Source organism: Rhodococcus sp. NPDC059234 (genome assembly GCF_042754225.1).
GTDB lineage: Bacteria > Actinomycetota > Actinomycetes > Mycobacteriales > Mycobacteriaceae > Rhodococcus_G.
Genome location: NZ_JBHZAH010000002.1, coordinates 1 through 57,671, shown reverse-complemented (window position 1 = coordinate 57,671; position 57,671 = coordinate 1). Strand labels below are relative to the sequence as shown.

The window sequence follows — 57,671 nt, the reverse complement described above, 5'->3', positions numbered from 1 at the left end:
CCGCGGCTTCCGCATCGAACTCGGCGAGATCGAGTCGACGCTCGTGCGGCATCCCGCGGTCGCCCGCGCGGTGGTCACCACGCGGACCGATGCCGCGGGCAGGCCGCGTCTGGTCGGGTACGTGGTCCCCGGCGACGACCATCCCACCGTCGACGTCTCGGAGATACTCGGGTTCGCCGGCACCTTCCTCGCGCCGCACATGGTGCCCTCGACCCTGGTGGTCCTCGACGAACTGCCCGTGACCCCCGTCGGCAAGCTGGACCGAAAGGCGTTGCCGGACCCGGACTTCACCCCGCGCGCCGACGCCCACCGCGCCCCGCGCACCGACACCGAGTCCGCGCTCGCCGCCCTGTTCGCGGAGGTCCTCGGCCTCGAGCCGGCCGACGGCGACACCTCCGTGACAACCACGATCGGCGTGGACGACTCGTTCTTCGCACTCGGCGGCGACAGCATCATGTCGATCCAGCTGGTGTCCCGGGCCAAGGCTCACGGGATCTACCTCTCGCCGCGGGACGTGTTCGAGCGCAAGACCGTTGCCGGCCTCGCCGAGGTGGCCGTCGCGACCGACGCCGCGGACCTGCCGGTGCTCACCGAACTTCCCGGCGCCGGGGTCGGCGACATGCCACCGACGCCGATCGTCCGGTGGCTGCTCGAGCGCGGCGGACGTTTCGACCGGATGTCGCAACCCACGCTGCTGCACGCACCCAGCGACCTCACCTCGATCGAACCGTTGATCGCCACGGTGCAGGCCGTCCTCGACCGCCACGACATGCTCCGGGCCCGGCTCCGGACCGACGAGAACGCCGACGCCGGTGTGGTGCTCGAGGTCCGCCCCGCCGGCTCCGTCGACGCCGCAACCTGCGTGCGACGGGTACCGGTGGTCGCGGCCCCCGGGACGCCGGAGTTCGCGACCGCGGCCCTGGCCGTGCTCGACGCGGCACAGGACCGCCTCGATCCGGCGAACGGTGTGATGCTGCAGGTGGTCTGGCTCGACGCGCCCGACGGTGACGGCCGGCTGCTCGTGGTCGTCCACCACATGGTGGTGGACGGCGTGTCCTGGCGGGTGCTGGTACCGGACCTCGCGATCGCGTGGGCACACGTCCAGTCCGGGCAGACCCCCACGCTGGCGCCGGTGGGCACCTCGATGCGCAGCTGGGCGCACGCCCTCGTCGACGCGGCCGCCGACCGCGGCGACGAGTCCGAGCTCTGGCGCGGCATTCTCAGCGGTCCCGACCCGCGCCTCGGGTCGCGTCCGCTCGATCCCGCAGTCGACCTCGAGTCGACGGTCGAGCGGGTGACCGTCGAACTGTCCGCAGAGGTCAGTGACGGTGTCCTGACAGCGATTCCCGAGAGGTACCACGGCAGCGTCAACGACGGCCTGCTGACCGCGCTGGCGATGGCGCTGACCCGCTGGCACCGCACCCACGGAACGTCCGACACGACCGACGCCCTGCTCAATCTCGAGGGCCACGGGCGCGTGGACCACGTCGTGGGCGGCGCCGACCTGTCCCGCACGGTGGGGTGGTTCACCTCGATCCACCCGCTGCGACTGGACCTGAGCTCGGTCGACCTCGACGACGCGTTCGCGGGAGGCCGGTCGGCGGGCTCTGCCGTCAAGGCCGTCAAGGAACAACTGCTCGCGATCCCCGACAACGGCATGGGATACGGACTGCTGCGCTACCTCGACCGCGACCACGGCCCCGAACTCGCGCAACTGCCCACGCCGCAGGTCAGTTTCAACTATCTCGGCCGCTTCACCACGGACCTGACCGACGGCGGTCGCGCGGCCGGATGGACACCCTCGGGTGAGGTCGACATGGAGCGGGCGCAGGACCACGACATGCCGGTCGCCTCGGTGCTGGACGTCAACGCGGTGACCACCGTGGTTGGCGACCGGCCGCAGTTGCGGGCCACCTGGGCGTTCCCGGCCGGCGTGCTCACCGAGGCCGAGGTACGCGAGATCGCCGAACTGTGGACGAGCGCGCTGGCCGCGCTGACCCGGCACGCCGCCGGTCCGGGCGCGGGCGGGCTGACCCCGTCCGATCTCGCCCTCGTCGACCTCGACCAGGCGACGATCGACCGGCTCGAGGCCGAGCACCCGTCGCTCGTCGACGTGTGGTCGCTCTCGCCGCTGCAGTCCGGGCTGCTGTACCACGCCCAGCTGGCGGACCAGTCCATCGACTCCTACACCGTGCAACTCACCCTCGAGCTGCGCGGCGCGGATGCCGACCGGCTCCGCCGCGCCGGCCAGTCCCTGCTGGACCGGCACGTGAACCTGCGCGCGTCCTTCGTCTACGACGACGAGGGCACCCCGATCCAGCTGGTGCACGCCGGTGTCGAACTGCCCTGGGCGGAAGTCGATCTCGCGGGGTCGACCGGCGACGACCTCGAGCGCGGGGTCGAGCGGTTGATGGACGCGGACCGAGCGCGCGGGTTCGACATGGGTGTCCCGCCGCTGCTGCGGTTCCTGCTGATCCGGACCGGACCGGACACGCACCGCCTGATCGTGACCAACCACCACATCCTGCTCGACGGCTGGTCGATGCCGCTGGTGCTGCGCGACCTGCTCACCCTGTACGCGACCGACGGGGACGCGGGCCCGCTGCCGCGGGTCAACCCGTACCGGGACTACCTGAACTGGATGTCGCGGCGCACCGTCGCGGACTCCGCGGCGCTCTGGCAACGGGCGCTCGCCGGGGTCGACGAGCCGACGCTGCTCAGCCCGATGGACGTCGGCCGGGTGCACGCGAACAAGTCCCGCGAGGTGCTGCTCGACTTCGACGCCGACCGGACCGACCGGCTGCGGGCGGTGTCGCGCGAGCGCGGCCTGACCCTGAGCACCCTGATCCGGGCGGCCTGGGGAATCGTGCTGGGGGAGCTGACCGGTCGCGACGACGTCGTGTTCGGCGGCACCGTCTCCGGTCGTCCGCCGCAGATCCCCGGGATCGAGTCGATGGTCGGGTTGTTCATCAACACCCTGCCCGTGCGGGTCTCCCTCGACCCCCGGGAGACCCTCGGCGCGCTGCTCGACCGGGTCCAGCGCGAGCAAGCCGACCTGCTCGACCACCACTACCTCGGACTGACCGACATCCAGGAACTCACCGGACCCGGTGCGGCGTTCGACACCCTCACTGTGTTCGAGTCCTACCCGATGGACCGCACCGCCCTCACCGAGGACACGGACATCGCGGGCATGCACGTGCTCGACGTGCACGACACCGCCAACGCCGCGCACTACCCGCTGGCCCTGATCGCCTCGGCCACCGAACAACTCACGCTCAAGCTCGAGTACTTCCCCGACCTGTTCGATGCCGAGCGCATCGACGGCATCGGGTCCCGGCTGCGCCGGGTCCTGGACGCGCTGACCACCTCACCGGACCTGCCGCTCGCGGCGCTGCGCCTGCTGTCCACCGAGGAGGAGGCCGCACTGCTGCCACTGCGCGGGCCGGAAGCGACCGGCACCGCGAATCGCACGCTGCCGCAACTGCTCGTCGACACCGCGGAGCGCCGCGGTGACGCGCTCGCGCTGACCTTCGAGGGCCGCGACGTCAGCTACCGCGAACTGGACGAGTCCTCGAACCGGCTGGCCCGCACCCTGATCGGGCTCGGCGCGGGACCCGAGTCGTTCGTCGCGCTCGCCGTCTCGCGCTCCGTCGAGTCGGTGACCACCATGTGGGCCATCGCGAAGACCGGCGCCGCCTTCGTACCGGTGGACCCGAACTACCCGACCGAACGGATCGAGCACATGGTCACCGATTCCGGTGCCGTGCTCGGCGTGACCGTCGCGGCGGCCCGCGACCGCCTGCCCGACGGCGCCGTGTGGGTGGTCCTCGACGACGACGCCACCGCCGCCCGGCTGGCTGCGCAGTCCTCCGGTCCGATCGATGATGCCGACCGCATCGCGTCGGTGCGAATGTCGAACCCCGCGTACATGATCTACACGTCCGGCTCGACCGGCACCCCGAAGGGTGTGGTGGTCACGCACACCGGGCTCGACAACTTCTCCCGCGAGCAGCAGCGGCGGTACGCCACCGACGAGGCCTCCCGCACCATGCACTTCGCCTCGCCGAGCTTCGACGGCTCGATCCTGGACTACCTGCTCGCATTCGGACCGGGCGCCACGATGGTGATCGCACCGCCGAACGTCTACGGCGGCGTGGAGCTGGCGCAGCTGGTGGCCATCGAGCACGTGACGCACTCCTTCGTCACCCCCGCCGCGCTCGAGACCGTCGATCCGGTCGGGCTGGACGAGTTCGGCACCGTGATCGTCGGCGGCGAGGCCTGCCCGCCGGAACTGGTGGCGCGCTGGGCCGAGCCCAATTCCCCGAGTTCCCGGGGAGGGGGCCGGAAGCTGCACAACGGGTACGGCCCGACCGAGGCCACCGTGATGTCGAACATCAGCGAGCCGTTGACGCCGGGGGAGCCGATCACCATCGGCGGACCGGTGCTGGGCGTCTCCGAGGTGGTACTCAACTCGCGGCTGCAGCCTGTTCCGGTCGGCACGCCCGGTGAGCTGTACCTGTGCGGTCCCGGCCTCGCCCGCGGCTACCACGGCCGGTCCGGGCTCACCGCGGGCCGGTTCGTCGCCCACCCGTACGGCGAGCCTGGGGAACGGATGTACCGCACCGGCGACATCGTGCGCTACCGCGCCGACAACGGCCGGTACCTGGTGGAGTACCTGGGCCGCAGCGACTTCCAGGTCAAGATCCGCGGCTTCCGCATCGAACTCGGTGAGATCGACAACGTCGTCTCCGCGCATCCCGGCATCGACTTCGCGGTGACCCTCGGCAAGCGCACACCCGCAGGCGACACCCGGCTGGCGACCTACGTGACCACCACTCCCGAACGCGCGGTCACGGCCGCCGAGCTCCGCGAGTTCGCCGCCTCCCGGTTGCCGGCGCACATGGTGCCCGAGTCCGTCACCTTCCTCGACGTGATCCCGCTGACCCCGGTCGGCAAGCTGGACCGCACCGCCCTGCCCGAACCGGACTTCGTGTCCGGCGCGGCGGAGTTCGCAGCGCCGACCAGCGAACTGGAGGCCACCGTCGCGGAGGTGTTCGCCACCACGCTGGGTGTGGACCGGGTCGGCGTCGACGACGACTTCTTCGACCTCGGCGGAAACTCGCTGATCGCGACCCGCGTCACCGCCCGGCTCAGCGCCGCGCTCGGCACCGCGATCGGGGTACGGGCGCTGTTCGAGGCGTCGACCCCTCGGACACTCGCCGCGTGGGCGGACCGGTCGACCGCGGCGCCGGACCGGCCGCCGCTGGTCGCCGCCGAGCGGCCCGAACGGGTTCCGCTGTCCCTCGCCCAGCAGCGAATGTGGTTCCTCAACCAGTTCGACACCGCGTCGCCGGCCTACAACATCCCGCTGGCAGTGCGACTGACAGGAACCCTCGACGTCTCGGCCCTGCGCGCCGCGGTCACGGAGGTCCTGGACCGGCACGAGTCGCTGCGGACCGTGTTCCCGCTGGTGTACGGCGAACCCACCCAGGTGATCGTCCCCGCCGCTCAGAGCCTGGCCGAGTTGGCCCTGGTCCCGATCGAGACGGCCCGAATCCCGGGGTGGCTCACCGACTTCACCACGGCGGGATTCGACGTCACCGAAGCGGTCCCGGTGCGCGCGGTCCTGCTCGAGAGCGCGCCCGACGAGCACGTCCTGGCCCTCGTCGTGCACCACATCTGCGCCGACGGCTTCTCGATGGCCCCGCTGGCCCGCGACGTGATGGTCGCGTACACCGCCCGGACGAGCGGTTCGGCGCAGCGGCGTGAACCGCTGTCGGTGCAGTACGCCGACTTCGCGCTCTGGCAGCGCGAACTGCTCGGCGATGCCGAGGACCCGGACTCGCTGGCAGCCGCGCAGCTGCGGTTCTGGCGGGAGACGTTGTCCGACCTGCCCGAGGTGCTGGCGTTGCCCGCCGACCGCCCGCGACCGGTACAGCGGGACCTGCACGGCGACCGGGTGCGGTTCACGGTGGATCCGGCGGTGCACCGAGCGCTGACCGAGATTGCCCGGCAGACCAGTTCGACGATGTTCATGACCGTGCACGCCGCTCTCGCCCTGCTGATGTCGCGGCTCTGCGGCACCGAGGACCTCGCGGTCGGCACTCCCGTCGCGGGACGCGGCGAAGCCGCACTGGACGAGATGGTCGGCATGTTCGTCAACACGCTCGTCCTGCGCAGCCGACTCGACCCCGATCGGTCGTTCCGCGACCTCGTCGCGGACCTGCGCGAGAGCGACCTGGCCGCGTTCGGCCACGCCGACATGCCATTCGAGACCCTCGTCGACGAGCTGGCCCCCGAACGCTCCACCAGCCACACCCCGCTGTTCCAGGTGCTGATCGAGTTCCAGAACAACGAGTTGCCGAGCCTCGAGCTGCCCGGTCTCACCGTCGCCGGTGTCGAGCACGACCTCGCCGTGGCGAAGTTCGACCTGCAGTTGACCCTGACGGAGGAGTCCGACCCTGCCGGCGACCCGGCCGGGATGGCGGGCGCGTTCACCTACGCCACCGACATCTTCGACGCCGGCACCGTGGCGCGCATCGCCGAGCGGTTCCTCGACCTGCTCGCCGCCGTGACCGCCGCACCGGACGTGCCCGTCGGGGACGTCGAGGTCACCACGGACGCCGAACGCCGGGCGATGCTCACCGAGTGGAACACCCCCGGACGCCACGCCGAGGCGATCACCCTGGCCGACGAGTTCGCCCGCTCGGCGGCACGGACACCGGATGCGATCGCCGTGACCGCGGGCCAGGAGGCACTGACCTACGCCGAGCTCGACGCCCGCTCGAACCGGCTCGCGCGCATCCTGATCGAGCGCGGCGCGGGCCCGGAGGATCTCGTCGCGGTGGCGCTGCCCCGCGGCGCCGACCTGGTCGTCTCGCTGCTCGCGGTGATCAAGTCCGGGGCCGGCTACCTGCCGCTGGACGTGAGCTACCCGGCCGATCGGCTCGCGTTCATGCTCGCCGACGCGGCGCCGGTGTGCACCCTGTCCACCGCATCCGACGTCGACCGGCTGCCGGCGAGCTCGGTGCCCACGATCCTGCTCGACGGGCCGGACACCCGGCGCGCGCTGCGCGCCGCCTCGGACGCCGCCGTCACCGATGCCGACCGGAACGCGCCCACCGCACCGGGGGACGTCGCCTACGTCATCTACACCTCCGGCTCGACCGGCCGGCCCAAGGGTGTGCAGGTCGCGCACCGCAACGTACTCACCCTGTTCGCCAACACCCGTGAGAGCTACGACTTCGGCGAGGACGACGTCTGGACGATGTTCCACTCGTACGCCTTCGACTTCTCGGTGTGGGAGCTGTGGGGACCGCTGCTGTACGGCGGCCGGCTGGTCGTGGTCGACCACGACACCGCCCGCTCACCGGAGGCGCTCGTCGACCTGCTCCGCCGCGAGCGGGTGACGGTGCTGAACCAGACGCCGACGGCCTTCTACCAACTGGCCGAGGCGGATCGGCTCACACCCGGGCACCTGGATTCGTTGCGCTACGTGATCTTCGGCGGCGAGGCACTCGACTTCGCTCAGCTCGGCCGGTGGTACACCCGGCACGACGCGACCGCGCCGCGCCTGGTGAACATGTACGGCATCACCGAGACGACGGTGCACGTGACGCGACTGCCGCTCGATCCCGCGACGGCCGCGACCGCCTCCGCCTCCGTGATCGGCCGCGGGCTGCCGGGGCTCCGGGTGTCGATCCTCGACCGCCGGCTGCGGCCGGTTCCGCCCGGAGTCACCGGTGAGATGTACGTCGCCGGCGACCAGGTCACCCGCGGCTACCTCGGCCGGTCGGCCCTGACCTCGGCCCGCTTCGTCGCCGACCCCGTCGGCAACGGCGGCCGCATGTACCGGACCGGCGACCTGGCGCGCTGGAATCACGACGGACAGCTGGAGTACCTGGGCCGCAGCGACTTCCAGGTCAAGATCCGGGGCTTCCGCATCGAACTCGGCGAGATCGAGGCGGAGGCCCTGCGCTTCCCGGGTGTCGCCCAGGCGGTCGTGGTGGTCCACGACGACGGCGAGGGCCGTACCCGCCTGGTCGGCTACATCGTCCCCGAGCCCGGCGCGCGGGTCCGCCGGACCGACCTGCTCGGTCACCTCTCCGCCGAACTCGCCTCGCACATGGTGCCGGCCACCATCGTCGAGCTGGACCGGTTGCCGTTGACCTCGAACGGCAAGCTGGACCGGAAGGCGTTGCCGGAACCGGACTTCGGCGCCCTCACGGAACCGGGGCGCGCCCCACGCACCGGAACGGAAGAGGTGCTCGCCGGGCTCTTCGGCGAGGTGCTCGGCATCGCGGCGGCCGACGGGGACCCGGCCCGTCAGGCGATCGGCGTGGACGACTCGTTCTTCGCGCTCGGCGGCGACAGCATCATGTCGATCCAGCTGGTCGCGCGGGCCAAGGACGCCGGCCTCGTCCTGACCCCGCGCGAGGTGTTCGAGCACAAGACGGTGGCCGCGCTGGCCGCGGTCGCCGAGCGGTCGGGCCCCGGCGGGGCTCCGGTGCTCGACGAACTGCCCGGCGGCGGGGTCGGCGAACTGCCGATGACGCCCGTCCTGCACTGGCTGCTCGACCGCGGCGGCGACCTGGGTCGCTACACCCAGACCGCCCTGCTCACCCTGCCCGCCGACGCAGACCGCGACACCCTCGACCGGACCCTGCAGGCGGTCCTCGACCGGCACGACATGCTCCGGGGACGGCTGCTGCGCGATACCCGCACCGTCGAGATCCCTCCGCCCGGTGCCGTGCGTGCGGGCGGCCTGGTCACCCGCATCGACGCCCCGACGGTGACCGGACCCGAGTTCGAGGAACTCGCCGCCGCGGCGCTGCGGGAGGCGGCCGGCAGGCTCGACCCGGACGGCGGGATCATGCTGCAGGCGATCTGGTTCGCACCCGAATCCGGATCCGGCCGACTGCTGCTGGTGGTCCACCACTCGGCCGTCGACGGCGTGTCCTGGCGGGTGCTGGTACCGGACCTGGCGACCGCATGGGCGCAGCTGCGCGGCGGTCGGGAACCGGACCTCGCCCCCGTCGCCACCTCCGTGCGGCGCTGGGCGCACGCCCTGGCCGACACCGCAGGCGCCCGGACCCCCGAACTGGCCCGGTGGCGCTCCGTGCTCGCCGCAGGCGACCCCGTGCTGGGGTCGCGGCCGCTCGACCGCGCGATCGACCTCAACTCGACCCTCGAGCGGGTGCGAGTGGACGTCCCCGCGGAGGTCACCGAGGCACTGCTCACCGCGGTCCCCGAGGCCTTCCACGGCAGCGTCAACGACGGCCTGCTCACCGGTCTCGCGCTGGCTCTCGCGCGGTGGCGCCGCGACCGCGGCCAGGACGGGTCGGCGGCACTGGTCACCCTCGAGGGTCACGGCCGCGAGGAGTCCGCCGCACCGGGCGCCGACCTGGCCCGCACCGTCGGCTGGTTCACCACCCTGTTCCCGGTGCGCCTGGACCTGTCCGGCGTGGACGTCGCCGCCGCCTTCGACGGCGGCCCGTCCACCGGACGCGCGATCAAGGCGATCAAGGAGCAACTGCTCGGCGCGCCCGACCACGGCATCGGCTTCGGGATGCTCCGATACCTCACCGACGGCACCGGGCTCGGGGACCTGGCGCGTCCACAGATCAGCTTCAACTACCTGGGCCGGTTGACCGGGACGTCGGCACCCACCGACACCGGGCAGGGTTGGCTCCCGGTCACCGATGTCGACCTCGACGACGCACCCAGCCCGGACATGCCGGTCGAGACGGCGCTCGACGTGAATGCGGTGACGCTCGCCTCCGCGGACGGGCCCCGACTGCGGGCCACCTGGGCGTTCCCGGCGGGTGTGCTGACCGCCGAGGAGGTCCGGGATCTCGCCGACACCTGGGTGGAGGCGCTCGAGGCGATCGCCAGGCACGCCAGCGCCCCCGCCGCGGGCGGATTCACCCCGTCCGACGTCGACCTCGTCCACCTCGACCAGCACGCCATCGACCGCATCGAGACCCGGTTCCCGGCGGTGACCGCGATATGGTCGCTCTCGCCGCTGCAGTCCGGCCTGCTGTTCCACACCCAGCTCGCCGACGCGAGCGTCGACCCGTACGTCGTCCAGCTGACCCTGGACCTGCGCGGCGTCGTGGACACCGAGCGGGTGCGCCGGGCCGGTCAGGCGCTGCTCGATCGGCACCCGAACCTGCGGGCGGCGTTCGTCCAGGACGAGGAGGGCGCGGCGGTCCAGGTGATCTCCGATCGAGTCACCTTGCCGTGGACCGAGATCGACCTGTCCGGCGCGGGCCGGGACGCCGCCGCCCGGGACGTCGAGTTCCGAGCAGCCCTGGACGCCGACCGCGGCGCCCGCTTCGAGATGACCTCCCCGCCGCTGCTGCGGATGCTGATGGTCACGATGGCGCCGGGCGAGTACCGGCTGGTGTTGACGAACCACCACATCCTGCTGGACGGCTGGTCGACGCCGCTGATCGTGCGAGACCTGTTGACGCTGTACGCGACCGACGGCGACGCCAGCGACCTGCCCCGGGTGCGGCCGTACCGCGACTACCTCGAGTGGATGGCCCGGCGCGACGTCGCCGAATCCGTGCACGCCTGGCGCAGCGCCCTGGCGGGCGTCACCGAGCCGACCCTGCTGGCGCCGATCGCCACGACCGGTCGACCGCCGTCCGCCGGTTCGCACGAGCACGCGCTCGCGCTGTCGGTGGAGCAGACCACGCTGCTGCGCACCATGGCCCGCGAACGCGGCATCACCCTCAACACCGTCGTCCAGGCCGCCTGGGGCCTGGTGCTCGGCGCGCTGTCCGGCCGCCGCGACATCGTCTTCGGCGGCACCGTGTCCGGCCGGCCACCGCAGATTCCGGGGATCGAATCGATGGTGGGCCTGTTCATCTCGACGATCCCGGTGCGCATCACACTCGACCCACACGAGAGCGTCGGGGACCTCCTCGACCGGGTCCAGACCGAGCAGGCGCAGCTGCTCGATCACCATCACCTCGGTCTCTCCGACATCCAGGACGCCGCAGGCCCCGGAGCGCAATTCGACACCCTGACCGTGTTCGAGTCCTACCCGATCGACCGCGCCGGCCTCAGCGAGGAGACCGACATCGCCGGCCTGCGGGTGGCCGGGATCAGCGGCCGGGACTCGGCGCACTACCCGCTCGCGGTGGTGGCGTCGGAGACCGCCGAGTCCGGTGCCGGGCAGCTGCACCTGAAGTTCGAGTACAGCTCGGACGCGTTCTCCGACAGCGAGGTCGAGCAGATCGCCCACCGGGTCCGGCGGGTGCTGGAATTGGTGGCCGTCGGACCGCAGACGCAGGTGGCGCGGGTGCATGCGCTCGACGACGCCGAACTCGACCGACTGCTCCCGGTCCGCGGGCCCGCAGGGTCCACCGAGCGCACCCTGCCGCAGATCCTCGCGGACGGCGTCGCGATCGACCCCGAGGCGATCGCGCTGACCATCGACGGTCACGAGGTGAGCTACCGCGAGCTCGACGAGCGGTCCAACCAGCTCGCCCGCGTGCTGATCGGGCTCGGCGCCCGACCGGAGACCTTCGTCGCCCTCGGTATCGCTCGCTCGGTGTCCTCGGTGCTGTGCATGTGGGCGGTGGCGAAGACCGGTGCCGCGTTCGTCCCGGTTGACCCGAACTACCCGGCGGACCGCATCGCGCACATGCTCACCGACTCCGGCGCCACCGTCGGACTGGCGCTCAGCGCGCACCGCGGACGGCTGCCCGACTCGGTGCCGTGGCTCTACCTGGACGCGCCCGCATTCGCCGAGCGCGCCGCCGCGCAGCCGGCCGGACCGGTCACCGACGCGGACCGCATCGCGCCGATCGACATCCACAATGCCGCGTACCTCGTCTACACGTCGGGGTCGACCGGCACGCCGAAGGGCGTGGTGGTCACGCACTCCGGTCTGGACAACTTCGCCCACGACCAGATCACGCGGTTCGGGGCCTCGCCGAGCTCACGTACCCTGCACTTCTCGACGCCGAGCTTCGACGGGTCGGTCTTCGAGTACCTGCAGGCCTTCGGGTCGGGCGCCACCATGGTGATCGCCCCGACCACCGTCTACGGCGGCACCGAACTGGCCCAGCTGATCAAGTGCGAGGGCGTCACCCACGCCTTCGTGACCACCGCCGCGCTCGCCACGGTCGACCCGGCCGGCCTCGAGCAGTTCACCCACGTGGCGTTCGGCGGCGAGGCCTGCCCGCCCGAACTGGTCGCCCGCTGGGCACCGGGCCGCAAACTCTCGAACGCCTACGGCCCCACCGAGACCACGGTGATGTCGAACATCAGCGCCCCCATGACTCCGGGTCGGCCGATCACACTCGGCGGACCGATCCGCGGCGTCCGCGAGGTGGTCCTCGGCGCGAACCTGCAGCCGGTCCCGGTGGGAGCGCCCGGCGAACTGTACATCTGCGGCCTCGGCCTGGCCCGCGGCTACCACCGCCGCCCCGGCTTCACCGCGGGCCGGTTCGTCGCCGACCCGAGCAGCACGTCGGGGGAGCGGATGTACCGCACCGGCGACGTGGTCCGCTGGGTGCCGACCGACCCCGACGACCCGGACAGCTCGCTCGCGCTCGAGTACGTGGGTCGAAGCGACTTCCAGGTCAAGATCCGCGGCTTCCGGATCGAACTCGGTGAGATCGACGCCGCGATCATGGCGCAGCCGGGGGTCGGGTTCGCCGTCACGGTCGCCGCGGTCGGACCGACCGGCGACACCGCGCTGGCGAGCTACGTGCTCGCAGCCACCGGCCACCGGGTGGAGCCCGCCGAACTCACCGCGGGCCTGGCGGAGCGACTGCCGGCCCACATGGTGCCGGCGAGCATCTCCATGCTCGACGAGATCCCGCTCACGCCGGTGGGCAAGCTGGACCGCAGCGCCCTCCCGGAACCCGAGTTCGCGTCCACCCTGGGCGAATTCGTGGCACCCGGTACCGAACTGGAGGAGACGATCGCCGACGTCTTCGGCACGATCCTCGGCCTCGACCGGGTGAGCGTCGCCGACGACTTCTTCGAACTGGGCGGCAACTCGCTGATCGCGACGCGCGTGACCGCACGACTGAGCGCGGCGCTCGGCGTGGCGATCGGGGTGCGGGCACTGTTCGAGGCGCCGACGGTGCGTGCGCTGGCCGAGCAGATCGCCGTGGCCGAGACCGGTGCCGCCCGCCCCGCGCTGACCGCCGCCGAGCGGCCGGGCCACATCCCGATCTCGTTGGCGCAGCAGCGGATGTGGTTCCTCAACCAGTTCGACACCAGCTCGCCCGCGTACAACATCCCGCTGGCGGTGCGGCTGACCGGTGACCTCGACACCGACGCCCTGCGGGCCGCGGTCGCGGACGTGCTGGACCGGCACGAGTCGCTGCGCACCGCCTTCCCCCTGGTGGACGGCGAGCCCGCGCAGGTGATCCTGCCCGCCGAGGAGGTCGTGCCCGACCTCGGGACGATCGAGGTGGACGAGGCCGACCTGGCCGGCCGCGTCGCCGAACTCGCCGCCGGGGGCTTCGACGTCACGGCCGCGGTGCCGATCCGGGCGGCGCTGCTGCGCGTGAGCGAGCGTGAGCACGCCCTGGTGATCGTCGTGCACCACATCTGCGCGGACGGTTTCTCGCTGGCGACCCTCGCCCGCGACGTGATGACCGCGTACGTGGCACGCAGCGACGGCAACGCACCAGGCTGGGAGCCGCTGCCTGCCCAGTACGCCGATTACGCCCTGTGGCAACGCCGGGTCCTCGGCAGCGAGGACGACCCGCATTCCCCGGCGGCGGCGCAGCTCGAGTTCTGGTCCCGGACCCTGGCCGGGCTGCCCGACGTCATCGGCCTGCCCACGGACCGACCGCGACCGTTGCAGCAGACCCTGCGCGGGGACCGGGTCGAGTTCGAGGTACCCGCCGACCTGCACCGAGCGCTCACCGACCTGGCGCGCGAACAGGGCACGACCGTGTTCATGGCCGCGCACGCGGTGTTCGCGGTGCTGCTCGCTCGGCTCGGTGACGCCGACGACATCGCGATCGGCACGCCGATCGCCGGTCGCGGCGACGCCGCGCTCGACGAGATGATCGGCATGTTCGTCAACACGCTGGTGCTGCGCACCCGGGTGCAACCGTCTACTCCGTTCGCCGACCTGCTCGATCAGGTCCGCGACGCCGACCTCGCCGCCTTCGGACACGCGGACCTCCCGTTCGAGCGGCTCGTCGAGAAGCTCAATCCCGTACGCTCGACGTCCTATTCGCCGCTGTTCCAGGTCTCGCTCGAGTTCCAGAACACCGAGCGTCCGCGACTCGAGCTGCCCGGCCTGCACGTCGAGGGCGTCGACCTGGCGACCCACGTCGCCAAGGAGGACCTCGAGCTCATCCTGGCCGAGCAGTTCGACGACGACGAGCCCGCGGGACTGCGCGCGGCCTTCGACTTCGCCACCGACCTGTTCGACCCCGACACGGTGCGCGGCTTCGCGGATCGATTCGTCCGCATCCTCGGCGCGGTGACCGCCGATCCGTCCGTGGCCGTCGGCGACATCGGCATCCTCGACGAGGAGGAGCTCTCCGAACTGGCCCCGGCGCACGGCCTCGCCGGCGGCCGGGCGCAGCTGTGGCCGGACCTGCTCTCCGCGGCGGCAGCAGCCGACCCGGATGCGGTGGCCATGACGTTCGAGGACCGGCGGGTCAGCTACCGCGAACTCGACGACCGTTCGAATCGGTTGGCCCGCTTGCTCAGTGATCGCGGCGTCGGGCCGGAGACCTTCGTCGCACTCGGCCTGTCCCGGTCCGTCGACGAGGTGGTCGCGATCTGGGCGGTCGCGAAGGCCGGCGCCGGATTCGTCCCGGTCGACCCGACGTATCCGCAGGAGCGGATCGAGTACATGCTCCAGGACTCCGCGGCCGTTCTCGGGCTGACGGTGCAGGGCCGGCGCGAACAGTTGCCGGACACGGTGCCGTGGCTGGTCCTCGACGGGGCACTCGAGGCCGAGATCGCGGCCTTCGACGCCGCCGCGGTGACCGACGCGGACCGCACCGCACCCCTGCAGCTCGCGCACCCGGCGTACCTGATCTACACCTCGGGGTCGACCGGGTTGCCCAAGGGCGTGATCGTGACCCACAAGGGCATCGCGAATCTCACCGCGGAGGAGCACAGCAGGTTCCGCGTCACCCCCGAGTCCCGCGTGTCGCACCTGGCCTCGCCCAGCTTCGACGCCTCGGTCTTCGAGCTGATGATGGCGTTCTGCGCGGGGGCGCGGGTGGTCGTGGTCCCGCCGAGCGTCTACGGCGGCCGCGAACTCGAGGCGTTGCTGCGCCGCGAGCGTGTCACGCACGCCTTCATCACCCCGACCGCGCTGTCGTCGATGGACGACACCGACCTCGACGATCTGGTGGTGCTGGCGGTCGCGGGCGAGGCGTGCCCGCCGGAGCTGGTCGAGAAGTGGGCCCGCACGCGCCGAATGTTCAACGGGTACGGGCCGACCGAGACGACCATCCAGGCCAGCGTGAGCGATCCGATGAGCGCGGAGCGGCCGGTGAACATCGGCCGGCCGGCCATCGGGTTCGAGGAGATGGTCCTCGACACCCGCCTGCAGCCGGTGCCCGCGGGAGTGCCGGGCGAGCTGTACATCTCCGGTCCCGGCCTGGCGCGCGGTTACCACCGCCGGTTCGGCCTCACCGCCGAGCGGTTCGTCGCCGATCCCTTCGGCGCGCCCGGGCAGCGTATGTACCGCACCGGCGACATCGTCCGGTGGACCAGTCCCGGCGGCGACGCGGCGCCCATCGTCGAGTACATCGGCCGCAGCGACTTCCAGGTGAAGGTGCGGGGCTTCCGCATCGAACTCGGCGAGATCGACACCGTCCTGGCCCGTCATCCGTCCATCACGTTCGCGGCGACGCTCGGGCACGTCGGACCGTCCGGGGACACCCTGCTCGCGGCGTACGTCCACGGCAAGGACGGCGCGGATCTGGACCCGGGGGAGATCCGGTCGTACGCGGCGGAGCGGCTTCCCGCGCACATGGTCCCGGCCGCGGTCGTGGTGCTCGACGAGGTGCCCGTCACGCCGGTCGGCAAGCTCGATCGCAAGGCGCTGCCCGCGCCCGAGTTCGGCATGCGGTCCACGCATTTCGAACCGCCGCGCACCCCCACCGAGCGAGCCATCGCGGACGCCTTCGCCCGGGTGCTCGGCGTGGCCGAGGTCGGTGCCACCGACAGCTTCTTCGACCTGGGCGGCAACTCCATCGTGGCCACTCGGGTCGTCTCGGAACTGCAGACCCGGCTCGGCCGCACCCTCTCGCTGCAGTCGATCTTCCTCGATCCGACACCGGCCGGCCTGGCCCGATCGGTCGACGAGCCGGGCCAGGCCGCACCGGTGGACGACGCACTGCGGGTGGTGATCCCGCTGCGGGCGGCGCTGCCGTCGAGCAACGGCCACGGCAAGTCCCCGCTGTTCTGCATTCACCCCGGGATCGGACTGTCGTGGGGCTACTCCGGTCTGGTGCGGCACCTCGCCAGCGACCGGCCCGCCTACGGCCTGCAGCTGCCGGTCATCAGCGGCGGCCCCAGCTTCACCTCGATAGAACAGTTGGCGCACCGCTACGTTCAGGAGATGCGGTCGGTGCAGGAACACGGGCCCTATCACCTGCTCGGCTGGTCGCTCGGCGGCGTCATCGCCCACGCCGTCGCGGTGGAACTGCGGGATCTCGGCGAGGAGGTCGCGACGCTCGCGATCATGGACAGCTACGTCGACCTCGACGACGACACACCGGAGTCCCTGACCGTCCCCGAGTTGTTGCACGGACTCGGTCTGGACCTGACCGCCGACGCCACCGGCAACGGCGAACTGACCTACGCTCGGGCGGTGGAACTGCTGGACGAGTCGTTCGGCCAGACCACCGGGCTGACCGCCGCCCACCTCGAACGGATCAGCGCCGGTTTCACCGACTCGGCTCGAATCCTGCGCAGCTTCAACCCGTCCCGGTTCGACGGCCAGATGCTCTTCTTCCGCGCGGACGCCACCTCCAACGGAGATCACTCGCCGCAGGAGTGGCGCGACGCGGTGACCGGCGATATCACGGAGATCGTCGTGCACTGCGAGCACAACGAGATGATCGAGCCGGAGGCGCTGGCGGTGGTGGGTCCGGTGCTCGAGGAGTACCTGTCCAGCCACTGAGGTCGGCGGCCGGGCGCGGCGCGGCGGATACGTCCTACGGGCCGCCGAGTTCCGCCCGGAGCCGCTCGATCGCGCTGCAGTCCTGCGCCAGACGCCCGTCGCCGGGTTCGGCGGCCACGTCCCGCAGCATCTCGTCCGCGCGGGCGACCCCGACCGCCGACAGGATCGCCGACCACACCGAGTAGTCGGTGCCGGTGAAGGCCGCCACACCCTCGGCCATGCCCGACAGCAGGATGCGGCGGTCGTCCGGGTGCAGGCGGTCGTACACCAGTTTCACCAGTTCGGAGGTGACCGACGCGTGCGCCCGCTCGTCACGTCTGTGCAGCGCGACGGTCGCCTTGTTCACCGGTTGCACGCTCTCGTCGTCGGCGATCAGGCTCAGGTACGCCCCGATCGACGTCTCCGCGACCGTGGTGAAGGCGAGGGTGGTCAGGGCCGCCGACCGCGGATCGTCCCGGGCCGCCACCGCCTCGTGGGCGCGCCGCACGGTCAGGCTCACCGGCAACGCCCGCTCGGGAAGCCGCCACGGCCGCCGCCTGCGCGTCAGCGCGCTCACGTTGAGGTGCATGAGGGTGTGGTACTGCTCGTCGACCATGGCCTGCACCACCGATGCCCGCGCGGTGTCCCCGAGACCGGTGCGCAGCGAATCCTCCAGCAGCAGCTGAAATCCGGGGTTGACCACGTGCTGCTCGATGTCGATGACGTTCTTGTTGTAGGCGATCCACGCCCAGGCCCGGATCCGGTCCCGCGTCTCGTCGTCCAGTGCGAGATAGATCTCGTGGTCGCGGAAGGGAAGCAGGTCCTCGGCGAAATCGGCCTTGGCCGGGTCGAACAACTCGTCGAGGTCCGGTTCGGCCCGGCGGACGGTGGCCCGGCGCGGCCAGCTCCGGACCAGACCGGCGATCACCGCGCTCTCCGCCGGGTCGTCCGGGTCGAACTCGGGCAGCCGCGGGTCGCGGACCAGGTCCTCCACTCCGGGCGCGGGGCGCTCGTTCACGGCGTCCACCCACCCGCCGTGCGCGCGTCGACGGGCAGGAACTCGAACAGTCGCGCGCACAGGTCGCCGTAACGCCGATCGTGCTCGCCCAGTGGACCCCTGGCCTGCGCCATCAGGGCGGCGAACTCGGCCTCGGTGCCGGACTCGCACACCCGCGACAGGCGCGCCAGCCCCGTCGCCAGCGCCGCCCTGGCCTCGCGGGCGAAGGGATTCGCCGCCTGAACGTCCCAGTACACCTCCGGGGTCCCGAGTGAGACCCGGGCTAGCAACGCCAAGAGCAGGGTGTGCGGCGGCGGCGCGGCGGCGTGCAGTTCCGCTGTCCCGGCGCCGAGTTCGGCCAGTGCCAGTCCCGCCGCGAGCACCGCCGCGTGCGTCAGCACCTGCGTCGCCGCGCACAGCCGGTCGTGTTCGATCGCCGTCACCGGCACGACCGTCGCGCCCCCGCGCCGCAGCAGATCGAGGAACGGCGCCACCGGGGGACCGTCGCGGTGGAGCACGGCGAGCACCGGCCGGCCCGCCATACCCAGCGAGGGTGCGAACATCGGATTGATCCCCACCGACGGCGTGTCCAGATCACGCATCCGCTCTGCGATCCGCGTCTTCACCGACAGCGTCTCCACCAGCAACGCGCCGGGGCGCAGTCGATCTCGCAGCACATCGACCGCTGTGACGGCGACGGGTTCGGGCACGGCCAGCACCACACCCTCGGCCTCCCGGAGCGCTTCGTCCGCGGCATCGCCGGGCCGGGTGACGTCGAGGCCCGGGTCGTCCCGCGGATCCGCGACCACCACGAGCCTCCCGTCGGAACGGAGCAGATCGACCAGCATCGCGCCGACCGCCCCCCGACCGCCTGCCACGACCGTCGGTGAGAGCGGGTGCGTGGTCACGGCCGGGACCGTCCCCCCTGATCCTCCGGCACCGCGTCGTCCGGCACCGCGTCGTCCGGCACCACGTCGTGCGGCGCGCGCCCGTCCGCGACGGACAGGCATCGACGCATGGTCAGCGCCTTGACCATCGTCTCGTCGAACTCCTCGTCTACGTCGGACAACGCCACGATTGCCCCGCCGACCCCGAAAGTGACCTCCTCGTCCGTGGCCACCATCGTCCGGATGACGATGGAGAAATCGGCGGTGCCACTGAGCGAGAGGTAACCGATCGCCCCCGAGTAGACCCCGCGGGGCCCGTCCTCGAGTTTGTCGATGATCTCCATGGTGCGAACCTTCGGCGCCCCCGTCATCGATCCGCCGGGGAAGGTCGCCCGCAGGCAGTCCACCGGGGTGACGTCCGCACGCATCGTGCCACGCACGGTCGAGACCAGTTGGTGCACCGGCGCATACGTCTCGACGTCGAACAACTTCGGCACGTGCACCGAACCCGGCACGCACACCCGAGACAGGTCGTTGCGGACCAGGTCGACGATCATCAGGTTCTCCGCGCGGTCCTTCTCGCTCAACAGCAGTCCGCGGCGCAGGGCCTCGTCCTCGCCGGGCTCCGATGCCCGCGGCCGGGTTCCCTTGATCGGTTTCGACTCGACGGTCCGGTCGGAGCCGATCCGCACGAATCGCTCGGGCGAGGCACTGAGCACGGAGATGCCGGAGAACTGCAGCAGCGCGTTGTACGGGGTGGGACTGATGTCGCGCAGGCACGAGAACCCCTCGAGCGGATCCACGGTCTGCTTCACCGTCGCCGCGTTGGTCAGGCACACCTCGTAGGACTCGCCCGAACGAATCTCGTTGAGACACTGCTCGATCAAGCCCAGGTACTTCGTGCGGCTGTGCCGGAAGAGGATGTCGATGTCCGCCTCGGCCGGGACCAGCGGTGGCGCCCACGGCGTCTCGACCGGGACCTCGTCGAGCGCCGTGATCACCGCGGCCGTCTCCCGCAACCAACGGTCGCCCGCCGGGTCGTCGGTGCCGTCGTCGAGAACCAACAGGTGACAGCACCCGGACGAATGGTCGAAGACCAGGGCCCGGTCCGCGAAGACGACGGCCGCATCCGCTCGTGTGGACCCGTGCACCAGCTGACCGCAGGTGTCGGCCTTGAGTTCGTAGCCGAGGTAGCCGACGTAGCCGAGGTTGAAGCCGAACGGCAGATCCAGGCGGGGCGGGACGACACGCGCACGCAGTTGCTCGTCGAGATAGTCGAACAGGGTGGTGCGCAGCTCGGCGGTCGGGTGGCCGTGGCGGTGCACCCGGACCGTCGTCTCTGCGACCCGATAGGTGACGAACTCGGCACGCGGGCCGGAAGAATCACCCATCACCGAGAACCTCGAGTCCGCCTCGGCCGCGGAACTGCCGTCCAGCCAGAAGCTGTTCGGTCCGGCGGCGAAGAGCCTCTCGTAGACCGCACGCGGATCGACCGCACGATCGACGCGGACACTGCGTACCCGGTAGCTGTGCCCCGGTTCGGGCTGCGCAGGCCGCGCCGCCCGAACGGATCCGATCGGCCGCGAGACGCGGGCAGGCGTCAGGTCACGGAAGTTCGCCAGCAGCTCACGCCCGTAGTCCGTGCAGATCGACTCGGGGTGGAACTGCACCCCCCACAAGGGCAATTCGCGGTGCCGGACCGCCATCAGCACGTCGTCGTCCGTCCAGGCCTCGGCGACGAGGTCCGGCGACAACTCGTCGACGGCGAGCGAGTGGTACCGGACAACACGAAACGGTGACGGGATTCCGGCGAACAGTTCCGTGCCGGAATGCCGCACCGAGCAGATCCGGCCGTGCATGGGTTCCGGCGCGATCGACACCCGGCCGCCGAACAGGTGGCACAGCCCCTGATGGCCCAGGCACACCCCGAGCACGGGTAGTCCGGAGGCGGTGATCGCATTGCTGCTGATACCGAAGTCCCGGCGGCGCTCGGGCCGGCCGGGGCCGGGAGAGACCACGATGTTGTCGAAGTCGGACAGCCGCACCGCCGACCAGTCGGCGTCGTTCGGCACGACCACGGGTTCGTGACCGTTCACCCCCGTCAGCAGGCTGTACAGGTTGTAGGTGAACGAGTCGTAGTTGTCGATGAGCAGCGTGCGCACGGCGCGGCCCTCAGTCGCGGCCGACGGCGCGAACGCGCACGCCGAGCAGATCGGTCGACTCGGACGCGTCGATGATGGTGTCCTCGACGCGGCAGGTCTCGGCGATGAGCAGGTCGTAGAGCTCACGCAGGAAATCCGGCGACAGGTCGTGACTCAGGGCGTACGTGCGCGCGTGCTCCTGCACCACGCCCACGCGACGCGGCTGCATCATCGGAATCGCATATCGCCGTTTGACCACGGCGATCCGGGTGCACACCTCGATCCGCGCGCGGACGCTGTCGAGGAGCTCGTTGTCTATCCGGTCGAGCTCCGCGCGAAGGGATTCGAGTTCCCCCGCAGCGTGCGTGTCAGGCAGGGCGGTGGAGGCGGCCGGACCCGTCCTGCCGGCTCCGTTCCCGCTGGTCGTCTCGTCCATGCTCGGCACCGCCTTACATAGTCAGGGCCGGCGTTCGTCCTGTGTCGAATCGGTGCCGGCCGAACTCCGTCAGCTGCCTTCGTCACATCCCCAACTCTGTTCATGGTCTCACGGCGTCGGGAGTGGAGCAGTTCATCCGGTGTTCACGAAGGTTACGATCCCGACTCGAGGCCGTCAGCACCCATTGACGACAGCCCGTCCGGGGACATCTCCCCGGACGCACCGCCCTTCCTGCGAGCCGGTACTGGCGATCCTTCGACTGCCTCCCGGTGGCGTTGTACGCTGTCTGGGCGGCCGATATTCCCATCGCGCCCAACGAGTTCACGTCGGCCGCCAGACGACTCCGAGGCGAGATTTGGTGTCCACGGCATCGAAGTTATCCAGTGCCTGTCGCCGGCGAAGCGTCGCAGGCATGGCACTGACGATCCTGACTCTGCACGTCGTGGGGTGGGGGACGCTGCTGCTTCTCGTGGTGCCGGCCCACTACGAATTCAACGGCGGGGTCTTCGGTGTCGGATTGGGAGCGACGGCGTACGCACTGGGCATGCGGCACGCCTTCGACGCCGACCACATCGCCGCGATCGACAACACCACCCGCAAGCTCGTCGCCGAGAAGGGAAGGCCACTGTCGGTGGGCTTCTGGTTCTCGCTCGGGCATTCCACGGTCGTGTTCGTCCTGGTCCTGTTTCTCGCATTGGGGATCAAACACCTCGCGAGCAGCCTCGAGGACGACAACTCGGACCTCCAGCGCTGGACGGGTCTGTTCGGGACGTCGGTGTCCGGGCTGTTCCTGATTCTCATCGGAGTGCTCAATCTCGTGTCGCTGGTCGGCATCACGCGGATCTGGCGACAGAGCGTTGCCAGCGGGTACGACGAGGCGCACCTCGAGCGCGAACTCGACAATCGCGGGGCTCTGAACAGACTGCTCGGCCCCGTCGTGAAGGCCGTGCGCAAACCGTGGCACATGTATCCGGTCGGCCTGCTGTTCGGAATGGGTTTCGACACGGTCACGGAGGTCGGGCTCCTCGTCCTCGCGGGAGGCGCCGCCACGACCGGTCTTCCGTGGTACTCAATCCTCGTGCTGCCCGTGTTGTTCAGCGCCGGGATGTCGTTGTTCGACTCACTCGACGGTTCGTTCATGAACGTCGCATACGGCTGGGCATTCGCCCGGCCGGTCCGAAAGATCTACTACAACCTGGTGGTCACCGGCCTCTCCGTGGCGATCGCGCTGCTGATCGGGAGTCAGGAGATCATCTCCATCGTCGCCAGCAGGCGCGAGATCACCACGGGTCCGCTCGGGTGGATCGGCGGCCTCGACCTCGGCTCGATGGGGTTCGTCATCGTCGGCCTCTTCGTCGTCACATGGGTTGTGGCAGTGCTGGTTTGGCGGTTCGGCGGCGTGGAGGACCGTTGGGAGGCGCGCTCGGCGACCGAGCCGGTCGGCGGAGACTGACTCCGACCGAGCGTCGCCGAGGCGTTGTGCGGGCCATCGCGCGGTCATAGGGTGAAACGATCCGGGCCGGAACGGGGCCGCGCATGCACGAGATGTCGATCACCGCGAGCGTCGTGGACGCCGTGTGCGAGCGCGCGGCGGGCAGGCGGGTGCACAGCGTGACGATCCAAGCGGGGACCCTGTGTGCGGTGGTTCCCGAGTCGATGCAGTTCTGCTTCGAACTGGCCACCGAGGGCACGGTGATGGAGGGCGCACGCCTGGTCATCGAGCAGCCCCCGGGCCGGGCGCACTGCCGAAGCTGCGGTGCGGATTTCGCGCTGACCGACCTGATCCTGCTGTGTCCGTGCGGCAGCGCGGACGTCGAAGTCCTCTCCGGCCAGGAATTGCGGATTCTGTCGATGGAGGTGAGCTGAGCCATGTGTGCGACCTGCGGATGCGGTGACGGCGCCGCGGTGATCAACGCGGCCCACACGCATCCCCACGAGCATCCCCACGATCACGACCATCCCCACGAGCATCCCCACGATCACGACCATCCCCACGATCACGATCACTTGCCCCGCACCGAGACGATCTCACTCGAGCAGAAGGTCCTGGCCAAGAACGACGCGCAGGCCGCACAGGTCCGGCAGTGGCTCGAAGCCCGAGACATAGTGACCTTCAACATCACCAGCTCGCCGGGATCGGGCAAGACCACCCTCCTCGAACGCACCATCCGGGAACTGGCCGGGACCAGGCCGATCGCCGTCATCGAGGGCGACCAGGAGACGATGCTCGACGCCAACCGCATCAAGGCCGCCGGATGCCCGGTGGTGCAGGTGAACACCGGCGCCGGCTGTCACCTCGACGCGGAGATGATGCGCCGGGCGCTGGACAGCTTGCAGCCCGCGGACGGATCACTGCTGTTCGTGGAGAATGTCGGCAACCTGGTCTGCCCGGCGCTCTTCGACCTCGGTGAGCGCGGCAAGGTGGTGGTCATCTCGGTGACCGAGGGTTCCGACAAGCCGCTCAAGTACCCGCACATGTTCGCCGCGGCGACATTGGTGATCGTCAACAAGCTCGACCTGCTGCCGTACGTGGATTTCGACCTCGATGCCTGCGCCCGACACGCCCACTCGATCAATCCGAGCGTCGAGATCCTGCCACTGTCAGCGATCACCGGCGTCGGCGTAATCGATTGGTACACATGGATAAACGAGCAATTCGACTCACCGACGTCGGCGGCCGACCGTTGACAAGAGGCTTTCTGCAGGTGTACACCGTGATGAGCGTCACAAAAGTGGGCCGAGGGTCGACTCCGGTGGCGCAGGGGATGGTGCTCGTCCCTGGGAGGCGGCGGACATGCCGACACAAGCAGCAATCGAAGCCGAGGACACCCTGATCCACGTCCTGTGGATCAACGCGGGACTCAGTTGCGACGGGGATTCCGTCGCGTTGACCGCCGCAATGCAGCCCAGCGTGGAGGAGATCGCGCTCGGGGCGCTTCCCGGACTGCCGAAGATCGCGATGCACTGGCCCCTGATCGACTTCGAGTGCGGCCCGGCCGGCGGTGCCGACGATTTCCTGGAGTGGTTCTGGAAGGCGGACCGAGGCGAACTCGAACCGTTCGTACTGGTCGTGGAGGGATCGATCCCCAACGAGCAACTGCACGACGAGGGCTACTGGTGCGGATTCGGCAACAATCCGGCCACCGGTCAGCCCGTCACGACGAGTGAGTGGCTCGACCGGCTCGCACCGAAGGCCACGGTCGTCGTGGCTGCGGGCACGTGCGCGTGCTACGGCGGCATTCACGCCATGGCCGGCAATCCCACCGGCGCGATGGGTGTTCCGGACTACCTCGGCTGGAGCTGGAAGACCAAGGCGGGCATACCCATCGTCTGCGTACCCGGGTGCCCGATCCAGCCGGACAACCTGTCCGAAACCCTCACCTACCTGCTGTACCAGGCGACCGCACAGGCCCCCATGATTCCCCTCGACGAATCGCACCGCCCGCAATGGCTGTTCGGACAGACCGTGCACGAGGGCTGCGACCGGGCCGGCTACTACGAACAGGGCGACTTCGCCACCGAGTACGACTCGCTGAAATGTCTTGTCAAACTCGGCTGTTGGGGTCCCGTCGTCCGGTGCAACGTCCCCAAACGGGGCTGGATGGCCGGCATCGGCGGCTGCCCGAACGTCGGCGGCATCTGCATCGGCTGCACCATGCCCGGATTCCCGGACAAGTTCATGCCGTTCATGGACGAGCCGCCGGGCGGGAAGCTGTCGAGCACCGCCTCGGAGATCTACGGATCGGTGATCCGCACACTGCGCGCCGTCACCGGCAAGACCCTCGAGAAAGAACCGCGCTGGCGTGCTCGCGGCGACACGCTGACCACCGGAGCGACCCGAACCTGGTAGACGAGCGCTTCCGGAACGCCCTGCTCTGAGAGGTGACTCGATGACCACGATCGTTCCCGGATCTTCCGGCAACTCCGCGTCCGACGACGGACTGGTGGAAATGGCGTGGGATCCGATCACGCGCATCGTCGGCAGCCTCGGTATCTATACCAAGGTCGACTTCAAGAACTCCGAGGTGGCCGAGTGCCACAGCACGTCCTCGATCTTCCGCGGGTACTCGATATTCATGAAGGGCAAGGACCCGCGCGACGCGCACTTCATTACGAGCCGGATCTGCGGCATCTGCGGCGACAACCACGCCACCTGTTCGTGTTACACGCAGAACATGGCATACGGCGTCCGCCCCCCTCACCTCGGCGAGTGGCTGTTCAACCTCGGCGAAGCGGCCGAGTACATGTTCGACCACAACATCTTTCAAGAGAACCTCGTCGCCGTCGACTACTGCGAGAAGATGGTGGCAGAGACGAACCCCAGTGTGCTGGCGCGGGCCGAGAACGCCAGGTCGCCGCACGAGGAGGACCACGGCTACCGCACCATCGCCGACATCATGCGGGCGCTCAACCCGTTCACCGGCGAGTTCTACCGCGAGGCACTGCAGGTCAGTCGCATGACCCGGGAGATGTTCTGCCTCATGGAGGGTCGGCACGTCCACCCGTCCACGCTCTACCCAGGCGGAATCGGCACCGTCGCAACAGTCCAGTTGATGACCGACTACATGACCCGGCTCATGCGGTACATCGAGTTCATGAAGAAGGTCGTGCCCATGCACGACGACCTGTTCGACTTCTTCTACGAGGCACTACCCGGATACGACAAGGTGGGGCTGCGGCGGACGCTGCTCGGCTGCTGGGGCGCATTCCAGGACCCGGCGGTGTGCAACTTCGCGTACAAGGACATGACCGACTGGGGCAGATCGATGTTCGTCACCCCCGGCATCGTGGTGGACGGCAAACAGATCACCACCGATCTCGTCGACATCAACCTCGGGATTCGCATTCTGCTCGGTTCCTCCTACTACGAGGACTGGTCGGATCAGGAGATGTTCGTGACCACCGACCCGCTGGGCAACCCGGTGGACCGGCGTCACCCATGGAACCAGCACACCAACCCGCAGCCCCAGAAGCGCGACCTGGAGGACAAGTACAGCTGGGTGATGTCGCCGCGATGGTTCGACGGCAAGGACCACCTCGCGCTCGACACCGGAGGAGGCGCGCTGGCACGTATGTGGAACACAGCCCTGGCGGGCCTCGTCGACGTGGGGTACGTGAAGTCGACGGGACACAGCGTGCAGATCAACTTCCCCAAGACCGCGCTGAAGGGGCCGGTCCAGCTGGAGTGGAAGGTTCCGTCGCAGGGCAGCAACACCATCGAGCGCAACCGCGCCCGCACCTACTTCCAGGCCTACGCCGCGGCGGCCGCGCTGCATTTCGTCGAGAAGGCGCTGGTCGAGATCCGCGCCGGCCGGACCAAGACGTGGGAGAAGTTCGAGGTGCCGGACGAAGGAATCGGATGCGGCTTCACCGAGGCCGTGCGTGGGGTCCTCTCGCATCACATGGTGATCCGGGACGGCAAGATCGCCAATTACCACCCCTATCCGCCGACCCCGTGGAACGCCAGCCCCCGCGACAGCTACGGCACACCGGGCCCGTACGAGGACGCCGTGCAGGGCCTGCACATCTTCGAGGAGAACGGTCGCGACGACTTCAAGGGCATCGACATCATGCGCACGGTGCGCAGCTTCGACCCCTGCCTGCCCTGTGGCGTGCACATGTACCTCGGCGACGGCAGGACACTCGAGAAGCTGCACTCACCGACGCAGTCCCTGACCGGCGAGTGACCAGCGGCCATGGACGGGCCGGACGAAGGCACCGCGACAGGAACGGACGCCCCCGACGGGTGGCGCGGCGCGGGCGAACGTATCGACGCACTACTCGATGCCAGCGCGGCCGGCGGCGCGGTCGGGCGGGAACGCGCCGAGCAACTGGTGCGTGAGGTGGTCGACCTGTACGGCGACGGGCTGCAACGGATCCTGCTGCTACTGCGCCGTCGGGACGACACCCTGATCGACGTTCTCGCAAGGGACGAGTTGGTGTCGAGCCTGCTGCTGGTGCACGGGTTGCACCCACACGACGTGACCACCCGGGTTCGTCGCGCCCTCGACAGCGTCCGGCCGTACCTGGGTTCACACGGTGGGGACGTGGAACTGCTCGGCGTCGACGACGGCGTAGTTCGACTGCAACTGACGGGCAGCTGCCGGGGTTGCCCCTCGTCGGCGGTGACGCTCGAGCTCGCGGTCGAGGAGGCGGTGCGGGCGGCGGCCCCCGAGACCACGTCGATCGTGGTGGCCGGCGCGGAACCGGCGTCCGCCTCGACCGCCGGGCTGATCTCAGCGGAGTCGCTGCTCGCCCGGGTGCGTGCCGATGCGGGCACCGGGTCATGGGTCCCGGCAGCGGAGCTGGCGGGGCTGGGGTCCGGTGAGGTCGGGGGATTCTCGGTCGCCGGCCTGCCGTTGTTGGCGTGCCGTCTCGGCGACGACCTGTACGCGTACCGCGACCGGTGTCCGGCGTGCACCAACTCGCTCGCCGGGGCGATCCTCGGGCGCCGGGTCGGGGGTTCGACGGCCGATGCGGTGCTGACCTGCCCGACGTGTCGCGAACACTACGACGTGCGTCGCGCGGGGGCCGCGATCGGCGGGTCCGGTGGACACCTCTCGCCGCTTCCGGTCCTGGTCCGCGACGGCGTGCTCTCGGTGGCCGTCCCCGCCGCGGAGGTGGCGGGATGACCGGGTCGGGGGTGCGCTGCGGACCGTCGCTGGCGACCCTGACCCGGCTCGCGTCGACGCGTCCACCCCCCGTCGGGGAACGCTGCGAGATGTGCGCCGAGCCGATCGCCGAGCCGCATCCCCACGTGGTGAACGTGCAGGCGCGAGCGCTGATGTGCGTGTGCCGCGGCTGCTACCTGCTGTTCACCGACCCGGACGCCGAACTGCGCTATCGCGCCGTTCCCGACCGCTACCTGAGCTTCCCGGACTTCGAACTGCTGCCGGGACTGTGGGACGAACTACAGATACCGGTCGGCTTGGCATTCGTGTTCCGGAACTCGCGGCTGGACCGGAGCACTGCCTTCTACCCAGGTCCGGCCGGCGCCACCGAGTCCGAGCTGCCGCTGGGCGCGTGGGACGCGGTGCTCGCGGCGAATCCGGCGCTCGGCCTGCTCGCGCCCGACACCGAGGCGCTCCTGATCCGGGTGCCCGAGCAGGCGGGCGTGCCGGACTGCCATCTGGTGCCGATCGACGCCTGCTACGAACTGGTCGGACGCCTGCGCCGGGTCTGGCGCGGGTTCGACGGCGGCGGCGAGGCCCGTGCAGCGATCGACGACTTCTTCGACGGGGTCGCCCGCCGAAGCCGCCCTGCACCGGAGGTGCGAGCGTGAGCGAGCTGACCTTCACCGTGCTCGACGTGGCGCCGGAACGCTACGCGGTCGCACCGAATCTGACCGCTCGGCTCCGCATCGACGAGTCCACCGGCGCCACCGTGCACGCCCTCGCGCTGCGCTGCCAGGTGCGGATCGAACCGCAACGCCGCCGGTACACCGAGGCGGAGGCCGGCGGCCTGATCGACCTGTTCGGGCCGACCGAACGATGGCGGTCGACGCTGCGGGCCTTCCCCTGGCTGCAGTGCTCGGTCACGCTGCCCGGGTTCACGGGCACCAGCGAGGTGGAGCTGGCGATGCCGTGCACGTACGACTTCGAGGTCTCGGCGTCCAAGTACCTGCACGCCCTCGGCGAGGGCACGGTGCCGCTCGTATTCCTCTTCAGCGGGACGGTGTTCACCCGCGGCGCCGCCGGATTCGGTGTGGAAGCGATACCGTGGGACCGCGAGGCGGACTACGACATGCCCGCCGTGGTGTGGCGGAACCTGATGCAGGAGCACTTCCCGAACAGTGGATGGATCCGGCTGGACGCGGACACCCTGCGCACCCTGACCCGCTACAAGTCCGGCCGTGGCCTGCTGAGCCTCGACGCGGCGGTGGTCGAACTGCTGCAGGGCGCGGGGGAGTCGGTCGGATGATCGCGCCCGAGAGCCTCGCCCGAGCCCGCGCTGTGGCGGACGCGGTGCTCTACGAGGGCTACCTGCTGTACCCCTACCGGGCCACCTCACCGAAGAACAGGTCGCGCTGGCAGTTCGGCGTGCTCGGACCGCCCGGCGCCACGGCGGCCGGGGTAGGCGAGGACGCCCTGATGAGCACCGAATTCCTGCTGCAACCGTGCACCGACCGCGCCGAGATCGACCTGACGCTGCGCTTTCTGCAGCTGCAGCGGCGCGCCGTCGAACGCGCCGAGGACGACGGGACCTTCACACCCGCAACCGGACTGACCGTCGGGCCGATCGACTGGCTCAGCTGGGACGAGGCGGTCGAGTGCGAGGTGCCGCTCGGCACGCACGCGGCGGCGGCCCTGACGGCGGGCCTGCGCCTCCCGGTTCGGGTGGACGGCGGGTCGACGGTCGAGCTGCTCCGCGACGGTGCGGGATCGGTGGCCGGCCGGGTGCTCCGGACTCGACGGTCGCTGCAGGCGGAGGTCCGTGTTCGTGCCGAGTTCGACGGCGGGTTGATCCACCTCGCCGTCGAGGTGGAGAACGCCTGCCCGGACACTATTTCCGCCACCGAGACGAGCGGGACGGCAACCGCGCGGTCCCTCATCGGGGCCCACTTGATGGTCGGCGCGTCCGACGGCCGCTTCGTATCGCTGCTCGAACCGCCCGGACCGTTCGAACGTGCCGCGGCGACGTGCCGGCAGCATCGTTGCTTCCCGGTGCTTGCGGGGTGCCCCGGCGAATCCGGGCTGATGCTCGTGTCGCCGATCATCTTGTACGACTATCCGGAAGTCGCCGAGCAGAGCACCGGAGCGCTGTTCGACGCCACCGAGATCGACGAGATTCTCCACCTGCGTGTGATGACGCTGACCGACGAGGAGAAGGCACAGGCCCGCGCCACCGACCCACTCGCCGCGGCGATCATCGACCGCTGCGACGACCTCGGCCCGGCGGCGATGGCGCGTCTGCACGGGACCCGGCGTGACCCACCCCACGACCTCGGCCTCGTCCCCGAACTGTCCGACGGCACCCCGTGGTGGGATCCGGAGGCGGACACCGCGGTTCGACCGGAGGTGGACGGCGTTCTGGTCGAGGGGGTGCGCATCGCCAAGGGGAGCGTGGTCCGCCTCCGCCCGTCGCGCCGCGCGGACGCCCAGGACCTGTTCTACGGCGGGCGCACGGCCCGCGTGGCCACGGTGCACGGCGACGTGGACGGGGCGATCCACGTCGGGGTCACGCTGATCGACGACCCCGCAGCAGAACTGCACGACTGGTACGGCCGGTACCTCTACTTCGCCCCCGACGAGCTGGAACCACTGGAGCCGGAGGAGTTGTCCGCCGGCGACGAGGAAGGAACGCCATGAGAGTCGTCGGACGGATTTCCACGGCCCTGCTCGCAGTGGGGGTGATCGCCGCGGTCGCGGTCACGGTCGTCTCGATCCCGGACATCAAGCGCTACCTGCGCATGCGGCAGATGTGACGCGATGCGCGAGTGCCGCGTGCTGATCGCCGGGATCGGCAACGTCTTCCTCGGCGACGACGGGTTCGGTCCCGAGGTGCTGCGCCGGATGACCGGGGTGTCGCTGCCGCCGGGTACCCGCGCGGTCGACTTCGGCATCCGCGGGGTGCATCTGGCGTACGAGCTGCTCGACGACTGGGACGCCCTGGTCCTCGTCGACGCTCTGCCGAATCGCGGTGCGCCGGGAACGATCCGGGTGTTCGAGGTCGACCCGGAGCGGATCGCCCGCGGCGGCGGGCTCGACGCGCACGGCATGGACCCGGCCGCGGTGTTCGCCTGCCTGGACGCGCTCGGCGGCACCCTGCCCCGCACCGTTGTCGTCGGCTGCCAGGTGGCCGCCGTCGAGGACGGGATCGGACTGTCCGGCGAGGTGGCGGCCGTTGTGGACGACGCGGCCGCCACCGTCGCGGCAGTCGTGGCCGAACTCGGCGCACCGGTCGCGGCGAGGCCGCCGGGCGTGGGGGACTGAATCATGTGCCTGGGCATTCCGGGGCGGGTACTGAGCCTGCTCGACGGGTACGGCGGTCAGCTCGCGCTGGTCGACGTCGCCGGCGAGCAACGGAAGGTGAACATCGGCATGCTCGACGAGGACGCCCGTCCGGCGCCGGGCGACTGGGTGGTCATTCACATGGGTTTCGCCGTCGAGAAGACGGACCAGGCGGGTGCCGAACGAGCCATGGCCGGGCTGGAGCTGATGGGGCGCAGCCGCGACGACGCGGCGGAGTGACGAACCGGCCACGCGATCGGCTCAGTCGTTGTGCGCCCGAGCGGCAAGCCTGAGATTGGTGCGTTCGAGCTGCCATCTGGTCCAGAACTCCAGGCTCGCCTCCTGCTGAGTGTCGAGGCGGTCGCACACGAAGTCCCAGTGCATCGCCACCCGGTCGCCCACGCTCAGATCGGACACGAACGTCCCGCCGCCGGGCACCCGGTACCGGGTCACGCACTCGCGGTCCGGCCCGAGGCCGAGCGCGGTGCCGTCGAAGACGAGCGGGCTGGACCGCACCACCGTGTCGTGCTCGCGCACCTCGGTGACCGTGCCCCAGCCGATCCGGCAGGAATCGAGCACCTGAAGCGGTTGCGGTGCACCGGATCCGAGTAGCCGCGACCACGGGTAGACGCCGAACACGTGGAATGCGTGCGTAGGTGCGGCCTCGCCGAGCAGTTCGGGTGTCAGGTGGGCCCAGTAGTGCCCGGCCTGCGCGGCCAACCGGTCCAGCAGCCGACGGCCGAATCGGTTCCGGTCGATCCGGTCGGTGAGCTCACTGCCGGTCCAGTAGGCCCGACCGACCTCCTCGTCCAACGGGTCCGCGATCCCGGACAGCTCGGCGACGAGCCGCTGGTAGGGCCAGGCGCCGCTGAACCGTCGCGCCAGCGACGGGACGTCCGCGTCACCGCCGCTGCCGCACGCCACCGACTCGAGCGTGTGTGTGTCCTCCGGACCGCAGTACCCGAGGGCGTTGGGCGCGTACGCATACCGGGCGAACAGCCGGTGACCGGGCGTCGGCACTCACGCCTCCGGGCGTTGCCCGACCAGCAGCGCGGTCTCCCGGTGCAACCGGCCGAAGTTGTAGTACGCCGCGCAGGCGCCCTCGGGGGACACCATGCAGGTCCCGATCGGCGTCTCCGGGGTGCAGGCGGTGCCGAACACCTTGCACTCCCACGGCTTGATGACACCCTTGAGCACCTCCCCGCACTGGCAGGCCTTGGGATCCGCCACCCGGACACCGGGCATCGAGAACTTCTCCTCGGCGTCGAACTCGGCATAGTCACGATGGATCTTCAGCGCGCTCTGGGAGATGAATCCGAGACCACGCCATTCGAAGTGCGGTCGCAGTTCGAACGTCTCGGCCATCAGCTTCAGCGCCTGCGTGTTGCCCTCCGGCCGGACCACCCGAATGTACTGGTTCTCCACCTCGCACCGACCGTCCCGGATCTGCCGCAGCAGCATGTGCACGGACGCCAGGATGTCGAGGGGTTCGAACCCTGCGACCACAATGGGTTTCCCGTACACCTCGGGCACGAAACGGTAGGGGCGCAGACCCACCACGGTCGAGACGTGGCCGGGGCCGAGAAAGCCCGACAGCCTCAGGTCCGGGGACTCGAGGATCGCCTTGATCGGCGGCACGATGGTGACGTGGTTGCAGAAGACGGTGAAGTTCTTCACGCCCAACTGCCTGGCCCGCACCAAGGTCACCGCCGTCGACGGAGCGGTGGTCTCGAATCCGACGGCGAAGAACACCACCTCCTTGTCCGGATTGTCGACAGCCACCTTCAGCGCGTCCAGCGGGGAGTAGACGAACCGGACGTCGGCGCCGCGGGCCTTCGCCTCGATCAGGTTGCCCCGCGAGCCCGGCACCCGCATCATGTCTCCGAAGGTGGTGAAGACGACGCCCGACCGCTCGGCGAGCGACATGGCGTCGTCGACGCGGCCCATCGGGATGACGCACACCGGGCAGCCGGGGCCGTGCACCAGTTCGACATTCGGCGGCAACAGGTGCTCGATCCCATGCCGGTAGATCGTGTGGGTGTGGCCGCCGCACACCTCCATGAACTTGAACTCGTCGTCGCCCGCGAGTTCGACGATCGACTTCACCAGCGCCCGCGCCGCAGCCGGATCACGGAATTCGTCCACGAATTTCATCGCGCCGCCTCGTTTCGCTCGTCGCCCGTCGTCAGGCGATCTCGGTCGAGTTGTATGCGTCGATCTCGTTGACGTAGTCGGCCCCCATCTTCTTCACCTGGTCGAGGGTCAACTGCGCCTCGGCCTCGTCGATCTTCGACATCGCGAAGCCGACGTGCACGAGCACCCAGTCGCCGACCGCTGGGCCGGTGTCCGCGAGCAGGCGCACGCTGATGACGCGACGTATGCCGTTCACGTCCACCTTGGCGAGATGCTGGTCGGCGTCGACGATCTCGACGACCTGGCCCGGTATGCCCAGACACATTGCCTTCTCCTTCCTCCGATCGTGGCCCGCTCAGCAGATCCGCGGGAGCGGGTCACCGACGAGCATGTCCACGATCCGGCTGCCGCCGAACGCCGTGCGCAACGCCACGATGCCCTCCGGTTCGCTCATCACCTCGCCGATCACCTCGGCCGCGGCGCCGAGTGGGTGCGCACGCATCGCCGCGAGCGCCGAATCTGCCTCCGCCGCAGGGACCACCGCGATGAACTTGCCCTCGTTCGCGACGTACAACGGGTCGATGCCCAGCAGGTCACAGGCACCGAGCACCTGCTGCTGGACGGGAAGTGCCTGCTCGTCGATCACCACCGCGACGCCGGCGCTCTGCGCGAGCTCGTTGCACACCGTGCCGACTCCGCCCCGGGTGGCGTCGCGCATCCACCGTGTCGACGGCGCGGCCGCGAGCATCGCCTCGACGAGCAAGTTCACCGGCGCGGTGTCGGAGGCGATGTCGGCCTCGATCGCGAGTTCACCGCGCGCGAGCATCACCGCCATGCCGTGTTCGCCGATCGTGCCCGACACCAGAACCTTGTCGCCGGGCCGCACCAGCTCGACCGACATCCGCCGGCCGGCGGGAATCACCCCGACGCCGGCGGTGGAGATGAACATCCCGTCGGCCGCACCCTTGCCCACCACCTTGGTGTCGCCCGTGACAATCTGCACACCCGCGGCCTGCGCGGAGTCGCGCATGTCCGCCACGATCTCCTGCAGCCGCGCGATCTCGAAGCCCTCTTCGATGACGAATCCGGCCGACAACCACTGCGGCCTTGCCCCCGACACGGCCAGATCGTTGACGGTGCCGTGCACCGCCAGGTTGCCGATCGAGCCCCCCGGAAACTGCAGTGGCTGAACGACGTACGAGTCGGTGGAGAACGCCAGTCGGTCGCCCCCGGGCACCGCCAGGACCGCGGCGTCTCCCAGTTGTTCGAGCTCGGGGTTGCGAAAGGCCTCGACGAAGACGGTGTCGATCAGCGCCGCGGACGACTTTCCGCCGGCGCCGTGTGCGAGCGTCACCACCGATTCGAGCAGCCGGGGCCGCCGCTTGCGGAAGGCGTCTATCCGGTCGAGTACGCGCCCCTCCCGTTCCGCCGGGGTGGCGGGCTGCGACGGTGACCTGGTCATTGCGATTCCCCCGATCCTGACGCCCCGCTGCGCGGCGCGGGCTGGGTCATGTGCGTCTGCACCGCGGACCAGAGCGCGTACCCGACCAGGGCGTGGCTTTCCTGGATGCGATGGATGCTCTGCGAGCGAATGGTGAAACAGAAGTCGAGATCCGGGCTGGTGGCCATCCGGCACCCGTCGTGCCCCGCGAACCCGATCGTGAGCAGGCCTCGCTTCCTCGCTTCGGCGAGCGCAGTCAGCAGGTCGTCGGAGTTCCCCGACGTCGACAGCGCGATGGCGATGTCAGGTTCGGCGGCGTGCGCGATGATCTGGCGAGAGAAGATCAGTTCGAATCCGACGTCGTTGCCCAGCGCGGTCACGACGGCCTGATCCGCCGCCAGCGACCACGCCGCGACGGGCCGCCCGCGCGCGGGTCGACTGAAGAGCGAGGCCAACGTCGCCGCGTCCGTCGAGCTTCCGCCGTTGCCGAACGTGTAGAGGCGCCCGCGTCTTCCGAAGCGTTCGGCCATCCGCGCACCGGCATCGCGCACCGACACCCCCCATTCGTCGAGGGAGGCGCGCTGCAGGCGGGCGCTCTCGGCGGCTTTGCCCCTGGCGGACTCGGCGAGGCCGGACAGCAACGTTTCGGTGTCGCGTTCCTCGGCATCGATGAACGGGTACAGGAAGTTCGTGCTCTCACGCTCGGTCATGCCACCCCCTCGTCGCCGATGCGGGTCAACGCCGCCCCGCCGTGCACGAGGAGCAGGTCGTCGACGGACACCTCGCCGACCACGGTCACGTCGACGTACTCCTCACCGGTTGCCGTACGCACCAACGCCGAGTCCAGCGCCGTCGCGGGCGGCAGCAGGACTTCCGCGAGCCTGCCCTCGTCGCCGCACGTCACGCACGACTCGCCGGCGCAGTCGTCGGTGGTCGGCGTCAACAGGCCGGGATGCTCGAAGCAGACGTGGGTCAGCTCCCAGAGCAGGTGGTACATCAGCACGAACCGACCGGTGGCCGGCACCATCGGGTCGTCGGAGGGCACCCACAGGATGTGGGTGGCGGTTCCGGCGGGGGGCCGCTCGCCGGAACCGATCCAGATCGTGTCGGTCCCCCAGGCGGGGGACCGGCGCATGATGCCGCGCACCTGGGGCTGGTCGGCGGACGCCACAGCGATGATCACGTCGCCCGGACGCGCGGCGACCCGACATTGTGCGAGGGGGTCCGGTTCGACGAGCGCGACCGACGGCAGGGCCCGCTTGCCCATGATCACCGGATGGACGAACTCCACCGCGACGTGATGTGCGTGCGGTTCCCACTGCGGTGACACCACCCACAGGGTGGCGCCCGCGGCGAACCGACGTGCCAACGAGAGCGCTGCGGCCGCGAGGTCGGCGGACAGTTCGTCGCCGATCAGCGGCGCGTCGGGCAGTGTCACCGTCATGTCGTCACTCCGATCGCCGGCTTCTCCGAGGTCACCGTGCTTTCGGGCGCCGCTGCCGCCGGGCGGCGCTCCGCGAGCGCGGCCCGGCCGAGAACCGCCTGTCCCAGCGAGATCCCGCCGTCGTTGGCCGGCACCTGCGCGTGCACGAGCACCTCGAACCCCCGCGCACAGAGATCGCGTCGCAGCATCCCGAGGAGCAGGCGGTTCTGGAACACCCCACCGGTCAGCCCGACAACCGTCACGCCCGTCCGTTCGCCGGCGTCCGCGACCAGTCGGGCGGTTGCCTGCGCGAGGGCCTGGTGGAACCCGAGTGCCAGCGCGGCGCGACCGGTCCCGGCGCGCAGGGCCTCGACCAGGTCGCCAATCATCGTGTCGAACACCAACTCGTCGCCGACGACGCGCATCGTCACGCGGACGGGTCGCGACGCCGACCTGGCGAGTGTCTCGAGTTCGATCGCGGCCTGCGCCTCGTAGCTGATCCGGTGCCGGACACCGAGCAACGAGGAGACCCCGTCGAACAGGCGGCCGACGCTGGTGGTCCGCACGCATCCGATGCCCGAGCCCAGCTGCGACTCCACCACGGCACGCTCGTCCGCCGCGAGGGCGAGGGTGCAAGGCAGGTCGTCGACGTCGCGAACACCGGCCTCGTGTAACAACGACATCGCGACCCTGGCGGGATTGCGCACCCCCGCGTCTCCGCCCGGCAGCCAGAACGGATGCAGATGTCCCGCGCGGCGGGCGTCGAGAATGCCCGGCCCCACCTCGAGTAGCTCACCGCCCCAGATCGTGCGATCACAGCCGTAACCGGTGCCGTCGAATGCCACACCGAGCACTCGGGAGCCGACGCGGCCGTGTTCGGCCATGAGCGCGGCCACGTGCGCGTGATGGTGCTGCACGGTACGCAGCGGGATGCCCTCCTGGTCACAGAATCGTCGCGCCCACTGTCCGGTCGAGTAGTCCGGATGCTCGTCCGCGACCACGAGCTCGGGCACCGACCGATGCACCGCCGCCAGCTGCCGAACCGAACGCTCGAATGCCCGCCGGCTCTCCAAGGTGCCCATGTCACCGAGATGCGCCGAGCAGAAGGCGAAGTCCTGCCTGGTCAGGCAGAAGGTGTTCTTCACCTCGGCACCGACCGCGAGCACCGCCGGACCCGGCGACTGCAACACCACCGGTAGCGGCGCGAAGCCCCGCGACCGCCGAATCGGGACCGGCGCACCATCGGACACCGCGAGCACCGAATCCTCGCAGGGCACCGCGATGTCGCGATCGTGCATCAGAAACACGTCGGCGATGGCGCCGAGCCGCGACCGCGCATCGGCATTCTCGAAGCACAGCGGCTCGCCACTGAGATTGCCGGAGGTCATCACCAGAAGCTCGGGCGCGGCCGGGGCGTCGTCCCCGGGTACCGGGTCGAACAGCAGCTGGTGCAGCGGGGAGTACGGGAGCATGAGGCCGAGCTCGTCGATGTCCGGCGCCACCTGCTCTGCGACCACGCCGTGTTCGTGCTTGTGCACCAACACGATCGGCCTCGCCGGGTGCTGCAACAGTTCGTCCTCGACGGCGCCCACCCGGGCCGCCCGCGCCGCGACCGACACGTCGCGGGCCATCACGGCAAAGGGTTTCGCGAGCCGGTGCTTGCGGGTGCGTAGGCGAGCGACCGCGGATGCGCTCGTGGCATCGCACACCAGGTGGAAGCCCCCGACACCCTTGATCGCGACCGTCAGTCCGTCCCGCAGCGCGCGTTGCGCCGCGCGCAGCACCTCGTCGTTTCCGTCGACCCTGCGGCCGGCCACCTCGAGGAACACCCGGGGCCCACAGTCGTGGCAGCAGATCGGTTGCGCGTGGTAGCGGCGATTCGTCGGGTCCCGGTACTCCCGCGCGCACGCGGCACACATCGGGAATTTCGCCATCGTGGTGGCCGGACGGTCGTAGGGCAGGTCGGTGATGACGGTCAACCGAGGACCGCAGTTGGTGCAGTTGACGAAGGGATGGCGGTAGCGGCGATCGGTCTGATCGCGCAGTTCGCGCAGGCAGTCGACGCAGGTTGCGGTGTCCGGCGGCATCAAGGTGCGGGCACCAGCCGAGTGCACACTGTCGACGATCCGGAACTCCGAATCACCCTGCGTCGGCACCGTTTCGGACACGAGATCCACGACGACCGCGATCGGTGGGGCATCGGCCCGCAACCGGCGGACGAACTGGTCGAGCACCTGGGGATGCCCCTCCACCTCGACGAACACACCACCGTCGTCGTTTCCACAGCATCCGCCGACCTCCAGGTCGGAGGCGAGGCGCGCGACGAACGGTCGGAAGCCAACGCCCTGAACGATTCCTCGCACGGTGACGCGGCGACGCTCGGACTTGGCGCGGGCTCTCGCTCGTACGTGGCTGCCCATACACGACTCCGCATCGATGTACCGCTGGCCTCGCACCCAAGGCTCGGGCTACGACCGGCCTTCATCGGATCTTGCTCCTCACCGGCCCGGCCTGCAAGGCCCGACCCCGCGACCTATTCCCGCGATCGTCGAATGGAAGGGCCCTCGTCGGGTGTTTACTGGTGCTTGCGGGGCGCGCCGGCCCTGGTCCGAGTAGCCCGAGATCGCGGTGGCCGAGGTGGAGCTGCCGCCCGGGCCGGTCGGCCCACCACCGTCGCCGCAGTCGAACGCCGAATCGTGTTGCCGCTGACCGAGCTCTACACCCGACAGTGAGGGGACGGGCAATGGGACTGTCGAAGGCGTTGCTGCGCACACTGACTGCGGCGATCGCTGCGGTCACGACGATCACCGGAATGGCGGGCGTGCTCCCGGCGACCGCCGCGGGACAGGCGCAGGCACCTCCGGAACTCGGCTGCGCCTGGCAGTTCATGTCGAACAGCACCGTGCTCAATGTCGCGTTTCCGGACGCCAACGCGACCTACTGGGTGCTGCCGTACGCGCTGGGCCCGGGTGAGCGGATCGAGCTCGCCGGGCAATATCCGCGCGCGCGGTACATGTCGCTGAACACCTACGGCACCAACTTCGACACCGTCGACACCCTCCGGGACAACCAGATCACGCCGGATCCCGGCAGCGTCAACCCCTTCGCCGCCCCGGGTACGGCCCCGGCTGCGCAGGGGCGCTGGCACGCGACGGTGGTGCCCGGAGCGGCGGACCACGCCGCCAACCAGATCCGGGGTCTGCCCGCCGCGGGCCAGTCCACGCCGCTCGGGTTCCTGATCATCCGGGTGTACGTGCCCGACGACCGGAACTCGGCAGCCGGGGGAGTACCGCTGCCGGAGGTCACCCTGGTGCGCGGCGACGGCGCGGTCCGTACACCGGTCCCGACCTGCGGCGCAGCGTTCGATCCCGCCACCGCCCCGAACGGTCAAGTGAACCAGGCCCTGACGGCCGCCTTCGACAACGTGATCGCGGGCGCCGCCTCCGGCGCATTCCCCGGCAACGTGCCCGAGGCCACCTTCGTCAATCCGGCCAGCACGTCCGGCCTGTTTCCCAACGGCGACAACAAGTATCTCGGCGCCGGGCTGACCTATCAGCCCGGCCGGATCGTCGTGGTCCGCGGCCGAGCCCCGACCTTCCCGGACACCCGGGGCGGGGCGCCGCCGACCGAACCCGGCGTGCAGGTGCGGTACTGGTCGATGTGCCAGAACGACCAGGTCTCGCCGTATCCGGTGGTCGCGTGCGCCGCCGACTTCCAGACCCGGGTCGACTCGGCCGGCAACTACACGTACGTGGTCGCGGCACCGGCAGACGTACCCACCACGGCCGCAACCGATCCGACCGTCACCGTGCTGCCGTGGGGATCCACCGACGTGCCGAAGAAGGTGCTCTTCATGCGGCACATGCTGCCGAGCGCGCAGTTCTATCCGCAGTCGGTGCAGGCCTCGCAGGACCAGCACAGCGATCCCGCGACGTCGATGGGCGCGTACTACCCCGAGGCGACGTACTGCTCGACCTCGACGTTCGACAGCGGCGGGTACCGGGCATGTTTCGGCTCCGGAGGTCGGTAGTCGTGCCGGGCCGACACCTGGATCGGCGCACCCTGTTTCGGCTGGTCGGTGCCGGCGTCCTCGTTCTCGCAGGCGGCACAGGAACCGCCAATGCCGATCCGGCGCGCACGGCCGACCCCGGCTTCGTGCTGCCGCCGCTGCCACCACTACCGCCGATCCCGGCATTGCCCGTTCCGCCCGGTCCACCGCTCGCGCCACGCGTACCGGCGCCGCTCGGCGTGATCACCCAGTTGCCCGGCGGCGGCAACCTCCTCGCATTGACCGTGGACGACGGCACCACCTCGGACGTCGTCGCCGCGTACGTGCAGCTGTGCCGGGACACCGGATTTCGGATCACCTTCTTCCCGAACGGCGTCAACCGATCGTGGACCGACAATGCGCCGGCGCTGCGGCCGATGGTCGAGTCCGGCCAGGTCGTGCTCGGCAACCACACCTGGTCACACCCGGACATCACGACGCTGTCGCCGCGCGCTCTCGCCGACCAGATCAACCGAAATTCCGACTTCCTGCGCAACATGTACGGAGTCACCGGAGCACCCTTCTTCCGGCCGCCGTACGGACGACACAACGCGAGCACCGACCGCGTGGCCGCGGATCTCGGCTACTCCACGATCACGTTGTGGAGCGGCACCATCGGCGACTCGGTGATCGTCACCGAGTCGGATGTCGTGGCCGCGGCGAAGCGGTCGTTCCAACCGCAAACCATCGTGCTGTGCCACGCCAATCAGCGCGTCGTCCCGCGCACATTCCCGCAGCTCGTCGAGATCGTGAACAGTCGCAACCTCCGCACGGTCACGCTGTCCGACGTCTACTTCTAGCCGGGCGGACCCGGTCGGCGGTGCGCGCCGGTTCAGGCTCCGGCCGCGGTGACCACGGCGTCGGTGACGAATCCGAGGACCACACCGAGCAGGATGCCCCAGGTGACGAGTTCCTTCATCCCGCTGGCGCGCGCCACCGCGAGCAGCTCGATCACCACGTAGAGGATCGAGCCGGCGGCAAGAGTGAGGAACCCGATCGAGAGGGTGCTGTTGGTGACGTGCTCGCCGACGACCGTGCCGAGGAACGTCGGTCCGCCGGCGATCAGTCCCAGCAACGCGAGTCGACCCCACGAGGGCCGGGTGCCGGCGGCGGCGAGCGGTGCGACGATGCCGAATCCCTCCGTCGCATTGTGCAGCCCGAATCCGATGACCAGGAGGACGGCGAGCTGAAGTTCGCCGGTGGCGGCGGAGGTACCGATCGCCAGCCCCTCGGCGAAGTTGTGCAGGCCGATGCCGACAGCGATCATCATCGACAGGGCGGCGACTCGGGATCGGACCGCGGCACTCGCGGGATAGTCGGTGATCGAGGCCGCGCCGGGTCCGCCGCCGGACCGGCCGGCGGCCGCCGCGACTCGGTGCGCGACCCGCCGGTCGAAGTAGACGAGGCCGAGCAGTCCCACGCCGAAGCAGCCGACGAAGACCAGGCCGTTGCCGATCGCGGGTCCGTAGTCGTGGTCGCTCAGCGCTGTGTCGATCGGCTCCCACGCATGGCTGAGGACGTCCCACAGCAGGAAGATCAGGATGCCGATGGCGACCGCGTTGAGGAGCGCACGCAGCCGGGGAGCGGGTGACCGGAGCCTGCCGACCGGCAGGCCGAGGAAGACCGTGAATCCTGCGATCGCACCGAGCAGCGCGATACCGGTTGGAGTCATTGTCGATCGCCTTCAGTCGATGTGGTGCCACCCCCGCCAGGCCTCGAAGCTTAGGTAAGGCTAGCCCCGCTTCGGCGCGGCTGTCGAGTGCCGACGCGTCGCCGGCCCGCTCGCCCGGCCGTGCCGGAACCGGACGTCCACGCACAGCCGCCCGAGAAAGTCGTCCGAGAAAGTCGTCAGGCTGTATATACAGGCATATACCTCCTCTGCTACTGTGACTCACCGCACAGTTGGCAAGGGCCGAATCGCTGCCAGCACAGTCCAGGGAGATCGCTTGTGAAAGACACCGTCGCGACGCTGACCAGAGGTTTGTCGGCACGCCACATCAGGTTCATCGCTCTCGGTTCCGCCATTGGCACCGGGCTCTTCTACGGCTCCGCGGAGGCGATAAACCAGGCAGGGCCGTCCGTGCTGCTGGCGTACTTGATCGGCGGTGCGGTGATCTACATCGTGCTCCGTGCGCTCGGCGAGATGGCGGTGAGCAACCCGGTGTCGGGTTCGTTCGGCGAGTACGCGAGCAAACACCTGGGTCCGCTAGCCGGCTTCGCGACGGGATGGACCTACACCTTCGAGATGGTCGTGGTCTGCCTGGCCGACGTGACGGCCTTCGGCGTCTACATGGGCTTCTGGTTTCCGGACGTGCCGCGGTGGATCTGGGTGTTGTCGGTCATCTTCTTCATAGGCGCGATCAACATGCTCAGCGTCAAGGTCTTCGGTGAGGTGGAGTTCTGGTTCACGATCGTCAAGATCGTGGCGATCGTGGCGATGATCGCCGGTGGCATCGCGGTCCTGGTGTTCGGGTTCGGTCTCCACGACACCAGCGAGGGGGTGTCGAACCTGTGGAATGAAGGAGGGTTCTTCGCCACCGGGATCGGCGGATTCCTCGGCTGCTTCGCGATCGTGATGTTCGCGTTCGGCGGCACCGAGATCATCGGCATCACGGCCGGTGAGGCCGAGGACCCGGAGCGCACGATTCCACGGGCGATCAACACCGTGCCCATCCGGATCATCGTCTTCTACGTGCTCACGCTCGCCGTGATCATGGCGATCACCCCATGGCAGAGCATCGGCTCCGAGGGCAGCCCCTTCGTACAGATCTTCCAGGGACTCGGCATCGGCCCGGCCGCGACGGTCCTGAATGTCGTGGTGATCACCGCCGCGTTGTCCGCGATCAACAGTGACATCTTCGGCGCCGGGCGCATGATGTACGGGATGGCGCAGCGCGGCCAGGCTCCCGCGGTGATGAGTCGGGTCTCCCGTAACGGGGTCCCGTGGATGACGGTGGTCATCATGGTCGCCGCGCTCCTGGTCGGGGTGGTCCTCAACTACGCGATGCCGGACCGGGTCTTCCTCGTCATCGCATCGATCGCGACCTTCGCGACGATCTTCGTCTGGCTGATGATCCTGCTCGCCCAGTACCGCTCGCGGCAGAGGATGAGCGCGGACGAGACCGCCGCCCTGAAGTTCCCGGTGCCGTTCTGGCCATACGGACAGTTGATCGCGATCGGGTTCCTGGTGTTCGTGGTCGCAGTGCTGGGCTTCAACGCCGACACCCGCGTCGCACTCGTCGTCGGAGCGGTGTGGCTGGCTCTGCTGGCCCTCGCGTTCCGCCGGTGGGTGCGACCGCAGCCCGAGCCGGCCGAAGCCGAACTCGCGAACCGGCCCTCCTGAGCCGACCGGCAGATTTTCGCTACCCCTCATTCGAAACGGAGAACAATCATGAGCACGAACACCCTTCCGCACACGGAGAAGCACGCAATGGACAACAGTGAACCCGTCGTCGTCGGAGTCGGCGCCGTCACGCCGGAGGACGTCGTGCGCGTCGCCCGGTTCGGCGCGCCGGTGCGGCTCTCCGAGGAGGCCCTCTCGGCGATCGGCGCCAGCCGGACCCGGATCCAGGCACTCGCCGAGGATCCGAAGCCGGTGTACGGGGTGTCGACGGGATTCGGCGCCCTGGCCACCCGGCACATCCCGCTGGAGCTGCGGGCGCAGCTCCAGCGCAGCCTGATCCGCTCGCACGCCGCCGGATCCGGCCCGGAGGTGGAGCGCGAGGTGATCCGGGCGCTGATGCTCCTGCGGCTCTCCACGCTGGCGACCGGCCGGACCGGCGTCCGCCCGGAGGTGGCCCAGGTCTACGCGGCGATGCTGTCCGCCGGCATCACCCCGGTCGTCCACGAGTACGGCAGCCTCGGCTGCTCGGGCGACCTCGCGCCGCTCGCACACGTGGCGCTGGCCGTCATCGGGGAGGGCACCGTCCGCGACGCCGACGGCGAGCTCAAGCCGGCCGCCGAGGCGCTGGCCGCGGCCGGTATCGAACCGGTCGAGCTCCGGGAGAAGGAGGGCCTGGCCCTCATCAACGGCACCGACGGCATGCTCGGCATGCTGGTCCTGGCCTGCCACGACCTGCGCAAGCTGCTCGCGCTCGCCGACGTCACCGCCGCGATGAGCGTCGAGGGCCTGATGGGCACGGACAAGGTGTTCGCCGCGGACCTGCAGGCGCTGCGGCCGCAGCCCGGTCAGGCGGTGGCGGCCGCGAACATGACCCGGCTGCTCGCCGGCTCGGGAATCGTCGCCAGCCACGCCACCCCCGACTGCACGGTCGTGCAGGACGCCTACTCGCTGCGGTGCGCACCGCAGGTCGCGGGCGGGGCCCGCGACACCGTCGCGCACGCGGAGCGCATCGCGTCCTTCGAGCTGGCGAGCGCCGTCGACAACCCGGTGGTGACCCTTGACGGCCGGGTCGAGTCGAACGGCAACTTCCACGGCGCACCGGTCGCGTACGTGCTCGACTTCCTCGCGATCGTCGTCGCCGACCTGGCCAGCATGAGCGAGCGGCGGACCGACCGGTTCCTCGACGCCGCACGCAACCACGGTTTGCCTCCGTTCCTGGCCGACGACCCTGGCGTGGACAGCGGGCACATGATCGCGCAGTACACGCAGGCGGCGATCGTGTCCGAGCTCAAGCGGCTCGCGGCACCGGCGAGCGTCGACTCGATCCCGTCCTCCGCGATGCAGGAGGATCACGTGTCGATGGGCTGGTCGGGCGCCCGCAAGCTGCGGCGGGCCGTCGACGGCCTCACCCGGGTGCTCGCCATCGAGGCGCTCACCGCCGCCCGTGGCCTGGACCTGCGCGCCCCGCTCGAGCCGTCGCCGGCGACCGGCGCCGTGCGGGACACCATCCGTGAGCACGTGCAGGGGCCGGGCACGGACCGGTACCTGGCGCCGGAGATCGAGTCCGCGGTGCAGCTCGCCGCGTCGGGGGCGCTGCTCGACAGCGCCGAGGCCGTCGTCGGCAAGCTCGGCTGATACCCGCCGCACCCCGAGATGAGTTTTCGGACGGCCGGTGAAACCGGCTACGGGACAACGTCGTTCCGCACCACGGTGTCCGACCGCAGGGTGGTGCCTTGGCTCAACGGCCAGGGCACCACCCAGGTGGTTGCGGAGACCGACAACTGGCGCGTGAGCATCGCCGAGGAACCGCTCCAGTCGACCTTCTCGGTGATCGAGGGCTACGACCGGCTGATCACCCCCATCGGCTCGGTCGCCCTCGAACTCACCGGGCCGCCCTTCTCCGCAACGCCGGACGGCCTCGATGCGGGCACCGTCGTGCGCCACGTGGTCGAGCCGCTGCACGTGTTCGCGTTCCCGGGGGAGTGGGCGCCGACCTCGCGGGCGACCGGTCGCACCCGGGCCCTCAACGTCATGACCAGGCGGGGAGTGGTCGACATGACGGTGGAGATCGGGTCCTCGGCGATCCCCGACCGTTCCAGTTCGGTCCGGATCTGTCTCGATCTCGTGACCGAGGACGCCCTGATCGTGCCACCTGGCGAAGTGATGCCATCAGGAGGAGAGGGCAGCCGCGCGATCATCTCGATATCGGCCTCGAACAGAACCACAACGAACGTGTAGGCGCCGCCGTCGAGATGCCGCGGCGAGGAGCGAGACACTCTGGGCTGGAAGTGGATCGGAGTCGCGACCCGCGGGTGAGTCGCCCGCCTCATCCGGGTCGGGCCCACGTGTTCCAGCGAAAGCGCGGGTGTTGCTGAGAGTCACATCGCTTCGGCGAGGGCCGGAGCGGGCCGGTCGCTCTTCCCGAGGAACACTGCGGAGGCGAGCAGGAAGCACACCGCACCGACGAAGGTGCCGATGTTTGCCATATTGGGGTCGAGGGTGTTTCCGTCCTTGAGGACGAAGGATCCGATCGCGGACACCCCGAATGCGATGGAACCCAGGGTGTTGAGCCACACGCTTTGCCAGTCCTTCACCTGCGGGGCCCAGTAGGTTCCAGCTCGGGTCAGGATGAGCACCGCCAACGCGCTTGAGATGAGGAACGCGAGTGAGCCTTCTGCATTGGGGTTCCACACGAGGTGCATCTCTCCCCGAACCGTGTGCGCGTACAACGCGGCCCCGGTGCTGACGTTGAACAGGATCGTTCCGAGCAACTGTACCGCCGCGGACAACCACACTGCACGGATCGCAGGTTTGCCGGAGTCCAGAGTCGTCGCAGGCAGGCTGAGAACCAGCTGGAGGAACGCTGCGGTCGTGAAGAACCACGAGCCGGCGAAAAAGAGGACGTTCGCGAGCGTGGCTCCGAACAGCACGGAGAGGTAGGGGGCCGAACCGAGTGCGAACAGTGTCGACCCGATCACGAAACCCCATGACTGCATTCGCAGTGTCGGGTGAATCAACATGCGCTGCACAGTAGTTCGTCGATGTGCTTCCCGCAGAAGAAGTTTCATCCGAACACAGGGCGCAGGCACACACCCGAAGTCAACACAATGCGCCCCATTCTCGACGAATCACGTCTTTGTGTACTGCTTTATGTATTGTTTGACGGCATCTATGACGTGCATGGTGTTAGCGTCCCGATATGACGGCCACTTCGGAAGCTGCAAATCGTTTGTTGTTCCGTAACGTTCGTGTCTTCGACGGTGTTTCGCCGTCACTCGCCGCCGGTGACGTCCTGATCGAGGGAGCGTCGATCGCCGGCGTGTCCGACTCTCCGGTGGGGGATGATCCGAGCCGGGAAACCGTGGTCATCGACGGCGGAAACCGCGTCCTCATGCCCGGTATGAGCGATGCTCATGTTCATCTGGTCGGAAATGCCAATTCCTACGTCGACATGGTGGCGGGCACCGAGGCCCACATCGCACTCAACGGCCTCGCCGAGGCGAAGAACATGCTCCACCGCGGATTCACCGCGGTGCGGGACATGGCCGGCGACACCGGAAGCATCAAGTCGGTGATCGACCGCGGACTTTTCGAAGGCCCCCGAATCTACCCATCGCAGGCCGCGGTGTCGCAAACCGGCGGCCACGGTGACTTCGGATTCGTCTACGAATGCCCAACCGCCCTCGGCGGCAATCAGAGTCGCGCCGAGGAGATCGGTTTCATGCGCGTCGCCGACGGTCCCGAGCGGGTTCTCGCCGCCGTGCGCGAGCAACTGAAGAAGGGTGCGTCGCAGATCAAGATGATGGTCGGCGGCGGCGCCGCGTCACTGTACGACCCGCTCTACACAGTCCAGTTCACCGACCCGGAGCTGCGCGCGGCGGTGAACGCAGCCACCGACTACGGCACGTACGTCGCGACACACGTCTACAACGTCACCGGCATCCGGCGTGCGATCGCCGCCGGGGTCAAGTCGATCGAACATGGACACCTCGCCGACGAGGAAACCATCGCCCTCATGGCGGACAAGGGAATCTGGCTGTCCATGCAACCCTTCGCGCTGGGTGATCACCACTACCCGGATCCGAACCGCGCCGAGAAGGACCGCGAGATCTGTGCCGGCACGGACGCCGTCTACGGATGGGCACGCAAACACGGCGTCAAGACTGCATGGGGCACAGACCTTCTCCTCGAACCCCAACTCGCCCCTCGGCAGAGCGAGATGGCGGCACGCCTGGGTGACCACTACAGCAACGTCGATGCCCTGCGCATGCTCACCTCGGGCAACGCCGAACTGTTCCGCCTCGCCGGCGAGCGTGATCCCTACCGCCAGGCGCCTTTCGGAGAGATCAAGAAGGGAGCGTGGGCAGACGTGCTGCTCGTCGACGGGAACCCACTCGACGACCTCAGTCTCCTCTCCGACCCGGCCAAGCACCTGTCGGTCATCGTCAAGAACGGCCAGGTCGTCAAAAACACTCTCTGACAACCCATGCCACCTGATCTGCCGCTGTCGGGCCGCGGATCGACCATCGCTCGAAGAACACACCGCACAGTTCTGCCACACCCTCGTCCCAGGAGGCCGAGTTGGTCGAAACAGACATCGAGAGTTGGAAGCTGCCACGACGCACCGATGGAACACTGGTATCGGCGCGCGGAATCGAGCTCGACGGCCCGTGGGGCCACGTGTTCGGCCCTCTCGACCTAGACATCGACGCCGGCGGTGTGACCGTCATCGCGGCCCAATCCGGAGCGGCGCGAACGGCCCTGCTGATGACATTGTGCGGCCGGATGCGACTGTCCGGTGGGGCGTTGACCGTCCTGGGCTTCAGCAAGCCTACGACGGTGTTGGCGAACTCCGCGATCGCCTGCCTGAACGAACTCGACGAGGTGAGCCCGTCCGTCACCGTCCGTGACCTCGTCACCGAGCAACTCCGCTGGAATTCACCCTGGTACCGGCTGGTCCCTCGGGTGAACGACGACGGAGTCCGGGACATGTGCGCACAGACGTTCGGTGAGGTCGATCTGCCACCACTGAACGCGTTCGTCGACGACCTCCCCGAGATCCAGCAACTGCTGCTGCGGATCGCGGTCGCCAACACCCGACGCCCACCGTTGCTGGTCGTCGGTCGCATCGACAAGATCGCCGACGACACCGAACGAGAAGTCCTGCTCGAGCGGCTCGTCGCACTCGGCGAGCGCCAGTCGGTCATCACCGCGGACGTCAACGCCACCGAGTCGATGCCGAGTGTCCACAAGGTCGTCGACATGCACGGACTGCTGGGCGCCGGGGACATCGGCGTCATGACGGAAGGGAGATAGCCGATGCTCGCGGGTGTGTCCCTCGGCAGTGACTCGAAGCGTTACTTCCGTGGCACGATGCCGCGGATCGCAATCATCACGATCATCCTCATGCCGCTGCTCTACGGCGCCATGTATCTGTGGGCTTTCTGGAATCCCTTCGGCAACGTGGACAAGATCCCCGCCGCCATCGTGAACAACGACACCGGACTGGCACCGGACGGCCAGAAGGTCGATGCGGGCGATCAGGTGGTCAAGTCGCTCATTGCGTCCGGCCAACTCGACCTCGACGAGGTCTCCCAGCAAGAGGCCGAGGCCGGCCTCTCGAGCGGCAAGTACTACTACACGATCACCCTGCCCGAGAACTTCACCGCCGCAGTCGAATCCCCGAACGGCGACAGTCCCGAGAAGGCGAACCTGACGTTCACCTTCAACGATGCCAACAATTACCTCGCGACCATCATTGGCCAGGACGCCTCCGAGCAGGTGATCAACCAGGTCAACTCGACGATCGGTGCGCAGGGGGTCGGGCAGGTGCTCACCGGTCTGCAGAGCGCAGGGGCGGGCCTGACTCGAGCTGCCGACGGCGCCGGGCAGCTCGCCTCCGGGATCGACACCGCCAAGGGCGGCGCCGACCAGGTCAGCTCGGGTGCGAACGAACTCGCGACGAACATGGTCACCGCGGAATCCGGATCGGCGCAACTGGCGAGCGGCGCAGCCCAACTCGCGACGGCGATCGACGGGGCTACCACCCCGTTGATCAATGCTCTCGACAGTGGTGCCGTCCCGAACGTCGGCGGCCAGGTGTCCGAGCTCAGGAAATCACTGGAGGCCCTGGGGAACCGACTGCCGCAGGCGGCGCCCGCGCCCGTCACCGCAGTCTCGCAGGCACTCGAGATTCTCCGGCAGAGCGCGGATCCCCTCGTTCAGCGGGCTGTGGCTGCGCTGTCGCCCCTCACCGCCGGGCAGGTGCGTGGTGACACGGGGGAGCTGCAGGCGGAGATCGTTCGACTCAGCGGCGATGCCCGCGCGGTCGAATACCAGCTCACCGACCCCAGCAGCCCGTTGCAGTCCGGTCTGGCGATGCTGCAGAACGGCGGGATCGCGTCGGACCTGCGCCAGTTGCGCGGTGGCGCCGACGAGCTCAGCAGTGGTGCAGCAACTCTGAGTTCTGGACTGGTCCAGCTGACCGACGGCAGCAAACAGCTCGCCGGCGGCGCCGGTCAGCTCGCGTCCGGGATGGGCACGTTGCAGTCCGGATCCACCGAACTGGCCGACGCGTTGCAGAAGGGCGCCGGTCAGGTGCCGAGCTGGACGGACGAGCAACGCACCGCCACTGCTGAGACACTGTCCACCCCCGTTGCGCTGCAACAGGATTACACCAACGAGGCACCGACATTCGGCACCGGTTTCGCGCCGTTCTTCCTGTCCCTGGCGTTGTTCGTCGGCGGCATCATCACCTGGATGCTGCTCACTCCGCTGCAGTCCCGGCCGACGGTCGGGGGTGTCGGCCTGTACCGGACGGTGCTCGCCTCCTACTGGCCGGCTCTGTTCGTCGGTGTTCTCCAGGTCCTGGTGATGTACGCGGTGGTCCACCTCGGAGTCGGACTCGACGTCAAACACGTCGCTGGCACCATCCTGTTCCTCGTCCTGATCTCCGCGACCTACCTGGCGATGATCCAGGCCTTCAACGCCATCTTCGGTGTCGCGGTCGGCCGCGTCGTCACGCTGGCGTTCCTGATGCTGCAACTGGTCTCCGCCGGCGGCATCTACCCCGTACCGACCACAGCCAAACCGTTCCAGTACATCCACCCGTTCGACCCGATGACCTACACCGTCAACGGGCTGCGTCAACTGACGATCGGGGAGCACGTCGACTCGCGGCTGTGGACCGCGATCGCCGTCCTCGTCGGCATCCTGCTCGTCTCCCTCACCGTGAGCGCACTCTCGGTACGCCGTAACCGCCGCTACACGATGGAACGCCTCTACCCCCCGATCGAGGTGTGACACGTCCACTCGCACGGCACCTCGATCCACCCGAGGAGCACCCTCTCGACCCTGTCAACCGTTCGACACTGTGGAGGAAGAAATGCCAGACAGCTTCGACGCCCCCGCCGAAACCCTTGCACCCGCGTACACCGGCCGACTCGGGACCGATACCGTTCCCGCACTCCGAATGCCGAAATCCGAAACGGATCCCGAGGCTGCCTACCGGTTCATCCACGACGAACTGATGCTCGACGGCAGCTCCCGACTGAACCTGGCGACATTCGTCACCACGTGGATGGATCCTCAGGCCGACAGGTTGATGGCCGAGACGTTCGACAAGAACATGATCGACAAGGACGAGTACCCACAGACCGCGGAGATCGAGACACGCTGCGTGAACATGGTCGCCGCATTGTTCAACGCGGACGACCTCGACGAGGCGGATCCCTCCTCCGCAACCGGGGTGTCCACGGTCGGCTCCTCGGAGGCGGTCATGCTCGCTGGACTCGCGCTCAAGTGGCAGTGGCGGCAAGGGCGCAGGGACGCCGGCCTGGACGACACGAAGCCGAACTTGATCCTCGGCAGCAATGTACAGGTGGTATGGGAGAAGTTCTGTCGCTACTTCGACGTCGAACCGAAGTACCTGCCGATGGCCAAGGGCCGCTACGTCATCACCCCCGAGCAGGTCCGTGACGCGGTCGACGAGAACACGATCGGTGTCGTCGGCATCCTCGGCACGACGTTCACCGGCGAACTCGAGCCGATCGCGGAGATCGCCTCCGTCCTCGACGAGATCGCGGCGAAGGGCGGCCCGGACGTGCCGATCCACGTCGACGCCGCCAGCGGCGGCTTCGTTGTTCCGTTCCTGCACCCGGAACTGAAGTGGGACTTCCGGATTCCCCGCGTCGTCTCGATCAACGTCAGCGGCCACAAGTACGGCATGACCTATCCCGGTATCGGGTTCGTCGTGTGGCGCTCGAAGGAACATCTGCCTGAGGACCTGGTCTTCCGGGTCAACTACCTCGGTGGCAACATGCCGACCTTCACCCTGAACTTCTCGCGTCCAGGCAATCAGGTTGTGGGTCAGTACTACAACTTCATCCGGCTCGGCGTCGCGGGATACACCCAGATCATGGAAGCGCTGCGGGACACCGCGCTGATGCTCTCGTCCGAGATCGCGAAGATCGACCACATGCGGATCATCACCGACGGCACCGCGATCCCGGTGCTGTCGTTCGAGGTCGAGGGCGACCCGGGGTTCACCGTCTTCGACATCTCGCACGAACTGCGGGCTCGCAGCTTCCAGGTTCCCGCCTACACCATGCCCGCCGACGCCGAGGACGTCGCGGTGCTCCGGATCGTGCTGAGGGAGGGCTTCAGTCGGGACATGGCCTACAAGTTGGTCCTGGCGATGAGGGATGTCGTGACACGGCTGAAGGCTGGTACCGAGCACACCGCGAAGGGATTTGCGCACTGAGTTCGTGATGGGAGGGACGGGCGCCGCCCACGGATGATCCTCGGTGACGGCGCTCGTCCTCGGATCCGCCGGCGCACCCAGGGAAGGGTGCGCCGAGCAACGAGTGCCGGTCGCTGCAGACCAACTGGAAATCCCCGGCTCGACGAGGCAGGGGGCACACGTCGAGCCGGGGACGATGGGGGACCGGGCTACGCCCGGCGAGCGAGCGCGGTGGTGACGATCCGGTGGATCAGCCGTGCCGCTGTCCGCGCGGTGCGATTGTCGATGTCGAGTCCCGGATTGAGCTCCGCGACGTCGAGCAGGGACAGCTTGCCGCTCCGAGCCACCAGGTCGCACACCCGCTGGATCACCTCGAGCGGCACACCGAACGCGGCCGGCGCGCTGACCCCGGGGGCGACCGCCGCGGGCAGCACGTCGAGATCGATCGTCAGGTAGACCACGTCGACGGCGTGGAGGAACTCCTCCACGAACGCCTCCACCGCCGCCAGGTTGGCTGCCGTGCAGTCGTCGTCGAGGAGGTGCCGCACGCCCAGTTCGGCCGCCGTCGCGAACAACGCCGGGGTGTTGCTGGGCTGCGAGATGCCCAGCACCGCGTAGTCGAGGGTTCGACCCAACGCGGCTTCGCGATCGGCCATCTGCCGGAACGGGGTCCCGGAGCTCGGTCGCGCGTCGCTCCGCAGGTCGAAGTGCGCGTCGAGGTTGAGCACGCCGAGGCGCGCGCCCGACGCGACGGCCGACGAGTTCGCGATGCCGAGATAGCTCCCGTATGCAACCTCGTGTCCACCACCGAGGACGGTGACGAGGCTTCCGGCGTCGAGCAGGCCGGTGACGGCAGCACCCAACCGGGCCTGGCCGCCGTCGAGATCCTCGTCGCCGACCTCGACGTCACCGGCGTCGAACAGGCGCACGGGGTGTGCGAGCGACATCGAGGCGAGCGCGGTACGCAACGCCGCCGGGCCCTCGGCCGCGCCGGTGCGGCCCTTGTTGCGGCGCACGCCCTCGTCGCTGCGGAACCCGATCAGAACGCCTGCACCGGAATCGGTTCGGCCTTCGAGGGGTGCAACCGCGCGGTGCCAGCGCAGATGTTCGGCGCCGGGCCCGTCGTCGCGCCCCGACCAGGCGCTGGGTGCGATGTCCACGTCCGTCATCGTCGGTACCCGTCCTTCCAGACCTCGCGCACCAGTGCCACCCCGGGCCGGTAGGCCAGGTGCAAATGCGACGGTGCGTCCAGCGCGATGAGGTCGGCCCGCGCGCCGACGGTGATGCGACCGATGTCGGTGCGCTGCAGCGCTGCCGCTCCGCCTGCGGTGGCCGCCCAGACGGCCTCGTCCGGGCTCATGTGCATCTCGCGCACCGCCAGCGCGATGCAGAACGGGATGCTGGTGGTGTAGCAGGTGCCGGGGTTGCAGTCCGCGGCGAGCGCCACCGTCGCGCCCGCGTCGAGCAGGGCGCGGGCATCGGGATACTTGTTGCGGGTGGAGAAGTCGGCGCCGGGCAACAGCGTGGCGACGGTGTCGCTCGCCGCGAGCGCCTCGACGTCGGCGTCGGTGGTGTAGGTGACGTGATCCACCGAGGCGGCGTTGAGCTCGACGGCCAGCTGCACCCCGGCGCCGTAGCTGAGCTGGTTGCCGTGCACCCGCGGCGTCAGTCCGGCCGCGATACCGGCCTCGAGGACGGCCCGCGACTGGTCCGCGTCGAACGCGCCCTCCTCGCAGAACACGTCGATCCACTTCGCGTGCGGGGCACACTTGGGGATCATCTCGCCGACGACCATCCGCACGTAGTCGTCGCTGCGGCCCGCGAACTCCGGGGGCGTGACGTGCGCGGCGAGCAGCGTCGTCTCCGCGGTGTGCGCCGCCGCGACCTCGAGGCTGCGCAACTCGTCGGGGACCGACTGCCCGTAGCCCGATTTCGTCTCGATCGTGGTGGTGCCCGAGTGCAACGACTCGGCCACCAGCCGGGCCACATTCGCGCCCAACTCCGCGTCCGAGGCGGCCCTGGTGGCGGCGATGGTGGTGCGGATACCACCCGCCGCGTAGGGGGCGCCGGTCATCCGGGCCGCGAACTCCTCGGCCCGCTCGCCACCGAAGACGAGGTGAGCGTGGCTGTCGACGAACCCGGGCAGGGCGGCCCGGCCGCGCAGGTCGTACCGCGAGCCCGCACTGCCCTCGGGGATCCGGGACCGCGGGCCCACCCACTGGACGATCCCGTCACCGATGACCACGGCGGCGTCGTGGATCAGGCCGAGCGGGCCCGTGCCGGTCTCCGGATCGTTGGTGACCAGGGTGCCGATGTTGTCGATGACCGTCCATCGGCCGCCCTGTCCGGGTGCGTCGAGCACGATTACGCCTCCCGCATCGGGATGCGCACGCCACGCTCGGCCGCGACCTGCGCCGCGTGCTCGTACCCAGCGTCGGCGTGCCGGATGACGCCCATGCCGGGATCGTTGGTGAGCACTCGCTCCAGCTTCTGCGCCGCCATCTCGCTGCCGTCCGCGATGCACACCTGGCCGGCGTGGATGGACCGGCCCATGCCGACGCCGCCGCCGTGGTGGATCGACACCCAGGAGGCGCCGGAGGCGGTGTTGACGAGCGCGTTGAGGAGCGGCCAGTCGGCGATGGCGTCGGAGCCGTCGGCCATGGCCTCGGTCTCACGGTACGGGGAGGCCACCGATCCGGAGTCGAGGTGGTCGCGGCCGATGGCCAGGGGCGCGGAGAGCTCGCCGGAGGCGACCATCTCGTTGAACTTCAGTCCGGCCTTGTGGCGTTCGCCGTAGCCGAGCCAGCAGATCCGGGCGGGCAGGCCCTCGAAGTGCACCTTCTCGCCCGCCATGGTGATCCAGCGCCTGAGGTGCTCGTTCTCGGGGAAGAGTTCGAGGATCGCCTTGTCGGTGGCCTCGATGTCCTTCGGGTCGCCGGACAGAGCGGCCCAGCGGAACGGCCCGAGGCCCTCCTCGAACAGCGGCCGGATGTAGGCGGGGACGAAGCCGGGGAACTCGAATGCCCTGTCGTAGCCGCCCTTTCGGGCCTCGTCGCGGATCGAGTTGCCGTAGTCGAAGACCTCGGCGCCGGCATCCATGAACCCGACCATCGCCTCGACGTGGGTCGCCATCGACTTCTGGGCCTCGAGGGTGAAGTGCTCGGGGTCCTTCTCGGCCATCGCGTGCCAGTCCTCGAGCGCGATACCGATCGGCAGGTAGGACAGCGGATCGTGCGCGGAGGTCTGGTCGGTGACGATGTCGATCGGGGCGCCCATCGCGAGCAGCGCCGGGAAGACCTCGGCCGCGTTGCCGACCAGGCCGATGGACAGCGGCTTACGCGCGTCGCGCATCTCGACGGCGAGCGCGAGGGCGGCGTCGATGCTCTCGGCCTTGGTGTCGAGGTAGCCGTGTGCGATCCGGCGGTCGATGCGGGACGGGTCGACGTCGACGCAGATGGCCACGCCATCGTTCATCGTGACCGCCAGCGGCTGGGCACCGCCCATGCCGCCCATGCCGGCGGTGAGGGTGATGGTGCCGGCGAGGGTGCCGCCGAACCTCTTGCGCGCCACGGCGCCGAAGGTCTCGTAGGTGCCCTGCAGGATGCCCTGGCTGCCGATGTAGATCCAGGAGCCGGCCGTCATCTGGCCGTACATCATCAGACCCTCGGCCTCGAGCTTGCGGAACTGCTCCCAGTTGGCCCAGTCGCCGACCAGGTTGGAGTTCGCGAGCAGTACCCTCGGCGCCCATTCGTTGGTGCGGAAGACTCCGACGGGCTTGCCGGACTGCACCAGCATCGTCTCGTCGGACTTCAGTGTCCGGAGCGTGCGGACGATCGCGTCGAAGGCCTCCCAGCTGCGCGCCGCCCGCCCGGTACCGCCGTAGACCACCAGGTCGTCGGGGCGCTCGGCCACCTCGGGGTCGAGGTTGTTCATCAGCATGCGCAGTGCACCCTCCTGCTGCCATCCCAGGCAGGTCAGGTCGGAGCCGTGCGGCGCCCGGACGGGTCGGGGGCCGGCGGGGGAGTTGTCGGTCATCGTGAGTCTCCTGACGAAAGGTTGTGATCCCCATGACACCGCCCCGACGCGCTCGGGAACAGTGCCTCCTCCGGAAGATCTCGGATACGAGACGGCGTGTGCCGGGTGCGTCCGGAGGGGATCGCGGGGTCCCGGCCGATAGACTGACGGAAACGAGAGTGCCCACGACTGGGGCGGAAGTGGATGGTGGCGATGGTGGCGATCGACGAGTCCGACGTAGCGTCGCTCTACCGGGCCCGCGGACATGACTCCGCGCCCGCCTACCAACGCGTGAAGAACCTGATCGCCGAGCAAATCGTCTCGGGCCGTTGGCCGCAGGGCGACCAGCTGCCGTCGGAGAACCAACTCGTCAACACGCTCGGGCTCTCTCGCATGACCGTCAACCGGGCCCTGCGTGAACTGACCGCGGACGGATTGGTGGTCCGACTCATGGGGGTCGGCACGTTCGTCGCCGAACGAAAGGTCAGCTCGGCACTTTTCGAGGTGCGCAACATCGCCGACGAGGTGGTGCGGAGGGGACATCGGCATCGCAGCGAGGTGGACTTCGTGCGGGCCGAACCTGCGGACGCACTGATCGCCCACCAGCTGGGGGTGCCGGACGGGAGTCCGGTATTCCATTCGCGGCTGGTGCATTTCGAGGACGACCTGGCCATCCAGGTCGAGGACCGGCACGTCAATCCGCAGATCGCACCCGACTACCTCGACCAGGACTTCACGGTGCAGACGCCGAACACCTACCTGATGACGGTGGCGCCGCTCGGCCGAGGGGAGCACGTGGTCGAGTCCGTCCTCGGCACGCCGGAGGAGTGCGTGCTGCTGGGCATCCCCGAGACCGAGCCGTGCTTGCTGATCCACCGTCGCACGTGGTCCGAGGGGAAACTCGTGAGCACGGCCCGGCTGGTGCACCCGGGTTCCCGTTACCGGCTCGAGGGCACCTTCGACGCACAGTGAGGCCCGAGCCGGTCGACCCCGGGGGTC

Annotated in this window: 39 protein-coding genes (1 of these 39 running past the window's edge); 23 read left to right on the top strand and 16 right to left on the bottom strand. The window is 69.4% G+C overall.

Annotated features, from left to right (window positions below):
- Positions 1-17,140 carry the 3' portion of a non-ribosomal peptide synthase/polyketide synthase gene (locus ACFXGJ_RS00725; RefSeq protein ID WP_378615433.1) on the top strand. 9,824 nt of this gene lie to the left of the window's left edge, so the window shows 17,140 of its 26,964 coding nt (coding positions 9,825-26,964); the start codon falls outside the window, past its left edge; the stop codon is at positions 17,138-17,140.
- A gap of 34 nt (positions 17,141-17,174) precedes the next feature.
- On the opposite strand, the gene ACFXGJ_RS00720 is transcribed toward ACFXGJ_RS00725, so the two are convergent.
- The 4 genes from ACFXGJ_RS00720 to ACFXGJ_RS00705 are packed head-to-tail and all read right to left on the bottom strand — an operon-like array spanning position 17,175 to position 21,580.
- The gene (locus tag ACFXGJ_RS00720) at positions 17,175-18,137 is read right to left on the bottom strand and encodes a diiron oxygenase (protein WP_378615431.1); all 963 of its coding nucleotides are present in this window, start codon (positions 18,135-18,137) and stop codon (positions 17,175-17,177) included.
- Positions 18,134-19,024: a prephenate dehydrogenase dimerization domain-containing protein gene (locus ACFXGJ_RS00715; protein WP_378615429.1), complete on the bottom strand. Its 891-nt coding sequence runs from the start codon at positions 19,022-19,024 to the stop codon at positions 18,134-18,136. The genes ACFXGJ_RS00720 and ACFXGJ_RS00715 overlap by 4 nt, the downstream gene beginning before the upstream one ends.
- Positions 19,021-21,165, bottom strand: a complete 2,145-nt coding sequence (pabB, locus tag ACFXGJ_RS00710) for an aminodeoxychorismate synthase component I (RefSeq protein ID WP_378615427.1) — start codon at positions 21,163-21,165, stop codon at positions 19,021-19,023. Before pabB ends, ACFXGJ_RS00715 begins: the two co-directional genes overlap by 4 nt.
- Positions 21,166-21,175: 10 nt before the next feature.
- Complete coding sequence (locus tag ACFXGJ_RS00705) at positions 21,176-21,580, bottom strand: chorismate mutase family protein (RefSeq protein ID WP_378615425.1); 405 nt, start codon at positions 21,578-21,580, stop codon at positions 21,176-21,178.
- Between the two features lie 412 nt (positions 21,581-21,992).
- On the opposite strand from ACFXGJ_RS00705, the gene ACFXGJ_RS00700 reads away from it, so the two are divergent.
- The 12 genes from ACFXGJ_RS00700 (at position 21,993) to ACFXGJ_RS00645 (ending at position 31,770) form a co-directional block, all read left to right on the top strand.
- On the top strand, positions 21,993-23,033 hold the full coding sequence (locus ACFXGJ_RS00700; protein ID WP_378615423.1) for a HoxN/HupN/NixA family nickel/cobalt transporter: 1,041 nt from the start codon (positions 21,993-21,995) through the stop codon (positions 23,031-23,033).
- Between the two features lie 83 nt (positions 23,034-23,116).
- Positions 23,117-23,446 carry a hydrogenase maturation nickel metallochaperone HypA gene (locus ACFXGJ_RS00695; RefSeq protein WP_378615421.1) on the top strand — a complete coding sequence of 110 codons (330 nt, stop codon included), beginning with the start codon at positions 23,117-23,119 and terminating at the stop codon, positions 23,444-23,446.
- 3 nt (positions 23,447-23,449) lie between these two features.
- Complete coding sequence (gene hypB / locus ACFXGJ_RS00690) at positions 23,450-24,268, top strand: hydrogenase nickel incorporation protein HypB (protein ID WP_378615419.1); 819 nt, start codon at positions 23,450-23,452, stop codon at positions 24,266-24,268.
- 106 nt (positions 24,269-24,374) lie between these two features.
- A complete protein-coding gene (locus ACFXGJ_RS00685) occupies positions 24,375-25,430 on the top strand; it encodes a hydrogenase expression protein HypE (protein ID WP_378615417.1) in 1,056 nt (351 codons plus the stop codon).
- Between the two features lie 40 nt (positions 25,431-25,470).
- Complete coding sequence (locus tag ACFXGJ_RS00680) at positions 25,471-27,267, top strand: nickel-dependent hydrogenase large subunit (protein ID WP_378615415.1); 1,797 nt, start codon at positions 25,471-25,473, stop codon at positions 27,265-27,267.
- A 9-nt stretch (positions 27,268-27,276) separates the two neighbouring features.
- Positions 27,277-28,212 (top strand): NifU family protein, encoded by a 936-nt coding sequence (locus ACFXGJ_RS00675; RefSeq protein ID WP_378615413.1) that lies wholly within the window; start codon positions 27,277-27,279, stop codon positions 28,210-28,212.
- Positions 28,209-28,862 carry a DUF5947 family protein gene (locus ACFXGJ_RS00670; protein ID WP_378615411.1) on the top strand — a complete coding sequence of 218 codons (654 nt, stop codon included), beginning with the start codon at positions 28,209-28,211 and terminating at the stop codon, positions 28,860-28,862. The genes ACFXGJ_RS00675 and ACFXGJ_RS00670 overlap by 4 nt, the downstream gene beginning before the upstream one ends.
- Positions 28,859-29,500 carry a DUF6084 family protein gene (locus ACFXGJ_RS00665; protein WP_378615409.1) on the top strand — a complete coding sequence of 214 codons (642 nt, stop codon included), beginning with the start codon at positions 28,859-28,861 and terminating at the stop codon, positions 29,498-29,500. The genes ACFXGJ_RS00670 and ACFXGJ_RS00665 overlap by 4 nt, the downstream gene beginning before the upstream one ends.
- Positions 29,497-30,888: a hypothetical protein gene (locus ACFXGJ_RS00660; protein WP_378615407.1), complete on the top strand. Its 1,392-nt coding sequence runs from the start codon at positions 29,497-29,499 to the stop codon at positions 30,886-30,888. Before ACFXGJ_RS00665 ends, ACFXGJ_RS00660 begins: the two co-directional genes overlap by 4 nt.
- Positions 30,885-31,004 (top strand): DUF6893 family small protein, encoded by a 120-nt coding sequence (locus ACFXGJ_RS00655; RefSeq protein ID WP_378615405.1) that lies wholly within the window; start codon positions 30,885-30,887, stop codon positions 31,002-31,004. The genes ACFXGJ_RS00660 and ACFXGJ_RS00655 overlap by 4 nt, the downstream gene beginning before the upstream one ends.
- Before the next feature lie 4 nt (positions 31,005-31,008).
- Entirely contained in the window at positions 31,009-31,512 is a 504-nt protein-coding gene (locus ACFXGJ_RS00650; protein WP_378615403.1) for a hydrogenase maturation protease, read from the top strand.
- Between the two features lie 3 nt (positions 31,513-31,515).
- Positions 31,516-31,770 carry a HypC/HybG/HupF family hydrogenase formation chaperone gene (locus tag ACFXGJ_RS00645; RefSeq protein WP_378615401.1) on the top strand — a complete coding sequence of 85 codons (255 nt, stop codon included), beginning with the start codon at positions 31,516-31,518 and terminating at the stop codon, positions 31,768-31,770.
- 21 nt (positions 31,771-31,791) lie between these two features.
- Here the strand turns inward: ACFXGJ_RS00645 and ACFXGJ_RS00640 are convergent, their stop codons facing one another.
- From ACFXGJ_RS00640 to hypF, 7 genes are read right to left on the bottom strand one after another with little or no spacing between them, the layout of a single operon-like run.
- Complete coding sequence (locus tag ACFXGJ_RS00640) at positions 31,792-32,550, bottom strand: DUF6390 family protein (RefSeq protein WP_378615399.1); 759 nt, start codon at positions 32,548-32,550, stop codon at positions 31,792-31,794.
- Positions 32,551-33,684, bottom strand: coding sequence for a hydrogenase formation protein HypD (gene hypD / locus ACFXGJ_RS00635; RefSeq protein ID WP_378615397.1), 1,134 nt, complete (start codon positions 33,682-33,684; stop codon positions 32,551-32,553).
- A 31-nt stretch (positions 33,685-33,715) separates the two neighbouring features.
- Positions 33,716-33,988 (bottom strand): HypC/HybG/HupF family hydrogenase formation chaperone, encoded by a 273-nt coding sequence (locus ACFXGJ_RS00630; protein WP_378615395.1) that lies wholly within the window; start codon positions 33,986-33,988, stop codon positions 33,716-33,718.
- 30 nt (positions 33,989-34,018) lie between these two features.
- A complete protein-coding gene (gene hypE / locus ACFXGJ_RS00625; RefSeq protein ID WP_378615393.1) occupies positions 34,019-35,125 on the bottom strand; it encodes a hydrogenase expression/formation protein HypE in 1,107 nt (368 codons plus the stop codon).
- Positions 35,122-35,814: an SIS domain-containing protein gene (locus ACFXGJ_RS00620; protein WP_378615391.1), complete on the bottom strand. Its 693-nt coding sequence runs from the start codon at positions 35,812-35,814 to the stop codon at positions 35,122-35,124. Before ACFXGJ_RS00620 ends, hypE begins: the two co-directional genes overlap by 4 nt.
- The gene (locus tag ACFXGJ_RS00615; protein WP_378615388.1) at positions 35,811-36,548 is read right to left on the bottom strand and encodes a hydrogenase assembly protein HupF; all 738 of its coding nucleotides are present in this window, start codon (positions 36,546-36,548) and stop codon (positions 35,811-35,813) included. Before ACFXGJ_RS00615 ends, ACFXGJ_RS00620 begins: the two co-directional genes overlap by 4 nt.
- A complete protein-coding gene (hypF, locus tag ACFXGJ_RS00610) occupies positions 36,545-38,947 on the bottom strand; it encodes a carbamoyltransferase HypF (RefSeq protein ID WP_378615386.1) in 2,403 nt (800 codons plus the stop codon). Before hypF ends, ACFXGJ_RS00615 begins: the two co-directional genes overlap by 4 nt.
- A gap of 323 nt (positions 38,948-39,270) precedes the next feature.
- Here hypF and ACFXGJ_RS00605 point away from each other — a divergent pair, with 323 nt between their 5' ends.
- Positions 39,271-40,557: a hypothetical protein gene (locus ACFXGJ_RS00605; protein WP_378615384.1), complete on the top strand. Its 1,287-nt coding sequence runs from the start codon at positions 39,271-39,273 to the stop codon at positions 40,555-40,557.
- A 2-nt stretch (positions 40,558-40,559) separates the two neighbouring features.
- On the top strand, positions 40,560-41,375 hold the full coding sequence (locus ACFXGJ_RS00600; protein ID WP_378615382.1) for a polysaccharide deacetylase family protein: 816 nt from the start codon (positions 40,560-40,562) through the stop codon (positions 41,373-41,375).
- A gap of 32 nt (positions 41,376-41,407) precedes the next feature.
- Here the strand turns inward: ACFXGJ_RS00600 and ACFXGJ_RS00595 are convergent, their stop codons facing one another.
- Entirely contained in the window at positions 41,408-42,247 is an 840-nt protein-coding gene (locus ACFXGJ_RS00595; RefSeq protein WP_378615380.1) for a ZIP family metal transporter, read from the bottom strand.
- A gap of 276 nt (positions 42,248-42,523) precedes the next feature.
- Here ACFXGJ_RS00595 and ACFXGJ_RS00590 point away from each other — a divergent pair, with 276 nt between their 5' ends.
- The 3 genes from ACFXGJ_RS00590 (at position 42,524) to ACFXGJ_RS00580 (ending at position 46,156) form a co-directional block, all read left to right on the top strand.
- On the top strand, positions 42,524-43,918 hold the full coding sequence (locus ACFXGJ_RS00590) for an amino acid permease (protein WP_378615378.1): 1,395 nt from the start codon (positions 42,524-42,526) through the stop codon (positions 43,916-43,918).
- A gap of 87 nt (positions 43,919-44,005) precedes the next feature.
- Positions 44,006-45,553, top strand: coding sequence for a histidine ammonia-lyase (gene hutH, locus ACFXGJ_RS00585; RefSeq protein WP_378615540.1), 1,548 nt, complete (start codon positions 44,006-44,008; stop codon positions 45,551-45,553).
- 18 nt (positions 45,554-45,571) lie between these two features.
- Positions 45,572-46,156: a HutD family protein gene (locus ACFXGJ_RS00580; RefSeq protein ID WP_378615376.1), complete on the top strand. Its 585-nt coding sequence runs from the start codon at positions 45,572-45,574 to the stop codon at positions 46,154-46,156.
- Positions 46,157-46,296: 140 nt separating this feature from the next.
- On the opposite strand, the gene ACFXGJ_RS00575 is transcribed toward ACFXGJ_RS00580, so the two are convergent.
- The gene (locus ACFXGJ_RS00575; protein ID WP_378615374.1) at positions 46,297-46,938 is read right to left on the bottom strand and encodes a hypothetical protein; all 642 of its coding nucleotides are present in this window, start codon (positions 46,936-46,938) and stop codon (positions 46,297-46,299) included.
- Positions 46,939-47,117: 179 nt separating this feature from the next.
- Here ACFXGJ_RS00575 and ACFXGJ_RS00570 point away from each other — a divergent pair, with 179 nt between their 5' ends.
- From ACFXGJ_RS00570 to ACFXGJ_RS00555, 4 genes are all read left to right on the top strand, one after another.
- Positions 47,118-48,398, top strand: coding sequence for an amidohydrolase family protein (locus tag ACFXGJ_RS00570; RefSeq protein ID WP_378615372.1), 1,281 nt, complete (start codon positions 47,118-47,120; stop codon positions 48,396-48,398).
- 101 nt (positions 48,399-48,499) lie between these two features.
- A complete protein-coding gene (locus ACFXGJ_RS00565; protein ID WP_378615369.1) occupies positions 48,500-49,234 on the top strand; it encodes a hypothetical protein in 735 nt (244 codons plus the stop codon).
- A gap of 3 nt (positions 49,235-49,237) precedes the next feature.
- Positions 49,238-51,220, top strand: a complete 1,983-nt coding sequence (locus ACFXGJ_RS00560) for a YhgE/Pip family protein (RefSeq protein ID WP_378615367.1) — start codon at positions 49,238-49,240, stop codon at positions 51,218-51,220.
- Between the two features lie 82 nt (positions 51,221-51,302).
- On the top strand, positions 51,303-52,679 hold the full coding sequence (locus tag ACFXGJ_RS00555; RefSeq protein WP_378615365.1) for a glutamate decarboxylase: 1,377 nt from the start codon (positions 51,303-51,305) through the stop codon (positions 52,677-52,679).
- A 188-nt stretch (positions 52,680-52,867) separates the two neighbouring features.
- Here ACFXGJ_RS00555 and hutG read toward each other — a convergent pair whose 3' ends face one another.
- Genes hutG through hutU form a run of 3 tightly spaced genes read right to left on the bottom strand, consistent with a single transcriptional unit; the run spans position 52,868 to position 56,693 of the window.
- The gene (gene hutG, locus ACFXGJ_RS00550; RefSeq protein ID WP_378615363.1) at positions 52,868-53,827 is read right to left on the bottom strand and encodes a formimidoylglutamase; all 960 of its coding nucleotides are present in this window, start codon (positions 53,825-53,827) and stop codon (positions 52,868-52,870) included.
- Positions 53,824-55,020, bottom strand: coding sequence for an imidazolonepropionase (hutI, locus tag ACFXGJ_RS00545; protein WP_378615361.1), 1,197 nt, complete (start codon positions 55,018-55,020; stop codon positions 53,824-53,826). The genes hutG and hutI overlap by 4 nt, the downstream gene beginning before the upstream one ends.
- Before the next feature lie 2 nt (positions 55,021-55,022).
- A complete protein-coding gene (gene hutU / locus ACFXGJ_RS00540) occupies positions 55,023-56,693 on the bottom strand; it encodes a urocanate hydratase (RefSeq protein WP_378615359.1) in 1,671 nt (556 codons plus the stop codon).
- Positions 56,694-56,885: 192 nt separating this feature from the next.
- On the opposite strand from hutU, the gene hutC reads away from it, so the two are divergent.
- On the top strand, positions 56,886-57,644 hold the full coding sequence (hutC, locus tag ACFXGJ_RS00535) for a histidine utilization repressor (RefSeq protein WP_378615357.1): 759 nt from the start codon (positions 56,886-56,888) through the stop codon (positions 57,642-57,644).
- Positions 57,645-57,671 lie beyond the last annotated feature (27 nt).

Coding starts and splice junctions, on each gene's coding strand:
- ACFXGJ_RS00705 (WP_378615425.1), bottom strand. CDS start 21,580: ATGGACGAGACGACCAGCGGGAACGGAGCCGGCAGGACGGGTCCGGCC.
- ACFXGJ_RS00700 (WP_378615423.1), top strand. CDS start 21,993: ATGGCACTGACGATCCTGACTCTGCACGTCGTGGGGTGGGGGACGCTG.
- ACFXGJ_RS00695 (WP_378615421.1), top strand. CDS start 23,117: ATGCACGAGATGTCGATCACCGCGAGCGTCGTGGACGCCGTGTGCGAG.
- hypB (WP_378615419.1), top strand. CDS start 23,450: ATGTGTGCGACCTGCGGATGCGGTGACGGCGCCGCGGTGATCAACGCG.
- ACFXGJ_RS00685 (WP_378615417.1), top strand. CDS start 24,375: ATGCCGACACAAGCAGCAATCGAAGCCGAGGACACCCTGATCCACGTC.
- ACFXGJ_RS00680 (WP_378615415.1), top strand. CDS start 25,471: ATGACCACGATCGTTCCCGGATCTTCCGGCAACTCCGCGTCCGACGAC.
- ACFXGJ_RS00675 (WP_378615413.1), top strand. CDS start 27,277: ATGGACGGGCCGGACGAAGGCACCGCGACAGGAACGGACGCCCCCGAC.
- ACFXGJ_RS00670 (WP_378615411.1), top strand. CDS start 28,209: ATGACCGGGTCGGGGGTGCGCTGCGGACCGTCGCTGGCGACCCTGACC.
- ACFXGJ_RS00660 (WP_378615407.1), top strand. CDS start 29,497: ATGATCGCGCCCGAGAGCCTCGCCCGAGCCCGCGCTGTGGCGGACGCG.
- ACFXGJ_RS00655 (WP_378615405.1), top strand. CDS start 30,885: ATGAGAGTCGTCGGACGGATTTCCACGGCCCTGCTCGCAGTGGGGGTG.
- ACFXGJ_RS00650 (WP_378615403.1), top strand. CDS start 31,009: ATGCGCGAGTGCCGCGTGCTGATCGCCGGGATCGGCAACGTCTTCCTC.
- ACFXGJ_RS00645 (WP_378615401.1), top strand. CDS start 31,516: ATGTGCCTGGGCATTCCGGGGCGGGTACTGAGCCTGCTCGACGGGTAC.
- hypD (WP_378615397.1), bottom strand. CDS start 33,684: ATGAAATTCGTGGACGAATTCCGTGATCCGGCTGCGGCGCGGGCGCTG.
- ACFXGJ_RS00630 (WP_378615395.1), bottom strand. CDS start 33,988: ATGTGTCTGGGCATACCGGGCCAGGTCGTCGAGATCGTCGACGCCGAC.
- hypE (WP_378615393.1), bottom strand. CDS start 35,125: ATGACCAGGTCACCGTCGCAGCCCGCCACCCCGGCGGAACGGGAGGGG.
- ACFXGJ_RS00620 (WP_378615391.1), bottom strand. CDS start 35,814: ATGACCGAGCGTGAGAGCACGAACTTCCTGTACCCGTTCATCGATGCC.
- ACFXGJ_RS00615 (WP_378615388.1), bottom strand. CDS start 36,548: ATGACGGTGACACTGCCCGACGCGCCGCTGATCGGCGACGAACTGTCC.
- hypF (WP_378615386.1), bottom strand. CDS start 38,947: ATGGGCAGCCACGTACGAGCGAGAGCCCGCGCCAAGTCCGAGCGTCGC.
- ACFXGJ_RS00605 (WP_378615384.1), top strand. CDS start 39,271: ATGGGACTGTCGAAGGCGTTGCTGCGCACACTGACTGCGGCGATCGCT.
- ACFXGJ_RS00595 (WP_378615380.1), bottom strand. CDS start 42,247: ATGACTCCAACCGGTATCGCGCTGCTCGGTGCGATCGCAGGATTCACG.
- hutH (WP_378615540.1), top strand. CDS start 44,006: ATGGACAACAGTGAACCCGTCGTCGTCGGAGTCGGCGCCGTCACGCCG.
- ACFXGJ_RS00580 (WP_378615376.1), top strand. CDS start 45,572: ATGAGTTTTCGGACGGCCGGTGAAACCGGCTACGGGACAACGTCGTTC.
- ACFXGJ_RS00575 (WP_378615374.1), bottom strand. CDS start 46,938: ATGTTGATTCACCCGACACTGCGAATGCAGTCATGGGGTTTCGTGATC.
- ACFXGJ_RS00570 (WP_378615372.1), top strand. CDS start 47,118: ATGACGGCCACTTCGGAAGCTGCAAATCGTTTGTTGTTCCGTAACGTT.
- ACFXGJ_RS00560 (WP_378615367.1), top strand. CDS start 49,238: ATGCTCGCGGGTGTGTCCCTCGGCAGTGACTCGAAGCGTTACTTCCGT.
- ACFXGJ_RS00555 (WP_378615365.1), top strand. CDS start 51,303: ATGCCAGACAGCTTCGACGCCCCCGCCGAAACCCTTGCACCCGCGTAC.
- hutG (WP_378615363.1), bottom strand. CDS start 53,827: ATGACGGACGTGGACATCGCACCCAGCGCCTGGTCGGGGCGCGACGAC.
- hutU (WP_378615359.1), bottom strand. CDS start 56,693: ATGACCGACAACTCCCCCGCCGGCCCCCGACCCGTCCGGGCGCCGCAC.
- hutC (WP_378615357.1), top strand. CDS start 56,886: ATGGTGGCGATCGACGAGTCCGACGTAGCGTCGCTCTACCGGGCCCGC.